This window comes from Hyphomicrobium sp. LHD-15 (assembly GCF_031157355.1).
GTDB lineage: Bacteria > Pseudomonadota > Alphaproteobacteria > Rhizobiales > Hyphomicrobiaceae > Hyphomicrobium_C.
In genome coordinates this window covers 168,527-224,213 of record NZ_JAVIFT010000005.1, presented here as the reverse complement: position 1 = coordinate 224,213, position 55,687 = coordinate 168,527, and the positions used below count along the sequence as shown (strand labels likewise).

Below are 55,687 nucleotides of genomic sequence, written 5' to 3'. Positions count from 1 at the left end.
ATCGGAGCGTCCGAAGCGCCGACTTAGGTTCTACAGCCGCGGGATCTAACCGCGGCTGTGGATGGAAGGGCCCTCCAGCGCGCGGTTTCAGTCATTCGGTGCGCTGGGGGGGCCTGTTGGGACCAATAGGGAGCTGCTGATCCATGAATTTGGAAATCGCCTTTGCACCCGGTGTCGCCGACCAAGCGCAACGACTGTTTGCGTACTGCGAAAGCGACGCAATCGAGAGGTTTGGCAACATCGATCTTGTTCGCGTCTCTCGGACGGTTGAGATCGTCGAAGACGGTCTTGCCCCTATCGTTCTTTGCGTAACGCCACCTCCGCGGCGAACTGCGGAGATCATCCCGTTTCCGCTAGAGGAGGTTTGTCCGAATGAACCTGGACGCGAATAACCCTGCCGTTCTTCGGCTGCTTGCACATTCCCGGCGCCGTGAATGCGATCGCCTGCTCCAATTCGACCTGAGCAGCATCCTGCCGGCCACAGCTGATGTTAGCCGACCGCGACGGGGCGGCGAAAGCGAGACCAGACGCTGAACCATTTGACTGGCCCAAATCTTCAACATTGAAAGAACGCACTATGCAAAACGCTGCCGTAGCAATTTCCACCCCAGCTAATGTGTCTGCCTGCGCTACCGTGCCGCTCTCGCGGCCGCTCAAGACCCACCAAGGCGACGTTCGAGAGATCGTTCTTCGAAAGCCCCAGTTCGGCGAGTTTATCGAGATCGGCCCGGTCGAGAACCTTGTGTTTTCGAACGCCGACGGCGAGGCCCGTCAGATGGAAAGCAAGATCGATCTGCAGCGACTTATGCGCTGGGCGTCTCGGCTTTCCAACATTGACCAGATTGTGCTCTCCACGCTCGATCCAATCGACGGTTACAACCTGAGCAAGGCCGTCGTCGAAGCGGTGAACGTCTTCGTCGTGGGAAATTTGAACAAGCCGCAGTCGAGCTCTGGCTAATCTGCGGCGTAGACCCCTGGTACATCGAGCAGTGGACTCCCGAGAAAATTAGATTCTGGCATGGGCACGCCTTGGAATTCTTCCGGGTGCGCCATCAGCTCGAGCAGGACCGCCGCCAGTATCTCGAACAAAACGTTACTGACGCCGTGCGGCTACTTCCGAGGCAATAGCGATGGATCTTCGAGCGAACGCGATCATCACCGCAATTGATCGCTTTTCCGGTCCAGTGAGGGCGATGGGCGGCGCCCTCAATACTTTGACGTCTCGCGTTGTGACGGCTGGCGACCGGCTTGCCGGCCGAGCTGCTGCGGCGCGCAACACATTCTCCCGCATGGGGCGCACGCTTTCCGGACCAACGACACTCGGGCTCGGCGCAACGATCTACGCAACGCAGGAGTTCGAGCGACGTCTGCTCGGCGTGCAGTTGGCTGCGATGTCGGCGATGGACGACCTAGGCAATCTCCGTCAAGTCAATGACGTGAAGCTTCTGCAGCGGGACGCAGAGCAGCTGAAGCGCTCGGTCATGAGCTTGTCTGAACAGCTTGGTTTTTCGCCGACTGGTCTTATGCAAGCGGCTGAAGCAGCTGCGAAGCTCGGCGTCTCGCTCAAGCAAGCCGAGAGCGTCGCAAGAAATGCCGCGATCTGGAATATGGCCGAGCAGGAATACGCTCCGGCCGAGGCCGCCGAGTTTCTGGGCAAGCTGGCTGCAATGTTCAATGCTCCGGAAGACCCGCAAGCCTACAATGAGTGGGTCAAAGCAACCGCGGACAAAATCGCGACCGTGGCGGCCGCTGCGCCAACGGATATATCGAGTTTTTCGGAAGGCTTACGCCAGTTTGCCGGTGCGTTTGCGTTGTCCGGCGGAACGATTGACCAAGCCAATGCTCTGTTGGGCACGGCGACCAAGTTTGGGCAAGACGATATCGAGACCGGAACCGCGCTCAAAATGGGTTTGGTTCGGCTCATCAGCCCGACGCTTCCGCACAGCTCGGCACTTTCGGCCGCGGGAATTGATCGATCAAAATATCTCGACATCACCGCGGCGGATCCCAGGCGCTCGGTAAACCAGCTCGTTCAACTTTTTCCTGGATACATCGACAAGGCGCTCAAACAGAGCCTGTTTCAGAAGCTCACTGAAGCTTTCAAATCTGGTCGCGGTGCTGATCCTGGGTTCATCGGCGAAATCGCCGGTATTCTGAACAAGGCGACGGGTGCGAAAGAGAGCATCGACGATACGCACATGAAGGTGCTCAATGCGATCGTGACGTCCGGAGGCAAGGTCGATTACTACGGGTATCTTCGCGACATTGCTGAGCTCCAGAAGGAGGGCAAGTTCTCTGACGCGGCATTCATCGAGGCGTTCACCAAGCACCACTACAGCAAAATGAGTGCTCTTCTTGGACATTCGGAGTGGATGGACCGGTACCTCGGGCTAAGCCAGAGTGCGACCGGACGAGGGCAGGACACGCGAGTTCAGGCCTACAAGGAATCAGCAGCAGGTCGCTGGGAAGAGTCAGTGTCCTCATTGAGCCGCGCTCTGATCAAACTGCGCGAGACCGATGGTGTAAACAACCTCATCAGCGTCTTCGGACGGCTCGCCGACGGGATTGCTTCGTTGCCGCCATCGGTCGTGGAAGTACTTGGCGGTCTTGCCGCGGGTCTGCTCGCGCTGGGTGCAGCAGGCTGGGCCGTAGGCGGCATTGCCGCGCTGGCGGGTGTTTTGCCGACCCTCGCAACTGGATTGACGCTATTGGCCGGCACCCCTTTGGGGTTAGCGGCGCTGGGTGTCGGGGCCGCCGGCTATCTCGGATACCAAGCGTACGAGAATTGGGATGAGATCGAAGCCAAGATGCGGGAGTGGAAGGATCACATTGCGTCATTCTTCTCGGACCCATTCAGCAATCTAACGCCGGCTCCGGTTGGACCTAACGTTCCTCCGGCACCGGTTGATCGTTTTGACTTCGGCCAGCGCGGGTTGATCCGCGACATTGAACCGTTGGCCGGGCCCCAGACAATCGATGTGACGGGACGCGTGCAGGCCGACGTGCAGGGGACCGTGGCTGGTAAGATGGAGCTCGAGGTCACCGTCAAGGGCAATGGCGAGGTGACGAAGCAGACCGGAGGAGATCTCAAAGGCAACCTGAACACCGGCAAGTCGATGCCGGATGCCGGCCGTTAGGTTTTGCGACGCTTCAGACGGACGCCGGCACCGCCGCCATTCTCCGGGATGAATTCCACGCCGGCGCGCTCGAGCGCCTTCTGAATGCTTACGTTGATCTCGTCTGACACCGTGCGCTTCTCGCGCTCAAGGTACAGGATCGACGAGAGACCAATTCCTGCGGCGCCGGCAAGCTGCTCCTGAGTCCATCCAAGCAGGCCTCGTGCAGCTCGACATTGTCCGGCGGTGATCATATGGCCGACAAGCCAGCGTAAAAGATTCGAGTCAAACCAATGGCGGCATTGACGCGTTGCCTCTCTGCATGCGAATCTCGCCTTCACGGAAAATCCGTGAAAAAGGAGTTGCGTCATGAATTTCACAGAGATTGCGAACGAGCTCGTTGAGCTGCAGAGGATAGATTCTCCGGTGTTTGCGCAGTTGAGCACTGCGGAGCCTGGCGCGCCGGGTGTCGATGGGTTGGAGGAAGAGCACGCCGGGCATTGCCAGCGTGGTGAGGAGCTTTCGGATATCGCTTCTGTGGCAGAACTCGCTCCTGGACAAGAACAACAGTACGTTGTGTTTTTGGAAGCCACCGCAGCGACCCTACGCGACGTCGCAGACGCCGAAGGCTTCGATCATCCTGAGGTAAAAAGGTTGCACGAGGGCTTGCGGAATCTCGGCGCATTCCTCTGCCGCCAAAACGGCGTGAGGCGTGAGAGCTTCGGTCTTTGCCTGGATGGGTTGGAGCTGTCTGACGAACTTGCCAAGAACGAGCGCGTGCAAACTCCGACGGCGAAGCCAAAGACCAATTCGATCGACCAATATCTGGAGCTAAGGGCTGCACATCCCGGCGCAATCTTGATGTATCGCATGGGCGGCTTTTACGAGTGCTTTTTTGATGACGCCGTGACCGTCTCTGCGGCGCTGGGGATCGTCCTCAACACGCGCGGGAAGCACAATGGTCAAGCGATTCCGATATCGGGAGTGCCCTGCCACAGCATTGAATACTATGCGACCAAGTTGGAAAATCTCGGGCACAAGGTCTTGCTTTGCTTTCATCGTGATGAAGATGGCGGGATGGATGTGGAGCGGGCCCTGCTTGAGCCGGCGGTAAAGGTGGAAGCCGCCGAGTAGCGCTTCAACGAATAGCATCGGCGCCGTTCTGCTCCAAAATTAAACTCCGGGAGCGAGACGGCGCCGGATGGTCCGGCCGGCAACTTTCCGGCCGGGTTTCTGCAATTCGTATGCTTCTGGTCCGGACGTAACTACGCAGCGGGTCGACGCTCAGTGTGATGCATTCTCACCCGGCTATCCTTTGCATCTTGGACTTGGAAATTAACGTCGCCGTTATTTCCCTCGGAGAATCCGGCTGAGATCTGGCGCACTTCAGGGTGCGCAGATCTGAAGCGCTCGACAAGTAAGTCGAGCACAGTTTCTCTCCAACCGTGGTGTTCTGCCATCAATCGCAACTCCTTTTTTTGGGGGGTAACAGGAGATGAGAATCTTACCGCATTCTGCTTGGCAAACTAGTAGCTACGTTGGTTTATTGTCGCCGTTGCGGTCTTGATATGGAAAGGCGCGAGGGTGAAGAGCCAACCAGTCGGGCCTCATACGCAACGCGTGACGCCGTGCCACCCAGGCGCCGGTGCGACCATCAAGGTACCTTCCAGCTCCGATACACCTGCGGGCAGCGCTGCGCGCGAAACCCCGCTAGGTGAAAGCGCAAAAATTGGGTTGCATTTTAGATTGTGTGACGCGGTCGAGCGCGAAAAGCCTGAGTCAATGGAATCGCTTAGCGCTTGTTTGATGAATGCAACGGGGGGGATGCAACGGGGCATGCAACAGCCGTTGCCTGTTGCATGACGAGTTGCGGAGTTTCGCGAGCACTCAATTCTGCGGTACTTCGATGCCGGCGAAGCGAACAGCGCTCCTAGCTCAATTGGATAGAGCATCGGACTTCGAATCCGAGGGTTGCAGGTTCGAGTCCTGCGGAGCGCGCCACGCTTCATGCGGATGCAGGGAAGGTCGGCATCGCTCAGTGCTCGCGGCCGAACAGGAAGCGTGAGCATAAGGCGATCTATGACGAGCCGAAGTTGCGCTGGGACGCGACGCTGAAGGAAATCGAGTCCCAAAAAAAAGCGAGAGGGGCCCGGTGGGAATCGAACCCACGACCCCTCGCTTAGCAAGCGAGCGCTCTATCCGCTGAGCTACGAGCATATACCGGATACGCAGAGCGCATCCGACACTGATGAGTATACGGACTGGTGGATCACCATGCAACAATGTTCCCGTTTCGTTCTAAACGTGCTAATCGGGAGGTATGGGATCCAGGAATGACGATCGGCTGGAATGCACGCCCGAGGAACTGGTGGCCCGCCGCGCCGAGTTTGAGCGCCGCTTGCGCATCACGCGCCGCACGTCGCCTAGCCCGGAACGCACTCTGGCAGAGATCCGCTCGGCTGGTGGCGCGTGGTTCTGGCTCTATTGCGAAGTTTCGGGATGCGGCCGTTGCGCAGCGCTCCCGCTTACGCCGCTGATCATTCGGTGGGGGCGCGAGGCGTTGAGATCTCAGCTGCTCACAGGATTTCGCTGCACGCGCTGCGGCGGCCGGCGCACGACGGTTCGCTGGCCCAATTCGGACGGAAAGCCGCCATTCGCATACCCGCCGATCGACGAACACTACCGCTGGACCGGAACTGCCGTCTGGCCCGAGCCGCTGAGCATGCATTACCTCGCCGACAAAGCGATGGGAGCCGGCGAGATCGACTATTCCCCTGTGCTGGGATCAATTAGGTTCGGCGACATGTGCAACCTCTACAGCAACACCAAGACCCGCGACGCGCTGCGTGGGGCGTTCAAGATCTCGGACAACCGCGCCTATGCGTTCGAGCCGATGCCGGCGATCTTTCCGAAGGCGGTGGCGCCGGTCGTGCGCGTGGCGTCGGACGGCGAGCGCGAGCTGGTGCCGATGACGTGGGGTTTCCCGCTGCTACGGAAAGGCTACGCGCCGAAGCCGGTGACCAACGTGCGCGACGACACCGTGCTGACGTCGCCGTTCTGGCGGCCATCCTTCGAGGCGCGGCGTTGCCTGGTGCCGGCGTCCTCCTATTGCGAGCCAGATTCGAATTCGCCCGCCGGGTGGCATTGGTTCGCTCTAAACGACGGAATTGACGAGACTTTGCCCTACGATTCGGATGCGCGCTCCCTGTTCGCGTTCCCCGGCATCTGGAAGCGCTACCGCGGCCCGATGAAAAAGGACGGCGAGCCGGTCGAGGTCGACGTCTATGCGTTCATGACCACAAGCCCGAACGCGCTGACCGCCACCATCATGCACGACCGCATGCCGGTACTGCTGTCCGAGCCCGAGGACTTCGAGACCTGGCTAACCGGCAGCCCCGAAGCAGCGTACAGTCTGGTGCGGACCTATCCGGCCGAGCGCATGCGCATCGTGCAGAGCGGAATGGACAAGCAGGACCTACTAGGAGTTTCCGCCGAACAAATGCTTTAGTGCTGGGTCGTTTGCGGAGGGGTGGTCAGGATTGTAAAATACATAACTTGGCCCAGTTTCTACCACTTCTGTCACTCGTTTAGACCCGATACGCGTCTGATAGAAGTTGACGTCCCCGTCCGTCAGCAACGCTACCGTATGCAAGTGACTACGCCTATTCAGTAAGGCGCTGATCGCTCTACGGATGCCGGTGACTTCACCTAACTTTTCTGCTCTCGCTAGATCACGCAACTGTTCCGGACTGAGGTCTGCTAGATGCACGCATAGGCACCCAGGCCGAGTTCCTGATAGCTGATGTTTTGTGTCATCGATCATGTGTTTGAACAGTCTGTCGATGACGCTGTCAGGCGTCGCACTTGCAATGTGAACAACTACGGCGGCCTTCCCGGGGCGCCAGTGGGTAAGAATATGAGCGTTGTCGAGATTGAATCTACGAGCAGTAAAGTTCTGAACGTCCTCAAGGGTCGAAAGATGCCCCGATACTCCAGAAAACGGTGAGTTCTCGAGTGAGAACCGCTCAATCTGCGCTTCGCAGGTGTCGTCGCTAACAGGTTGGCCGCCCGCCGCAGACATAACATTGCGAACAATAGCGCTCTGTTGCTGAGGATTGCCTGTTAGCCGTCCTGGGATATTGATCCGGACCAGCATCCCTCCGTCGAATTTGTCTAGCAAGTTTGACAGAAATCCCTGGAGTCTATCACCAAGTTCATACACTTTGCGGCGATGGATCTGCCGGCCGATGTCCGCCGAAATGTGTTTGCACTCGATCTCGATTTGCGAAGATCCCTTCTGCGCGAGAAGATCAAATCCGCCGCCATTTTCGAGATCGTGGAACGTAACGTCAAAGCCGGATCTCATCGCCAAGCCAGTGGCTTTCATTTCCAACGCCAATGGTCCAAGACCTGAATCTTTTTCCAGAGCGCTGCGTATTGATCCAGCCAGTCGACGCTTCGCTGGATCGCTGACGTTTCCGAACGTTCGGACGAGCACCGTGATGAATGCGGCAAGCCGGTACTCGTCAGCAGTGCGCGGCGGCCAAGGCCACCGCCCAGTGTTCCTGAGATACTCTCGAGAATCGGCAAGGGCGAATTCTAAGCCATGCCTCTCCCGCAAATATTGCTCCCATGCCGGCAGCCGGTTCATCAAAGGCCGAAGCTCTCCAATCCGCTTCTCCCAGACACTCCATGGAACAATCTGCATCAACGCGCGGAACGCGGTTGGGAGTTGATCTGGGCTGATGTGATTGGCGAAATGGACCATCGCAAGGCAATGATGTCTCGAGTGAACATTAGAACTCGACCTATCGGCATTGTTCCGACCAGCAAGTCAAGTGATCCGCCTGGTGCCATGCGTGCCATAGCAACGGACGTTCGCGAAGCGGAGGAGCTTGCCTTGAGGCAAGGTCAGTGTACGTCAACAAGGCACTCGATAAGTACTGGGCTAGGTGACTCCAGCAGGAGAAAAAAGGCGATGACGATCACGCTCAACAGGCAGCGGTAATCTTGGACGATCTGTTCGAAAGGCAGCTGTCGTTCGATGACCCCCTGAGGTGGCATCCGACGTAGCGGATGCCGTAACGTAAGCTTAAATGCGCTACGTGGCCTAAACCACGATGAGGACTTGGCACGCTCGGCTTGAAACGATGCGATAGAGGCAGCGGCGAAAACCGCATCTATATGGTCGCGGAGCAGGGCGTTGTGGAGAGCATTCGCAATTTGAAGCGGTGACAGGAGGCACGATGGCGAACGGAATAGAACGAAGCAGGTTTTTTGAGGCCTTGGGCGTCTATGTTGACGCGCGCATTCGGCTTGCGGCGCGGCCAGATAGCAATGAGGCGCGTGAGATTGCTGATGTGGCCCAGAAGGTGTTGGATCTCCGGCTGAGTGAACTGCTTGGCGAAAACGCCCCGGAGGGGTGAGCCTCCGGGGCGCTGGGCGGTTTTGGGGAAGTCATCTAACGGTATGTCTGGTTCGAGTCTGGACTTTCCCAACCCACTACGCTGGTACGATCGCCTTGCAACGTCCGACCGTCCGGCGCGCTGGGATGACGCCGGAGCGTTCCCATTCTCCGAGCCAGTCCGACACCGTCGACCGCGGGGCTCCGAACATCACCTGCAACGAAATGTTGCTCGGCACGCTCCGTCCGTCCGCGATCTGGCCGAGCACGTAACTGCGCACCTCGCCCTTCAATCCGTCCGTCCGTCCGTCCGGCTTCGGGCCTTTCGGCGCCGGACGGTCCGGCTTGGTGCCGCCGGCCGGACGATCCGGAGTGTCCGGAGCGTTCCTGAGTAGCGCCGGATAATCCGACTGTCCGGCTGCATCGACCGGCAAGGCATTACGGAGCGTAATGGTTTGCTCGGCCTTCCGTTCGCGCCGCACCTGCAGCGCCAACGCGATCAGATACTCGCCGAGCGCCACCAGCGACCAGATTGCGAAATCGAGGCCGACGGCGAAGGCGATCACGGTGCCCTTGCGGATGGCGCCGGCCGTCAAGCCCGCCCACGAAAGCGCCCAGGCCCACAGCGTGGAGCCGAGGTCGCCCGTTACGCCGGCAGTCCCAGCTGCCTTGATGTCGGCTTCGAGCTTCGTCTGGCGTTCCTGCAGCGCCGTGACCGTGCCGGTTTTACGCCGGCAGTTCGGCCAGCCGCTCGGCGGGAGCGGATTGGGTGCCCCCGCGCATTCGGCGTTCTTGTCGGGCACCGCCCATCGGAGCTGCTTGGCGTTTTCGTCGTGCTCCGATTTCCACGAGGCCACGTCGTCGGCGATGTTGGCTTTCGCCTCCTTGATCTCGCCCGTGCGCCCCGATGTGGCGGGCAGCGAGTAGAACAGGAACGCGGCGAACGAGATGCCGATCGCGCCCGCGATGAGGCGGGCACCGGTACGCCAGGCGATGGCGCAGAACACCGGCAGCAGCGCGAGCGTGACCATGGCGCCGATCATCGACCAGCGGGTGCCGGCGGTGCCGCCGTCGGTGTATTCGAGGCCGAGCACGATTTGGAGCGCCAGGAGCCCGAGGGCGCCAGCGATCGCCGCGATGCCTGCGATGACAAGCGCGGCGGGTTCCGCTGGAAGCGGACGAGAAAAGTGTGGTAAGTGTTTCATGTCGAGAGTCCTTATCTTTGCGGATGGGGTTTGAGACATCGGGGCCGGAGCTGTTAGCGCAGCTGCCGGCCTTTTCCTTTTCTGGGACATAGCATTCCCAGTCTCAAGCTGCATTGTGTATTAAGTGTATGCGAAAATCAAGATGAATTTGAGCTTGTGACGTATATTTATGTATGCGAAAATTTGTTCATGAGAGAGACTCGCAAAAGGGGGCGTCCTCCCCTCCATCAGAAAGCGATGGCCCTAACGGTGCCGTTGCGCCTGCCGGCTGAGCTTCTTGCCGAGATCGACACTTTAGTCGACGCTCGCAAAGATGGCGCAACCCGCAATCAAGTGATCCGCGAACTCATTGTCCGAGGACTTGAGGCAGATCGAAAAGCAAAAAAGGGATAAGTGCAGTAAGCTATCGGGAAGCGAGGGGCGGCAATGAGTGAATGGCTTTTGGGCGAGGGAATTTGGTTCTCTGTCGCCGCTTTCGTGGTGGTTTGCTGGATAGCGAACCGGTGGGCGTTCAAGAAGGATGTGGAGCGCGCAATCCGCTGGTCTGAAAGAAACAACCAACGGCACCCGAATGTTGAAAAAAATGACTGATCGGATCGGATGGGCGTGTCTTGGGCTCTTCATCGCGTTCAAGATCGCAGTACTCGGCAGCTTCGCGTTTGAGAAGATTACCGGTCGGCCGCCCGTCGTTCTCGGAAGCGCGGAATCCAGTGCCGCAGGCAGTTGAAGTCACGCTGGCGTTTTCGCTAGAGCTCAGACGGCGAAGGGTTCCTACACGCCGCGCCATTCACCCGGGGGGCCTAAAGGGCGACCTTCTGTTCACGCGCATGGATTACGCGCGACTATCGATCAAGCCGCTTTGGGGACCGAAACAAGTGCGCGAGATGCAGCGTCGCCCTGCCCTTTGCCGTGCGCTGGTGACGAAGGAAGCGCGTTGGTTTCTGCGCGAGAGTGCGGGGCGCGCCGAAGTGGAGTTGAAGAAGGCCAAGTCGAAGTACGGTCTCTGAGGCAATTGCGCGGCGCTTTGACGGGGCAGGGCAGAGAGGCGAGGGGGCAAGCGCGTCTATCTTCGGCCTCGGAGGCAAGCGCACGCTGCCGCGCCGCCCAGGCCCGCCCACGGAGGCCAAGGTACCTTCCAGCCCCGAAACGCCTGCGGGCAGCGCTGCGCGCGAAACCCCGCTAGGTGGGGCAGAATTTTCTGACTTCCCATGATGCTTGATTCCCACTGCTCCTATTTTATGTCGCTGTTTCGAAGAGTGTTTTGCTATGCGCGAAGGGGGATTGATTCCCAAATTTGATGGGAAGTCAGCGGGAAGTCAGGAAGGTGGTCCGGCCGTTCGTCGCCCTATTGCAATCTCTTGTTAATGTCGGCGCGCGTATCCTCGCTATCCGCCTCATGTTCATAGGTTTTGACCATCGCCATCAGAAGTGTGGACGCGACGAACGGGTGAGAGAAGCGCAAGGCATCTGCCCAGGCGCGATACTTGCTTGCCAATGCACGCTCCTGCGCCCCGCCCTCATCGCGCCATGTTGCGCCGCGCGCGTTGTAAAGACCGGTGTATGCTCCCTTTGAAATGTGATTTGACTGGATGTTTTCCATCAACTGGCGCACCGGCTCGCACGGCCACACGCCGTCGCTCCCGATGGGCGCATGAGACAAGAGCTTGCCCAAGCAGATGTCCGCAACGTCGGCTCGGTCAAGTTCCGCGCAGGCCTGCCGCACTTCATGAATCCAGGCCGTCAGCCGATCCAGCTGAAGCACACCGAGGTGATCATGGCCCGGGATGCGCGTCATGGTGTCAAGAAGTCGGTGGCCTCGTGTGGCAAGGCCTTCAATTTTGTCCGCTGGCACTTGCCATTCCGGAGGATCTTCACCCTTCTCATGCCGGCGATAAGTCCACACAAGGGCTTGGACGAAAAGCTCGGGGTGTGTCTCGACGTACTTCTCCAGGCTCGGTATTGAGGCTCCGTGCTTTCCGCGCCCGTAATGCGCAAGGACATCTAGGTAGGCAAACTCCAATCTTGCCTTCTCTTCAAGCGTGAGCTCCGGGCTGTTGGCGACCAGCTTAAACGCCGTCTCGACCCGATGGGTGTCCAGCCGATATTGGCCTTCCTTGTCCTTCCCTCCTGGGACTGCCATCTCCGAAAGCAGCCGAAACAGGCGTTTCGGGTCGATAATATCGAGTTTATACCGTACACAGGCGAATGCCGCGCGTGGACGCTGGACCGCGAGCAGGCGCTCGATGGCTTCATTGAGTTCGTCGTCGTTTTGAAAGCGCCATTCGCATTCGACATCGTCCCAGTAGGTCCGCCGATGGAACTCATCCAGCTGATCGACAAGGGTCCAAGTGCTTCGGTTGAAAGGCGCGAGCTGGAGGATCCGCGCAAACTCGCCCTGTGGAAGCTTCTGGCGCAGCTCTCCGAGCACCTGCGTCCGGGCGTCATCATTTGGTAGGGCCTGCAACCCGCCGTAGATCAAATTGCACTTCGCCCACGAGGCGCTGTTCGCTCCGGGCGGCAAGGCGGCGAACAAGAACTCGGCCACTTCGGTTACCTTCAAGATGCGGCTAACCAGCAAGCGCCCGATCTCGGACGCCGCTTTCCCCATCTCGGCTAGATCGAACACGCCCTGGATCCCGCGGGCCGATAAAATTTCCCGCAGGGCAATTACGCGCTCTTTGGTGACGCGTTCTTCGCGCTTGTGGTAGTCGAGGTCTTCGGCGCCGCGTTCGTCGGCGGACTCCTCGACCCACATGGTTCGGAACAGCCATTCGTGCTTGATCACAATGTCAGATGGCTCCAGCGCGCGATAAGCTGCGCTAGCGCGCTTCGGCTGGATCGAGGTTCCTCGCCGTTGCAAGCGCATTGCGCCGCGCCGCGACATGATCGAGAGGCGGATCTTCTCGCGCACAATGGCCTTGTCCATGTCGGGTACACCTGACTGGGCCCAGGTATCCACCAGCCCCCACACGATTGACCGTTGTCCGTCGTCAAAGTCCGGAAAATGCTCGATAAGATTGCATAGCGTATCGCGATCCTGTCCCTTCCAGCGGAGGGCCATATCGATCATCTGCGTTCTGAACGAGACGATCGGCGCCCAGGTTGCAAGAGGCTGGCCGAATCCATGGGCATCCGTGCGCCAGCGCGGCTTGTAACTGTACTCGCCGATTTGCGACGACGTGCTGAATTGATCGACACAGATCCTCCACGCGACATCCGGGAACTTCTCGGCCAAAAGCTTTACGACGGCGACCCGTTGTTCGAGGCTAGCGGCCGTTTGCGGCATCCAGCATCGGAAAATCGCAAGCAGCGAATTGATCGGCTTGTTGGCCCAGTTGTCGTCGATCTCGATCGCGGCCAGACGCGCCAGAATGAGCGCCGCCCTGGGTAAAGTGTCCTGGTTCCAGGCCAGACTTTCGAGTGCCCACAGCAATCCGGTGCGCGCGCATCGACTACCGAACACACCGCTGTCGACCGGCCGCAGGAGGCCGAGGCTTGCCGGGGTCGCCCCTGCGAGGTCGCGTTCTAGAATACTCAGGAAATCTTCTGGTGCGGCCTCGGCGTATGTTGGCAGGTCTGGGTCATTCGCTTCGAGAGTCCGCGTTGTGAGTGGCGTCAACACCCCACGCACAAGCTTTATGGCCTCTAACTCAGGATCAATGCCAAGCCGCGCGCGCAAGAGCTGCCTGCCATGAACCGAAAGCAGCGTTAGCGTCTCGGAGATGCCCTCGCGGAGTGCCCCGGAGTACTCTCTCACTTTGCCTTGAAATGCGGCCTTCCACCAACGCTGGTCTTCGGGAATATCCAGCGCCGGGTCGTCCTCTCCCAACACGACCTTTGCTACTCGAAAATATCGCTCAAGATCCTCACGTGTGAGAGAACCGCAAATCGCAAACAAGAGGTCGATCTTGGAGACCACACCTCGGAATGTGCCCGCCGACCAAACAGGTGCATCATTCAAACGCGCAAGGTGTTGGAATTCCTTCTCGAGGCTCTCGTAGGTACGCCCGTTCGAAAGTTCCACAAGGATCTGCTGATCGGCGGTGTTGGCGGAATTCCACGCCCCCACAAGAAGGAACGGGATGAGGCTCGCGGCAGTTTGCTCGTTCGCGACCCACGCCGGCGTCCGGATAGCCGGGACGTCCGACATGCGGCGGCGGAGAACCGTCAGAGAGCGACCAGATTCTTTGCTGTAGGTTTCGATATTGTCGCGGTCGAAGCCCATTTCCTCGAGCGATGTGCGGAACGCAATTGGATTGAGTGGTTCGAGCACAATGTTGGGCTCTACGTTTGCGGCATTGCGAGGATAGACGAGGATGGCGTGCAGATTCGAGCCAAGCCGCGCCAGTTCCCGCTCTACCTCACGGTTTGAAGTCACTGCGACAAAGTTTGTCGCCCCCTGCGCAAGCTTCGGGAGAATGTTCGGTTCGTCGAAAACGAGGACGCGGTCTCGATAGTCCGCAAGCTCGCCGCCGGCGTGCCCAAACAGTTGAGCCAAGAAGGCCAGCGCTTCCTCCGAGGAGTCCGCGGTCACAACAGTTGGTCTGCCCGGAGCGTCGGCCAACCGCGCGCGCATGCCGCGCTGGGCGCTTTCGATTGCCGGCGCAAAGAGCGAGCTGACAAGGGGGGGCTCCGAAACGTTCGCCCAGTCTGACCAGCACTGATCGAGGGAGCGAATCCCGCGTGAATGACGCTGCGTCTCGTTCGCAAACCACACCTGTCCGGCGATTGATTGCTCGAGCCATTGCTCAAGATCGCTGGCGTCGTACGCCCGAACATCCTTCCATTGCCCCGTCTTCCGATGCTCCTCCACCCATTTGAGTTTTCCGGCCCAACGGCGCGGCGTGACAAAGACGAATGTGGTCTCAATACGATCGGCTACAGACGTCGCCTCGACGCTCTTGCCATAATCTTGGTCTGCTTTGCTCTTGATGTCCTTGTTGGTGCCCAGTTCCCAGCCCGACACTCCGCGCGGGATCCAGGGGGTGACGTCGTTCGCCTCCACGAATCCGTCCCACCCCGGACGTTGGGAATCGTCGTTTCCAGGAAAGTCGACCTTCTGCAGATCGACCCCGGTGGAGTTCACCAGCGTTCTAAGCAGCACTGGCAGCCTTCCGCGGGCCGAAATGGTGGATGTGGCCCAGCTTTCAACATCGTTGGCCTTGATATCGAGGAATGCCGGGACATAAGCCCTCGTATTTGCTGGCGTTCCTTTGGTTCGGGCTTGGGCGGCGTCGTACGCTGCCTGCATATCGAGAAGGCTTTGCGCTGACAGACCAAAGGCCCGCTCAAGTCGCGCCGCCATGTCGGACGTGGTTGCGACATGTCCATTGAGGAAGTTGGAAAGGGCTGGACGGCCGACGCCGACGATCTTGGCTGCCGCCGTCACAGACATCTTTTTCGGGGCCAGAACAGTTCTGCGGATATAGGCCCCAGGGTGAACGGCCTGTTCTGGGCCGATTGATTGCCTCGAAGGACGCTTTTTGCTCATGGTCGACCTCGCTTACTCCCGATTGCAGACCACTTAGCAAATCGTAGCGTGTAGCGCAACAGGCTACATTTGAAATTTACTATCGGATCGCGCCGACGGTGGGAAACCGGGGGCGAAAAACCCCGTAAAATCGCGGCAACGATTGGTTTCCCACCATCCCGTAAGCGGCTGATATCGTTGCGTTATGGCCGTCCCGTAGGGACCGCCACTCGATTTATCAATAAAATTCAATGTGTTAATTCTCGCTTGTGTTGCCGGCGGGTGTCGTTCGATCGCGCTGTTTTCGGCCGCGAATGCTGCGCCGACTCTGCTTCGTCGGAAGGCAATACGGTGTGGGTGCCCGGCGTGACCTTGCCCCCCTCGCGCATCCTGTTTCCAAGCCCGCCCGTTTGCACAGGCTGCTGCATTCCGTTGCGAGACCGGAGGGGTCAAATCGCATGCCGTTCTGCTCATGGGTTTGAGCGCGGCGTCAGGTTGATCGGGTGCGCGCCCACGAGACCGGCATGTAGGCCGACAACGGGAAGCGTCGTGGCCAGACACAGGTTTTCGCCGAGCTTGCCGAAGCAGGCGGTGGACGGAAAATCGGGAAATATCTGGCCGTAAATCGAGAAAACTTCCCTGCTTTGTTTCTATTTATTCCCATTCAATTCAGGACATTTCGGAAATTGCAATCTTACAGTTGCAACACATGACGCAATGTGGACGCGCGTGAAATTCGCATCCATCTTTTGTTTGCGCGGAAATGAATTTTTCAAATGTGGAATTATGCCATTTTTTCAAAAGATCAGCGCCGCACATATGTTGCTGCGTGATCAATATGTTAATTTAAAATTTATATGCGCTGACTGGCTCGATGATCCCGGAAATCGGTTGGGATAACTTTGCGTACCAAGCCGGCTAATCGGCTTGGCATAGCGCTTGCCTTCTCTTCTTTCCCGCATGGATCACGCGACGAGTGGAATTCGCGGAGATTTTGCAAACGCGAAGGGGGCTTCGTTCGAGTGCCTTTCGACGCGTTCCAAAGAAGAACGAAACAGCGAAGGGCGAGGAAAATGCTTTCCAAGGGCAAACGCGGGCTGGCGAGGTGGTCGCTCATTGCGTGCATGGCGGTCTGCGCCAGCATGGCTAAGGCCGGTGACCAAAACTGGACCGAGTACACTGGAGACAAGACGAGCGCGAGGTATCTCGCCGGCGGCAAGGCGACAGCCGCATCCGTCAAAAACATGAAGATCGCGTGGCGCCTTCCGCTGCCGGGCAACGACCTTGCGGCCGAGAACCCGGATCTGCGCACCTGGGTCAACGAGTCGACGCCGCTGGCCATCGACGGCATCGTTTACGCGACCTCGCCGCTTGGCATCGTCACGGCAGTCGATGGCGCGACGGGCAAGGAGAAATGGCTCTACGACCCGCAAGGCTATCTGGCTGGGCAGGCGCCCAACCTTGGCTTCATCAGCCGCGGCCTGACGTATGTGGTGGTCGACGGCCAGAAGCGCATTATTGCGGGAACGCCGGACGGCTTCCTGATCATGCTCGAGGCCGAGACGGGCAAGGTCGTCGAGAGCTGGGGTGAAAAAGGTCGCGTCGACCTGACTATCCACAAGCGCCGCCCCGTGCAGCGCGACCTCGTCACCGTAAGCTCTCCGCCGATCGTGTGCGGCGGCAACGTCATTCCGAGCTTGGCGGTCCTCGACTCGTTTGCCAGCGGCCGGCCGCCGTTCAAGTATCATCCGAACGGTGACCTCCCGGCCTTCGATCTGAAGACCGGAAAGCGGGTCTGGATGTTCCACAACCCGCCGCTTGCGGGTGAGGCCGGCGCCGAGACGTGGAAGAGCGGGCTTGAGGAGACGGGCGGCACGAACCTGTGGTCGCGTCCCTCGTGCGACGACGAAACGGGCACGGTCTATCTACCGCTTTCGACGCCCTCGAACGATTTCTACGGCGGCCATCGTCTCGGCAACAACCTGTTCGCGGAAACGCTTGTGGCGTTGGACGGCAAGACCGGCAAGCGCGTCTGGCATTACCAGATCGTCCATCACGGCCTTTGGGACTACGACATCCCGACTGGCCCGAACCTGATGGACATCACGGTTGACGGGAAGAAGATCAAGGCCGCCGTGCAGGTGACGAAGCAAGGCTATGTCTATGCCTTCGACCGCACCACCGGTAAGCCAATTTGGCCCATCGACGAGAAGGCCGTCCCGGCCGGCGACGTGCCTGGCGAGGAATACTCGCCGACGCAGCCGATCCCGTCCAAGCCCGCGCCCTACATCCAGCAAGGTGCGAGCGAAGCCGACCTGATCGATCTTACGCCTGAACTCAAGGAACAGGCGAAGAAGATCCTCAATCGCTACAAGTATGGTCCGCTGTTCACGCCTCCGAGCATGGAAAAGGCAGGCACGCTGCTGGTTCCCGGCGTTCTCGGCGGCGCGAGCTGGGCAGGTGCAGCACACAATCCGAAGACCGGCGTGCTCTATGTGCCGTCCTTCACCATTCCGTTCGCGATCAAGATCAAGAAGGAAGTCGAAGGCGCATCGGCACACAAGTACACCGGCACCTGGGCGGGTGTTGGTGGCCCGGATGGATTGCCGCTGTTCAAGCCGCCGTTCTCGACGATCACGGCGATCGACATGAACACAGGTGACCACAAGTGGCGGGTTCCGGCCGGCCGTGGACCGGTCAATCACCCTGCCATCAAGGCGGCAGGGCTCGACCGAGTGGGCGCGACGCACCAGAGCTTCATCGTGATCACCGACGACATCGTGTTCACGGCTCCCAACGGCGCCTACGACGTGCTGGGCCTCAACACGCGCGGCAATGCGCTGATCGCCCAGAACAAGGAGAAGCAGGACGAGTCGGCGCTCTACGCTTACGACGCCAAGACCGGCGATCTCCTCGGTGAGATCGAACTGCCGCTCGGCGTGTATGGGGCGCTGATGTCCTACACCGTTGGTGACAAGCAGTTCGTCGTGGCGCCTGTCGGCGGGGCGGGCACGCCCTCCGAGCTTGTCGCCGTGCAAGTGAACTGACGTTCTCTCAAAGCGAACAGCCCGCCCCGTCCGGGGCGGGCTGAAGCCATTGCAGGCCGCTCCTTTGAAGCGGTGTCGACGTGAACGGATCAACGGTGACAATGAAGAAGCACGATCACAAACGAGGCGCGAAAGCGTTTGGAATGATGTTGGCGGCCGCTATCGCGTTCGGCTGCCTTCCCAGTTCTGTGCAGGCCGGTGGTGTGCCGCCGAGCGACAGTGGCCAGACTCCGGAGAGTTCGGAAAACCATGCCGGAACGGCGCCTTTCGATCTCTCAGATCCGAAACGGATCAAGACGGGCGAGGGCACCTTCAACGCCACGTGCGCTGCCTACTGCCATGGCCAGAACCCGACCCTCTTCGTCGATCGCACGGGGCTTAGCGAGGAGTACGTCTACAACACCATCCGGGATGGGGGAAAAGGCGCGACGCCGATGCCGCCCTGGGGAGACGTGTTCAGTCCTGAAGAGATCTGGGAGATTGTCGCGTATCTGAAGTCTCTGGGGAAATGGTAGGGCGGGTTCCTGCCCGATATCGAAACGGATTTTACGATCGCTGCGGGTCTCGGTTATCCGTCGCGATTTGCGTCGTGTCCGAGGCGCGTGCCGCGCGAGTTGCCAAATCGCAACGATTCTTTTCAAACCGGTCGCTCAGCCCGCGAAGGGACGTATACGGTTCAGCGTGTGCGAGGTTTAGCCAAAGCACAACGATTTCAAGGTTTAAGTGTACTCCTCAAGTACGGTTTTATGGTCGGCCGTCGCGCTCGTTTTGAATGGGTTTAAACTATTGGGTTTGCACATCAATTTTCGGACTGCTAGGACACGATCAGCCCCTGCGACCGGGTGAGACGGAGTGTGAGTTCCTCGGCGCATATGGGGACGGGGACCAGGGAATGACGACGCGTGCGTTCGAGTTGGCGGGTTTGTATGTGTCCGAACGAAGCCGGCTCGGGCGGCTGATCCACCGGATCGTCGGCAATCAAGCTACCGCCGAGGATCTCGTCCAAGACACCTTCATCAACGTTCTCGGTGCTGCGCAATCGCAGGCCATCCGCGATGAGAAAGCTTACCTGTCGCAGATCGCTCGCAATCTCGCGATCGATCATGTCCGCAAGCATCGTGCGTTCGTTCAGGCTTCCGAGGCCGATCTGTTCGCACTCGTCGATCCGGCGCCGTCTCCTGAAGCCGTCGCAGCCGACAGGCAGGCGCTTGCGATTACCCTCGCTGCGATCGCATCGTTGCCGCCCAGAACGCGCAAAGCGCTGGAAATGCATAGGCTTGGCGATCACACCTTGGTGCAGATCGGCAAAGCGCTCGGGATCTCGACCTCGCTGGCGGGGCGTCTGGTGCTCGAAGGGTACCGGATCGTTCGCGATCGCCTGCGGGAAGCCGGCGCGGGCTGAGCTCACCCCGGTCTGCCTCGCACCAGTGTGGAAATCAGCCCGATCCGTTCGTCATGACATATATGGCGCGTGCGCATCGCTCGTTCTATGGAGCGTCACCGCGAAACGGATTTGCTCGGGATAGAGATGGCGGCTGACAGAGAAGACCTCTGGAACGAAGCGATGGCGCTGCTCTTGCGGTGGCAGTCCGCGCCTGACGATGCCGAATTGCGCGAGGCCATCACGGCGTTCTCGGCGCAGAGCGACGAACACCGTGCGGCGTGGGACGACGCGAAACGTCTCTACCGCCTGACGGGCGAAGCGACGGGTGTGTCGGAGCACGAAAGCAAGCGCAAGAAAGCGCGCGACGTGACGCGGCGTAACATCCTGACTGGTGTCGGGGCCGTCACGGTCGGGGCCGGCCTGATCAAGGGGCCGGAGTTGTGGCGGCGCTGGCAGGCCGATGTGACGACGGAGATCGGTGCGATCGATGTCAGCCGGCTTCCGGATGGCAGCCGAATGACGCTCGGTCCCGACAGTGCCGTGCAGATCGCGTTTTCCTCGTCGCAAAGACTGGTGAGGCTCATCGAGGGAATGGTGCTGTTCGACGTCGCCGGGGGCGAGGGCCGTCCGTTCGTGGCGCAGACGGGCGGGCTTCAAGCCTTCGCGAACGCGGGGATGTCGTTCGAGGTTCGCCAGAACGGCGGGCGCAGCTTTGTGGGGTCGAGCTCCGGCAACGTCGCGGTCGAGAGCGACGAAGAGGCCAGCGCGCGGAAGCTCCTCGAGGGCGGTGACTGGATGGCGGTCGGACCGGATCGCGACGCGCGCCAGCAGGGCCACCGCCAGGCCGATCAGGTCGCCGCATGGCGCCAGCGTCTTCTCGTTGCCGATCAGGAGCGTATCGATACAGTCGTCGCGGAGATCGCGCGCTGGCAATCGGCGCGGGTCATCGTTGCCCAGCCGGGACTGGCGGCTTCGCGCGTCAGCGGGCTCTACGATCTCAGCGATCCGACGGCCGCGCTCGAAGCGGTGGTCAGTCCCTATGGCGGGCGCGTCCGCCAGATCACGCCGTGGCTCAGCGTGCTCAGCACGATCTAAAAGAAAGGGCGGCGCAGAAGAGGTCGTCTGTCTCAGGCGACTTCCTGGTTCGCCGCGCGTCGCGTGATGCGATAGACCGCTGCGGGCGGGACGTTCAGGATGATCCGATCCACCAACTTCGCCTCGAGACCAAGCCGGTCGAGAATCGCCGGGGGAACCGGGCAGCGCATGGAGTAGGTGAACTGATAGAAGGCGCCGTCCGGGCGCATATGGGTGAACGCGCCGCCGAGGATGGACATGATCTTCCGCATCGACATGCCGACGAGGGGAAGGCCGCTGACGACGGCGCCCGCCGGCTTAACGTCCTTGAAATGCCGGCTGCCGCTCAAGCGGGCGGCGTCCTGGCGGAGCACGCGAACGCCGGGATAGCGAAGCTGCAGCAAGGTTGCGAACTCGGAGCCGTACTCGACCAGCGTCAGATCCTCCGCCCGCACGCCGCGCTTCAGCAGCCGCTTCGTGAATGCGCCGGTGCCGGGGCCGAGCTCGATGACGGGGCCGGTCGCGGGGGTGATCTCCCGTGTGATCAGATCCGCGAGCGCTCCGCCCGAAGGCGCGATCGCGCCGACCCGAAGCGGTTCGGAAACCCACGAGCGTAGAAAGATCAGCACATCGTTCGACATATCGGCTCCAAATTGCACCGCACGGGGCACGCGCTGGATCGCACGCTCCGGTGCACCGCCGCAAAGCAGGGCTGACCGAAGTTAACTCCAGTCAGCCCCTGAGAGATATCCCACAAATGCGTTGCGGTCTGTATATCCAACGCCCGTTGCGGCGGTTTGGCAACGCCCCGGGGAGGCTGGGGGCCTCGATAAGGCGGCTTTGCAGCGCCGGCAAGCCGCGAGGCGGGTTGGTGACGTTGCCAAATCGCAACGAGCGCGCTGCGATTCGTGAGGTGCGAAGGGGGTTTCGTCCCGTTGCTAATGTTCGATCTGCTCGCGACACACAAGTCAGCAATTCCAAGGGGTAAGTGCCGCATATTGTCGAAGCGACGCGGCGTGATGTTCGCGGTTGTTGGAACGTCATGGGAACAATGTCGGGGGAACAATGCGTCCGTTGAGCGGTTTTCCATGGGGGTCGGCTTTCAAAGGAGATCCCAATGACAAGAAGAATCCTGCTTTGCACAACGGCTCTGTTCGTCGGTATTGCCGGGCCTAGCGCGTTCGCGCAAAGCGAGTGGGCCGGTCCGCATGAAGGCGCCGGCAAAATGCCGAGTGTCGAACGCGGCGGCGGCGAAGCCGGGCAAATGCCGCGAGGCGAGCGCGGTATGAGCGAAGAAGGAAGCGACGGTTCCAAGGGTGAGGCGAACCCGGAAAGCCGCAGCGATCGCGGTCAGCCCGAGAAGTCGCGCGAGGCGCAAGACAAGACCTCTCCAAAATCGAAGGCTGCCGGTGACACGGCGAAGTCCGAAGAAGGTCGGAGCGGCAAGGGACGCGATGCACAGGACAAGCAAGCCCAGGATAAAGCCACTCAGGACAAGACTGGTCAGGACAAGACTGGGGCGAAATCGAAAGGTTCGGACGACACCGCGAAGTCCGAGAGCAAATCTGATGCAGATCGTTCGGCGGCGTCAGGGCGCTCCGAGGGCACGGAGGGGCGCGGCGATCAGCCGGGCGGTAGCGTCACGCAGCTTTCCAGCGAGCAGCGGACGCAGGTGCAATCGTCGTTCCGCTCGCACAAGTCGGATGCGACCGTCAAAGACATCGACGTGCGGATCAATGTCGGTGTCGTGGTCCCACGAACCGTCGTTCTCTACGCCGTGCCTGCAGACGTCGTGGTGATCGTGCCGTCTTACCGCAGCTACAAGTATTTCATCGTCGACGATCAGGTGGTGATCGTTGATCCGGTGACGTATGCGATCATCGATGTGATCGTCCTCACCTAATAGAATGAGAAACAAGAAAACGGCCTCGCAAGCAAAACGCTTGCGAGGCCGTTCTTTGCGCGCTGTACGTCGTTTATGGCGCGGTTGCCGGAGGCGCCGGTGGCGGCGTGGCCGGTTCGCTCGTCCTTGTCGATGAGGTCGAGGTGTCTTGGGTCGTCGGTGTCATCGATCCGAAAATGGCGAACGCCAAGAGTGCCGCCGCCACAATGCCGATCACATAGGACCACACCGAGTGAGAGCGGGGATCGGTGCCGGTCGCATCACGCGGCGGGTTGCCATAATTGTCGCGCGTTTCGTCATGCTTGGTTAAGGCCATCTGCTTCCTCCTTCTCTTTTGAAGAGAACGGCTAAATGCAGTGCGAAGTTCCGCTTCATCTCAAAGGAGATTTTCCTGTCGATCCTCAAGGTCGTCCCGGCGTTGGCGCTCATCGACCGGCTCGTCAACCGGGTGCCGGTTCTCCGGCAGAGGGCCAACGGGATTGTTGGGCGTTTCCTCGGGCTTATCTCCGGGAAGCGTCGGGACGCGAGGCTTTCTCGGATCGCTTTTCATTGTTTGTCTCCCGCCATTGATTAACGCCGGCATCCGCAAAGGCGGCCGACATCTTTGAAACGTGGGGGAGCGTGCCGGGTTCCTGTTTGACGTTTCTGCCGTGCGATCAGAACCGCGAGAGGCTGAACGCCGAGAGATCGAAAGCAGGCGTGCGATCCATCGCCATGTCGGCCAGGATTTCACCGATCGCAGAGGAAAACTTGAAGCCGTGCCCCGAGCAGGGCGAGGCGACGATGATCGCGGGTGCGGACGGAAGCCGATCGAGGATGAAGTGCTCGTCGGGCGTGTTGGTGAACAGGCACGTTCGCAAGGCCAGCACGTCGCCGTCGGCATCTGGAAAGAAAGCGGCGAGGCCGCGGCGCAGGGCTGCTTCGTCGGCGGCGTTGGGCTCGCGCGAGAGCTGATCGGCCAGGCCTTTTTCGCCGAGATGATGATAGAGGCCGATCTTGAAGCCGGGCACGCCCCAGACCGGGAACTGATAGAAGTGCCCGAGATCGCTCTTGAGGTTCGAGACTGGGAACGTGCCCAAGCGAAAACGTTCGGGCTGCTTGGGGCGGAACCAGCCGAGCGTCTGGCGTTCGGGAACGGAGATGGACTTGAGGCCGGCGACGTGTTCGCCGATCCAAGCTCCGGTTGCGAGGACGAGCCGGCCGGCTTCGTAGGTGCCGCGGTCGGTTTTCACGCGCACGCCGCCGCCGCTAGGAAGCGGCTCGAAGCCGAGGATGGCTTCACGTCCGCGGAGCGTCGCGCCTGCGTCCATGGCGAGGCCTGCCGCCGCGACGATGGCGCGTTCCGAGGCAACGAAGCCGCCGTCCGGCTGGTGTACGCCGACAAAGCCATCGGGCAGGCGGTAGCCCGGATATCGTGCGTTGATGTCTGACGCTGTGAGCAGATCGTGAGACAGGTTGTGTTGGCGGCAGCTCGCGAGCGAGCCTTCAACCACAGGCGATCCTTCGAGGCCGATGTCGAGCGAGCCGGTGATGAAAAGCAGTTGCTCGCCCGCGAGCTGCTCGGTCTCGCGCCATAGCTCGTAAGCGCGGCGCAGGATCGGCACGTAAAGGGGATGCTCGAAATAGGCGAGGCGGATGATGCGATGGACGCCGTGCGAGGAGCCCATGCTGTTCGGAATGTCGTAGCGGTCGAGACCGAGTACGCGTAGGCCGCGGCGTGCGAGATGCCAGCAGGTCTGGGCGCCCATGGCGCCGACGCCGGCGACGATGACATCGAACGTGCTCAAGATCTGTGTTCCCGGCTGCTGTTGCCGTTCGTTCTTACGGCTCGCGCTCGCCGTCGACAATCATACTTGCGGGTGGGTCTCTGCCCTCGGCTTATGCCGAGGACGGCCAGGCCAGCAACGCCATGTCGGCGACGGCGAGGAGATCGGTCCGCGAGGCACCGCCTGCCGCCTGGACCGACATGCCCTGGGTGATCGTGACGACGAAACGCGCGAGGGCGGCGGGATCGACGGCCTTGCCGAGGTCGCCTTCCTGCTTTGCGCGTTCGAAGCGCTCGGCAAGGGCGGCCTCGCTCTTCGAGCGGCGGCTGCACAACTCTGCTTTGACCTGCTCGGCGGCCTCTCCGCACGAGAGCGCGCCCTGCACGGCGAGGCAGCCTCGCGGATTGCACGGGTCGGTCAGCGTCTCCGCAACGCCGCGCAGCAGCCGTTCGACGACGCGGCGCGCCGTCGGCTCGCTGAGCGCCTGGCGCTGAATGGCGCCGGGTCCGTGCTCGGCGTAGCGATCGAGCGCAAGTCGAAACAGCTCTTCCTTGTTGCCGAATGCTGCGTAGAGGCTCGGGCGACTGATGCCCATCGCGTCGGTGAGATCCGACAGGGAGGTGCCTTCGTAGCCCTTGCGCCAAAAGACGTGCAGCGCCTTGTCGAGCGCTTCCTCGGTGTCGAATTCGCGCGGACGGCCTTTGTGGGCAGCCGGTTTTTCTTGCTTCAAGTTGTCATTCTGCATTTTCATACCTATTGGTACAGAAATTCGTTGACAGCGTCCCGGCGCGTCCTATATCCGTACCACTCAGTACAAATATATGGCCCCCGGAGGCTCAAATGGCAAGCTCTTCCTTCCACGAAATCGACAATGCCGATGAGGATATCTCGATGGTGGCCGAGGCCGCAGAAGAGACTTCCGACTGCTGGCGCGCACCCTCGTCGGAGGAACGGCCGAGCGCCTCGCGCACGCGCTGGCGCCGGCCGGCGCTGGGGCTCGAAAACTTCTCCTAACCGTCCGCTCTGACATTTCCGCTTCAGGGCCTCCGTCACACCGCCGTTGGGCGCGGGGCGGTGGTCTGCGGCTTCGTGTGCCCTCAAAGGAACGATGATCATGACCCCAATTTCCAAGCGCTCGCTTCGCACTGTCCTGATGGCGACGGTTGCCGCCGGCGGCGTTCTTGTTGCTACACCCCGCGGCGGCTTGCATGCCGACAATAGCAGCGCTCCGCCCACTTCCAATGCGGTAGCTGTGTCGGTTGCTGTCGTTGAGCCGCGTCAAGCCGAGACCTGGGATGAGTTCTCGGGGCGGCTCGAGGCCATCGAGCGCGTCGACGTGCGCTCGCGCGTGGCCGGCGCCATCCAGAAAATCCACTTCCGCGAAGGGGCGCTGGTCAAGGCCGGTGACCTCCTGGTGACGATCGATCCGGCGCCGTACGCGGCAGAGGTGGATCGGCTCGACGCACAAGTGGCGGCGGCCGAGGCGCGCGTCGGTTTTACGAGCGGTGAGGTCGAGCGTGCAAAGCGGCTGGCGGGTACGCCCGCATTGTCGGAACGCGAACTCGATACGCGGACCAACACCTTCAAGGAGGCTGAAGCCAATCTGAGGGCCGCGAAGGCTGCGTTGCAGGCCGCCCGCCTCAACCTCGGCTATACCGAGGTTCGTGCGCCGGTTTCGGGCCGCGTCGGCCGTCGCGAATATACCGTCGGCAATCTCGTCGAAGCCGGCCCCGGCGCGCCGGTGCTGACAACGCTTGTTTCTGTCGATCCGATTTATGCGAGCTTCAACGCCGACGAGGGTGTCGTCTCTCGCGCGCTCGCGGTGCTTTCGCCGGAAGCCAACGCGGCGGCCGACGTGGGGCAACTGCCGGTCGAGATGGCGACGGCTGAACCCGCCGGTGAATGGACCGAGGGCCGTCTGCAGCTCATCGACAACCAGGTCGATGCGGCGAGCGGGACGGTTCGCGTGCGGGCGGTGTTCGATAACAAGAGCGGGCGGTTGATCGCCGGGCAGTTCGTGCGCGTGCGCATGGCGCAACCCCGGCAGGCGCCGGTTCTCGCCGTCAGCGAGCGCGCGATCGGCACGGACCAGGACAAGAAATTCGTGATGGTGGTCGGCGCCGACAACAAGGTTGCCTACCGCAAGGTCACGCTCGGACGAATGACGGGGCAGCTTCGCATCGTCACGAGCGGACTTACGGCAAACGAGCGCATCGTCGTCAGCGGCCTGCAGCGCGTGAAGCCCGGCGACGAGGTCGCCCCCGAGCCCGTCGCGATGGACGGGACCAGCCACTTCGACCATGCGCAGGCCTCTTCCGAGCCCGCGAAGATCGCGCAGCAATAGCGCTGCGCGACAACGAATTTGAATTGAGTCCGCCATGAACTTTTCGAAATTCTTCATCGATCGCCCGATCTTTGCGGGTGTGCTGTCGGTCCTGATCTTCCTGGCGGGCCTGTTGGCGCTGCGGGTAATGCCGATCTCCGAATATCCGGAGGTGGCGCCGCCGTCAGTCGTCGTTCGTGCGCAGTATCCGGGGGCCAATCCGAAGGTCATCGCGGAGACCGTCGCGACGCCGATCGAGGAGCAGATCAACGGCGTCGAGAACATGCTCTACATGTCGAGCCAGGCGACCACCGACGGCCTGATGACGCTGACGGTCACGTTCCGGCTCGGGACCGACGTCGACAAGGCGCAGCAGCTGGTACAGAACCGTGTTTCGCAGGCGGAGCCGCGGCTGCCGGAGGAAGTGCGCCGTCTCGGCATCACGACGATCAAGAGCGCGCCCGACCTGACGATGGTTGTGCATCTGCTGTCGCCGAACGACCGCTACGACATGACGTATCTGCGCAACTATGCGGTGCTGAACGTCAAGGACCGGCTCGCGCGCATCGACGGCGTCGGGCAGGTGCAGCTGTTCGGTTCGGGCGACTATGCGATGCGCGTGTGGCTCGATCCGAAGAAGGCGGCCGAGGTTGGGCTTTCCGCGTCTGACATCGTCAACGAGATCCGCGCGCAGAACGTGCAGGCGGCGGTTGGCGTCGTTGGAGCTTCGCCCGGCCTGTCAGGGGTCGACCTGCAACTTTCCGTCAATGCGCAGGGGCGCCTTCAGAGCGAAGAGGAATTCGGCGATATCGTCGTGAAGTCCGGCGCCAACGGGCAGATCACGCGGCTGCGCGATGTGGCCCGTATCGAGCTTGGTGCGGCGGAGTATGCGCTGCGCTCGCTGCTCGACAATAAATCCGCGGTCGCGATTCCGATCTTCCAGGCGCCGGGCTCGAACGCGATCCAGATCTCCGACAACGTCCGCGCGACGATGGCTGAGCTCAAGGCCAACATGCCGGAGGGTGTGGACTACAAGATCGTTTACGATCCGACGCAGTTCGTGCGGGCGTCCATCGAGGCCGTCGTGCACACGCTGCTCGAGGCGGTGGCGCTGGTCGTGCTGGTCGTCATCCTGTTCCTGCAGACGTGGCGTGCCTCGATCATTCCGCTGGTCGCGGTTCCGGTGTCGATCATCGGCACGTTCGCGGTGATGCACGTGTTCGGGTTCTCGATCAACGCGCTGACGCTGTTCGGCCTGGTGCTCGCAATCGGCATCGTGGTCGACGATGCGATCGTGGTGGTTGAGAACGTCGAGCGCAACATTGAGGCGGGTCTCAGCCCGCGTGATGCGACGTATCGCGCCATGCGGGAGGTGACGGGACCGATCATCGCCATTGCACTGGTGCTGATTGCCGTGTTCGTGCCGCTCGCGTTCATCAGCGGTTTGACCGGGCAGTTCTACAAGCAGTTCGCGCTGACGATTGCCATCTCGACGGTGATCTCGGCCATCAATTCGCTCACGCTTTCTCCGGCGCTGGCGGCGCTTCTGCTCACGGGACACGACGCGCCTAAGGATTGGCTGACGCGGGGGATGGATCGTGTGCTCGGTGGGTTTTTCCGTGGTTTCAACCTCGTCTTTCGCCGGGGCTCGGAGGCCTACGGCGGGGGTGTGCGCAGCATGCTCTCGCGCAAGGCGCTGGCGTTCGGCGTCTATCTCGTGCTGATCGGCGTGACGGTCGGGCTGTTCAAGTCGGTTCCCGGCGGCTTCGTGCCTGGCCAGGACAAGCAGTATCTCGTCGGCTTCGCGCAGCTTCCGGATGGCGCGACGCTCGATCGCACCGAAGAGGTCATCCGCCGCATGGGCGAGATCGCCTTGGCGGAGCCGGGTGTCGAGAGTGCCGTCGCGTTTCCGGGTCTCTCGATCAACGGGTTCACCAACAGCTCCAACGCGGGCATCGTGTTCGCGACGCTCAAGCCGTTTGCCGAGCGCAGGTCGCCGGAGCTTTCGGGCGGGGCCATCGCGCAGTCGCTCAACAAGAAATACGGCGGCATTCGAGAAGCCTTCATTGCCATGTTCCCGCCGCCGCCGGTGCAGGGGCTCGGCACGATCGGCGGTTTCAAGCTGCAGATCGAGGATCGGGGCGGGCTCGGCTATGACGCGCTCGACGAAGCGACGCGCGGCTTCCTGGCGGGTGCTGCGAAGGCGCCGGAGATAGCAGGCCTTTTCTCCTCTTACCAAGTGAACACGCCGCAACTCTATGCCGAGATCGACCGTACGAAGGCGCGCCAGCTCGGGGTCGCGGTCACGGACGTATTCGAGACCATGCAGATCTATCTCGGCTCGCTCTACGTCAACGACTTCAACAAGTTCGGGCGCACCTACTCGGTGCGCGTGCAGGCCGATGCGCCGTTCCGGTCGCGGGCGGACGACATCGGCCAGCTCAAGGTGCGCTCGAAGTCCGGCGAGATGATCCAGCTTTCGGCGCTGCTCAACGTCAAGCAAGTCGCGGGGCCGGAGCGGGCGATGCGCTACAACGGCTTCCTGACCGCCGACGTCAATGGTGGCGCGGCGCCGGGCTTTTCGTCCGGCCAGGCGCAGGATGCCATCGCGCGGGTTGCGGCGGAGACCTTGCCGAAGGGCATCGGCTACGAGTGGACGGAACTGACCTACCAGGAGATCCTGGCGGGCAATTCGGCGATGCTGGTGTTTCCGCTTTCGATCTTCCTGGTGTTCCTGGTGCTCGCCGCGCAGTACGAAAGCCTGGTGCTGCCGCTCTCGATCATCATGATCGTACCGATGGGGATTCTGGCCGCGATCTTCGGCGTGTATCTGACGGGTGGCGACAACAACGTGTTCACGCAGATCGGCCTGATCGTGCTGGTCGGGCTTTCGGCCAAGAACGCGATCCTGATCGTGGAGTTCGCGCGCGAGCTGGAATTCGCCGGGCGGACGCCGCTCGAGGCTGCGGTCGAGGCGAGCCGGCTGCGCTTGCGCCCGATCCTGATGACGTCGCTCGCCTTCATCATGGGCGTGGTGCCGCTGGTCACGTCGACTGGCGCGGGCGCGGAGATGCGCCAGGCGATGGGCGTCGCGGTGTTCTCCGGCATGATCGGCGTGACGTTCTTCGGCATCTTTTTGACGCCGGTGTTCTACGTGATGCTGCGCACACTTTCAGGAAAGCCGCTTCGGCACACGGGCGGTCCCACGGCGCTCGGAGAGGATTTGCCGCATCCGGCGCATGCGCACGCGGACGTGCACTGAGGCGTGAGGTCAAGCCGGACCGATGAAGGGTTGTCTGCCGGATATAAATTCAATGCGGCAGACGTCCCTCGGTTTTGGCAAGCCAGGCGAGCAGGCAATCGGCGGAGATCTGCCAATCGGGATCGAGCATCAAAGTGTGCGAGAGGCCGGGAAGCAATTGGGCGGATGTGCCGTACCACGTGGCCGTCGTCCAGAGGTCTTCCCTGCGGATGAAGCGATCCTCGGTGCCGCCCATGACGAGCATCGGCGGGGCGAGCCATGGCATCGGTGCAAACGGCCGCATACCCTGCAGCTCGAAGCCGACGAGCGGGCTCTCCTGGCCGCCGCGCGCGGCGAAGGCGGCGAACGTGGCCTTGTCGATGCGGTTCGAGAACAGACCGTCGCGCAGGATCTCGAAATCCACCTGGCTGAGGCCGGACGTGAACATCGTCGAGAGCTCGCGCCAGAGAGTTGGGCGCTGCCACATCATGGCAAGGTTCGCGGCCATCAGGCCGTTGGGCGGAACGGATGCCATCAAGACGGCGCCCGCAAAACCTGCGCCGGAGCTGATCGCGCTCTGTACCACGGCGCCGCCCATGGAGTGGCCGACCGCGATCACAGGCCGCCCGATGGCTGATGCGGCTTCCAACAGATCGCTGGTGTAGTCACTCAGCGTCAGCGCGCCGAGGCGGTCGGCGCCGCAGCTCTTGCCATGCCCGCTGAGGCTCACGGCGTGGACGTTGTAACCGGCCTCGGCCAGATAGGGCATGAAAGTCTTTTCCCAGACCCACGCGCCGACGAAGATGCCGTGTACGAGAAGGATATCGACGTCCCTCGGCCTGCCGCGACCGGGTGCGTGGAGAACTTCGAGGGACATGCCGCTCCTGGGAAAAATTCCTATCGGCTAGCTTCCCGTGATCGGGCGCTGGGTTGCAACCGGCATCAGGTCGCAGGCTTTTGACGGCGCGCGAGGCCAAGCGTCGCTCGCAGCATCGCGTCGGTTTCCTTGCGGCTTGCGATTTTCTTCGGCAGCGTATGGCGAGCTGGCGTGAATTCGGGTTCTTCGCAGAGATCGGCGAGGGCTGCCACGCGTTCCCAGTTGATCCGGGAGCGTTCGGCATCCATCGCGAGAAGCATCGTCGCGGTGATCAGGATTGCGTTGTCCGTAAGCTGCCATGTCGCCCGATCCTCAACCGTTTGCGAGGGATCGCGGGGATCGTAGCAGAGAAAAGCGCCGATGTTGTCCGAGTGCATGTGTACGCAAACATCCTAGCACTACCAAATCGTAGCGAGGATATAGCGCTCTGTGGCTGACAGCTGGCTGACAGGGCGGCCGGCATCGCCGCCCTGGATGGGGGATCGATTGGTCGGTTTGGGCGGCGTTCGTTCTTCGGCGCTCAGCGCTCGACGAAGGCTTTCTCGATGACGAAGTCGCCCGGCGTGCCGCTGTTGCCTTCCTTGAAGCCGCGCGCAATCAGCATCTGGGTGAGATCCACCAGCATACCGGGATTGCCGCAGATCATGACGCGGTCGGTTTCGAGGTCGAGAGGCGGCAGGGCGAGATCGCGGAACAGCGTTTCCGAGGTGATCAGATCCGTCAGACGGCCTTGATGGCGATAGGCTTCCTGGGTGACGGTATCGTAGTAGCGCAGTTTTTCTGCGGCGAGTTCGCCCAGGAGCTCGTGCTGCTTCACATCAGCGACGACGTCGGCGGCGTATTTCAACTCAGCCACCGTACGGCAGCCTTCGGCGGCGATCACGGTTTCATAATTCTCGTAGGCCTCGGGGTCGCGCAGAACGCTGGCGAATGGGGCAAAGCCGGTGCCGGTGCCGAGCAGGAGCAGGCGCTTGCCGGGGCGCAGGTTGCCGAGCAGAAGTGTGCCGGTCGGTTTCGGGCCGACAAGCAATTCGTCGCCGGGCTTGATGTGCTGAAGACGGGACGTCAACGGGCCGTCCGGTACCTTGATCGAGAAGAACTCGAGGTGGTCGTCGTAGACGGCGCTGGCGATGCTGTAGGCGCGCAGCAGCGGGCGCGTTTCGGTCATCAACCCGATCATCGTGAACTGGCCGCTCTGGAAGCGGAACGACGGGGTGCGGGTGGTTTTGAAGCTGAACAGGTGGTCGGTGTAGTGGGCCACGTCCAGCACCCGTTCGACGAACAGGTTTCCGGTGCTCCGGGCCGCGGGGGCGGGCGTTTCGCGCACGGCTTCGTTCTGGGTGTCATCCAGCATCGGGCGGTGGTTCCCTCTTGTCTCGTCGTTCGCCTGTCGCGCGCTCGGGTCTTGCTTTTGCGAAGGCCTAGACTTCTGGCCCTTCCGGGTATCTTGATTTTTTAAATCATGAAATTAACCGGGACCATAGAGTGATGTACCCTTATCGGGCAACCCGCTTGATAGGGGTCAAAAAGATCCGCCCGTGCGGTCATCAGCCGCGCGGGCGGGGATATGTTTCAAGGGTGGCAATTATCTTAGGCGGCGTTCGCCAATTTCTGCAGCGCCGCGGCGTCGATAATGCGGAGACCCGTCGGGGTTTCTTTGACGGCGCCATGCTTTTTGAGGTTCAAAAGCGCGGCTCCGAGTTTGTCGATGCTCAAATCCAACTTCTCCGCAACGAAACCGGCGGTGATGTCGTCGGAAATCAGGTTGCTATCGCGTCCCTCGGGGCCGTTCAGGCTCGAAAGCGCAAGCAGAAAGTTTGCGACGCGAGCCGAAGCCGGCGGCTCCTTGGCCGCGAGGGCCTGATCGCGCAGGTGATCGAATTCGCGTTCGACAGCGGCCGACAAGCGGAACGACAGACGATCGTCATTGTCCATGGCCTCTTCGAACTCTTCATTCGAAACAAGGCTCACGACGGTGTCGACCATTGCCTGGGCGGTGCTCACGTGACGGCGCAGATGGCCGAGACCGATGATGTCGCCCGGAAATGCGAATTCGATTACGTCGTGACGGCCGTCGGCCCAGAGCATGTAATGGCAGATGGCGCCACGCTCGACGCGATAAAGGGCGCGGTCGTCACCGGCCTGAAACAGAATTTCGCTGGTTTTTACGGTCTGCAGCACGACGCCGGAGCCAAGAACGGCGGGATTCAAATTCCCCATTCCGTTGCTCGACGGCTCAAAAGTTCCAGACCGACAGACGCTCTCCATAACGCTTTACTCCCGTACGCACGGTGCATGTAGTTCGGCGACTTGTCATAATCAAGTCATAATTCGCTTTCGTACCAATTAGTAAGGGTACCGGGCTCAGGTTAAATCTTTGATCAAGTCCGTCTGTTCCCTAGGAAACTCCGATTTTGAACCGTGCGACGTTTTTGATCAGCATACGCGGTGTCAACAGGAGGTTTCGCGTGTGTTTCTTGAGCAATATTAACCAGATTATGTCCGTGGGCGCACATTGTTTTTAGATCGTGCGGCCACAAAAATTACTTGGCACTACCTACAATACGACTTTCGGTGACGATTAGTTTCATCGCGAGATCGTGTTTTTGAGGCGCGAAGTCCGTCAATTCGCTCTCGTCAAACCCAATTCCGATGGCGAGCGGCCTCGGATTGCGGGCGGCGAGGGTGCGGTCGAAGTAGCCGCCGCCGTAGCCGAGTCGCCAGCATCCGCAGAACCCCACGAGGGGGGCGATGACGATTTCAGGGGCAATGAACTGCTTTTCCGCCGGCTCGGGGATGTTCCAGACGCCCGGGCGCAGGGGGGCGCCGGGTTGCCAGACGCAATAGTCGAGCGGTTGCTTAGGGGCCGTGATGACAGGAAGGGCAAGCGCAATCCCACGTTCCGCGCTCAAATGACGGGCCCACTCAAGAAGGTCGATCTCGCGCTTGATCGGCCAGTAGAGGCCGAGTGTCGCGACGGGGAGGTCACCAAGCGCCGTGTCGAGGTTGGCGATGACGCGCGCCGACAGAGCGCGCCGCGTCGCCGAGGGCAGCGCATTGCGCGCTTCCAGCAATCTCCGGCGCTGCTCGCGGCGCCATCCCTTCCAGTCGTCTGGTTGCGGGGCGCTCATGCCATGAAACGCTACGTCAGGCGTCTGCGGGGGTGGAGGCAAACTTGGCGGGCGTGAAGCCGGGGCCTTCGCCGCGATGCAGGCTGATGCCGAGGTGGAGGGATTCGGCGATCCGCTCGGCCCGGTCGATGAAGAGTGCGGCGGCGGGCTCGGGGCAGACGTTCTTTGCGGTCGCGCGGAAGAGAGCCAGCCAACGCTCGAAATGTTCGATGGAGATGTCGGGGATGGCGATGTGCACCGGCATCGGGCGGCCTTTGAAACGTCCGGTCATCAGCGCGACCGACGACCAGAACGCGCAAAGCTTTTCGAGGTGGGCGTCCCAATCCTCAATACGGGCTCCGAAGATCGGCCCCAGCAGAGGATCGCGCCGCACCTCGGCATAGAAGCTGTGCACGAGGTCGTGGATCATGGCCTCGGTGATGCCGACCGCGAGACCGGGAGCCTTCGGATGGGGCGTGTGCTGCATGGCTGAGAACACTCTCGACCTATCTTTTAAGATATATTTAGAATACATCTTATGTCGGCTGGAGCCAAGCGTGGCTCAATGTGGCATTTCGGCGGGCGGTTTCGATGCGGCTGACCACACATTCGGACTATTCGCTGCGCGTGCTGATGTATCTCGGCGCAAAGCCAGATCGGCTCGCCACGATCGAGGAGATCGCTCGCGCCTACGGCATCTCGGAAAACCATTTGATGAAGGTCGTGCACCGGCTGGCGCAGCACGGCTTCGTCGAGACGGTTCGCGGGCGTGGCGGCGGGCTGAGGCTCAAGGGCGATGCGGAGAGCATCCGGCTCGGAGCTGTGGTGCGCGCGATGGAGGAGGATTTTCGGCTCGTCGAATGTTTCGGCAGCGACGATCTCTGCCGTATCACCGACGTGTGCCGGCTGAAGCGCGTGCTCAACCAGGCGCTCGGCGCATTCCTATCCTCGCTCGACGGTTGGACGCTCGCCGATCTCGTCGCGAAGCCGAAGGCGCTCGCGGACGCGCTGGCGATCGACGCGGGTTGAATGTTCTAGCGGAGGCGTTTGCGACATGGCTCTTTCGACACGGCTTACCGAGCGACTTTCGCTTTCCCATCCGATCATTTCCGCGCCGATGGCATTCGCTGCGGGTGGGCGCCTGGCGTCCGCGGTTTCGGCAGCCGGCGGGCTCGGGCTCATCGGTGGCGGCTACGGCGATGCGGCCTGGCTCGAAGAGCAACTTGGTCTCGTCGAAGCCGGGCAGTTCGGATGCGGGTTCATCACCTGGTCGCTTCTGCGGCAGCCTGCTCTCTTGGATCTCGTGCTGGCGCACAGACCGAAAGCCATTTTCCTGTCGTTCGGGGATCCGGCGCCATTGGTTTCGCGCGTGAAAGATGCGGGGGCGGCGCTGATCACGCAGGTCCAGACGTTACGCGATGCGGAGCACGCCCTCGATTGCGGCGCCGACGTCGTGGTGGCGCAGGGGTCGGAAGCGGGTGGGCACGGCGAGAAGCGGGCGACGCTGACATTGGTGCCTGAGGTTGCCGACCTGATCGCGCGGCGCTCTCCGCAGACGCTCTTGTGCGCGGCGGGCGGTATCGCCGATGGGCGGGGTCTTGCGGCGGCGCTGATGCTCGGCGCCGACGGCGTCTTGGTCGGATCGCGGTTGTGGGCTTCCGCCGAGGCCAACGTCGGCCCCAGGATGCACGCGGCCGCGCTTGCCGCTAACGGCGACGATACGATCCGCACGCAGGTGATGGATTTGGCACGCCGCCTCGACTGGCCCAGCCGGTACACGGCCCGCGTGCTCAACAACGCCTATACGGCGCGCTGGCATGGGCGCGAGCAGGAGCTGATCGCGGTGGCCGAAGAGGAGGCCCAGAAATATCGCAAGGCCTGGGCCGACGGCGATCCGGAGGGGAGCAACACGTTCGTCGGAGAGGCCGTCGGGCTGATCGACGGCATTGTCCCGGCGGGTGATCTCGTGCGCGGTATGGTCAGCGAGGCCGAGGCGTGTCTTAAACGTTTCGCTTCCGTCTAATCGCCCGTTCTGCGGCCCGTGGGCAGCGAAAGGCCTTTTTCCCAACTGTCAAAGCGAGTAACGAGCGGCGGTCAGCGCCTGCTGTCGTAACGTCGTTGCGTGATTCGCGGTTTGGGAGATGCGCAATGGAGCCTCTCAAGCAATTCGCCGTGCTGCCCTTCGTCGAGGGCCCGGAGGGTTGGCTCGTGTTGCTCGTCTCCAGTCGGGGCACGGGGCGCTGGGTGATTCCGAAGGGCTGGCCGAAAACGAAGCTCACGGGCCGTGAGCTCGCCGCGCTCGAGGCCTTCGAGGAGGCGGGTGTCGGCGGCGACGTCGGGGCGGAGCCGATCGGCTCGTTCGACTATACGAAACGCCTGCATTTCCTGGCATGGGCGCGATGCCGGGTTGTGGTCTATCCGATGAAAGTCACTCACCAGTTCGTGCATTGGCCGGAGCAGCGTAGCCGGCGGCAGACCTGGGTTGGGCCCGAGCAGGCGGCCGATCTCGTGCGGGAGCGGGGCCTGGCGCAAATCCTACTGCGGCTCGGGCAACTCGTCGGTCCGCCCGGCGGGGGGTAGGCCGGTCACGCGCGGATCTGCCGGCCTCCATGCAGAATGGAGGCATAAGTCGTGCGTTGGGTTTGTTTTTTTGCGTTGTCTCGCTTAAGACCCCGAGAGGGGGATAGGCGATGACGTTGCAGAACGTGCCGAGGGCCGCCGACAAGCCCGAGCGGCTGCGTAAATCGACCCTCGACAAAGATCTCGGAAAAATCGACCGCATGGAGGAGGCGACGCGCTCCGCCACGCGCGGCCTTGTTGCGCCCGGGATCGCCCTGCTTTTTCTAACCTTGGCAGGATGCCTCGCCGCCTATCACATCGGCTTCGGGGGCAAGGCAACGCTGATCGTCGCCGCGGCGGTGATCGGCGGGTACATGGCGCTGACGATCGGCGCCAACGACGTCGCAAACAATGTGAGCCCTGCGGTCGGTGCGCGCGCGCTGACGATGACGGGCGCGCTCATCATCGCTGCCATCTGCGAAAGCGCGGGTGCGCTGCTCGCGGGTGGCGACGTGGTCGAGACGATCTCGAAGGGGCTGGTCAATCCGGCCGAGGTTTCCGATCCGCAAACCTTCGTCTGGCTGATGCTGTCGGCGTTGCTGTCGTCGGCGCTCTGCGTCCATCTGGCAACGTTTCTCGGCGCGCCGATCTCGACGACGCATGCCATCGTCGGCGCCGTGCTCGGAGCGGCGCTCGCCGCCATCGGCCCGCAGCCGATCGATTGGGGGGTGCTCGGCACCATCGCGGCGAGCTGGGTGATCTCGCCACTGCTCGGCGGCGTCGTTGCGGCGCTGTTTCTGGCCTTCATCAAGGTGATGATCATCTACCGCGACGACAAGATCGCGGCGGCGCGACGCTGGGTGCCGGTGCTGATTGCGGTGATGGCGGCGGCATTCGCCGGCTATCTGCTGGTCAAAGGGCTCGGACATATCTGGGCGCCCGGCCCGCAATGGGTTCTTGGCATATCGGTTGCGGCAGGCATTCTCGTCTACGCTGGCGTCGATCCGATGATCCGGCGGCAATCGGAAGGTCTCGAGAACCGGAGGCAATCGCTCAAGCCGCTGTTCCGCCTGCCGCTGATTTTCTCGGCCGCCCTGCTGTCGTTTGCGCACGGGGCCAACGACGTCGCCAATGCCGTCGGGCCGGTCGCGGCGATCCTGCACAGCCTCGATGGGGTTCCGGTCGGCGGCAGCGTTTCGCTTCCGTCGTGGGTGATGATGATCGGCGCTTTTGGGATCAGTCTCGGCCTTCTGCTGTTCGGGCCGCGCCTCGTCCGCCTCGTCGGCGACCAGATTACGAAAATGAACCCGATGCGGGCCTATTGCGTGGCGCTTTCGGCGGCGCTGACGGTTATCGTCGCGTCCGCGCTCGGCTTGCCGGTGAGTTCGACGCATATCGCCGTCGGGGCTATTTTCGGCGTCGGCTTTTTCCGCGAGTACTGGACGGTTCGCTATCGCAGGCGGCGCCACTTCGAGCGCGGGTACAGGGTCCACCAGGTGCCGCGCTATCTCACGGCCATCGATCAGGACGTGTTGCGCAGGCGCAAGCTCGTGCGCAGGTCGCATTTCGCGACCATCGTGGCCGCCTGGATCATCACGGTGCCGGCTGCGGCCTCCCTCGCCGCGTTGATGTATACAGTGATCAATTTCATCGTTTGAAGACGCATTTTAGCCTGGCTGGGGCACTTTTTGCGGTGCAGTGCGCATTTTTTATACAGCGTATAAAATCGCATACTTTCAACGCGAAACCTCGAAAATCGCAATGCAGCATAAGGGCTTCGCAATTGCGCTGTCGGCAATTTTAATCTGCCGCAAACGGTATTTTGAGAGGCTGCTGATGTTCTGTTCTCGGATTTGTTTTCTCGCCGGTTCTTTGAAATGTGGATTGCCAGTGCCTCTCACGTTCGTCAGAGCCTGACCGCGTTTGCGGATCAGTTGCGTTTTGGCATTCCCATTTTGGTCATCGGTCTGGCTGCCCTCCTTGCCGTAACGCTCGCGCTCGCGCTGACCGAAGGCCTCACCTGGGTGACGGCGGTGATTGCCGCGAACGCCGTCGCTTCAATCGCAATCGCCGTGATCGCGATCGTCATCGCGGAAGGCGAGAAGATTTCGGCAGACCGATCCGAGGACGCGGTTCGCTCCTACTCGGAGATGCTCTGTACGCACTTCCTGGTGTCGAAGTCCGACACGCAGGGCCGCTTCTACGAGGCAAACGACAATCTGCTTCGCCGTATGGGATATACGCTCGACGAGCTTCGCGAGCAGCCGATGGGCGCGCTTTGCTCCGGCGTGTACAGCCCGGACTATCTCGCCGAGATGTGGGGCACCGTAAACTCCGGGAAGACGTGGTCCGGTGAATTCTGTGATCGGGCGAAAAATGGATCGCTGGTCTGGATCAAGGCCATCGTCATTCCGTGGAAGGGGAAAAGCGGGGAGCTGGAAAGCATCACGACGATCGGCGTCGACGTGACCGAGCAACGAAGCGCCGAGCTCGAGCTCAAGCGCGCGCACGCCCGCCTCGAAGCCTTCGTCAAACACGCGCCGGCTTCCGTTGCGATGTTCGATACCGAAATGCGCTACGTGGCCCATACCGAGCGCTGGCTGCAGGACTACGGGCTCGAGCAGTCGTCGCTCGTCGGCCTCAATCACTATGACGTGTTTCCGGAAGTGCCCGCGCGGTGGCGCGCCAAACATGCCCGCATTCTCGCGGGCGCGCCCGCGGAGCGGAGCGAAGAGGAACGTTTCGTCCGGGCGGACGGCTCAGAGAACATCATCCGGTGGGAGGTGCGCCACTGGTCCACGCCGGACGGCGTGGTCGGCGGCATGATGATGCTGACCGAGGAAATTTCCGAGCGTAAGAAACTGCAGGACAAGCTCTGGCGGCTGGCGAAGCTCGACTCTCTGACAGAGCTTCCGAACCGGCGATTGTTCAACGAAACGCTGCGCGAGGCCATCGCTTCGAAAAGCATGAACGAGAATGCGATGGGCGTTGCGCTGATCGATCTCGACCACTTCAAGGAGATCAACGATACGCTCGGGCACGATGCCGGCGATGAGCTCCTGAAGATCATTGCCACCCGACTGAAGGGTGCGCTCGGCGGCAGCGACGTGATCGCTCGGCTCGGCGGCGACGAGTTTGCGGTGCTTGTTCTCGGGCGCCAGCACGAGGCGGAGATCTATGCGGCGCTTGCCGCGATCGAAAGAGAATTCGAAGATCCGATCCATTTGTCGGGGACGCTCAGATCCTGCTCGGCCAGCATCGGGGTGACGATATTCCCCCGCGACGCGACGGAGCCGGGCGACTTGCTCAAGAACGCCGATCTTGCGCTCTATCGCGCGAAGAGCCTCGGGCGTGGCCGTACGGAGCGCTTCTCGGCCCACCTCAGGGCCGAACTCGACCGGCGCGTGGAGCTTCAGAAGGATGTTCTCGATGCGCTGACGCGCAACGAGTTCGTGACCTACTATCAGCCGATCGTACCCAAGGATCTGGCCGCGCCGCCGTCGTTCGAGGCGCTGCTGCGCTGGCGCCATCCAACGCAAGGGCTGCTGACGCCAAACAGCTTCGAGGAAATCTTCGAGGACCCGAAGGTCGCGCTTGCGATCGGAAACCGCGTCGCGGATCTCGTGCTCCGGCAGATCGCGAGCTGGGAGAGACAGGGACTCGAATTCGGACGGGTCGCCTTCAATGTGACGTCAGCGGATTTTGCATTCGGATGCTTCGCTCGCCGGCTCAAGGCAAAGCTCGAAATGTTCAATGTGCAGCCTAACCGGCTCTGCATCGAGGTCACGGAACGCGTGTTCCTGGGCAGCGGTGCGGTGCATGTCAGCGAAGCGCTGGAGCAGCTTCACAAGCTCGATGTCGAGATCGCCCTCGACGATTTCGGCACGGGCTATGCGTCGCTCTCGCATATCAAGGCCTATCCGATCGATCGCTTGAAGATCGATAGGTCGTTCGTCAAAGACATGCAGACGAACAAGGACAGCCTGTCGATCGTGCAGGCTATCGCGCAGCTCGGCCGGAGCCTCGATCTGCACATCACGGCCGAAGGTGTCGAGAACAAGGAGCAGGCGCTGCTGCTCTCAAGCATGGGCTGTGGCAGCCTTCAAGGGCACTATTTCGCGAAGCCACTGACTGAAAAGGACGTTCCAAGCTTTCTCGCGGCGAAACGGCCGTTCGGATCGCTGGTGGCGTGATCGGCATGCAGCCGGCGCGGGGCGATTGAGGCTATCCCAGGCTTTCAGCGTTGGAAAACATAGGTGCCGGGAGCCGGGGGCAGATCCTCCCTGGCGCCGGCGCCGCCCAGATGCGGCGGGGCCGTCATGCGTCCCGAGGATTTCTTGCGCAGCCAGTCGGTCCAGGCCGGCCACCACGATCCGGACTGGCGCGGCGTTTCGGCGAGCCAGCGATCGGGGTCGATATAGGTGTCGGTTGCGGCGCGGGTTGCAATCCGGAACTGGCGTTTCGAATTGGCCGGCGGGGAAACGACGCCCGCATTGTGGCCGCCGGTGGTCAGCGCGAAAGTGATCTCGGTGTCGGTGAAGAGGTTGATCTTGTACACGCTGCGCCATGGCGCGACGTGGTCGGTCTCGGTGCCGACCACGAACAGCGGCGCGCGGATGTCTGTCAGCGCGATGGGCTTGCCGTCGACATGGTAGTGCCCGCCGGTCAGTTCGTTGTCGAGATAGAGGCGGCGCAGGTATTCGCCGTGCATGCGGGCGGGCATGCGGGTCGCGTCGGCGTTCCACGCCATGAGGTCGGAGGAGGGCATGCGCTTGCCCATCATATAGTCGCGCACGACGCGCGACCAGATGAGATCGTTCGAGCGCAACAGCTGGAAGGTGCCGGCCATCTGGAAAGCCGAGAGAACGCCCTGCTCGTACATCACGTCTTCCAGGAACGAGACCTGGCTTTCGTTGATGAAGAGCGTGAGCTCGCCGGCATCGATGAAATCCATCTGAGCGGCAAACAGGCTCAGGCTCTTGAAGCGCTCCTTGCGGCCGTCCGCGATTTCGCCGGCGAGAGCGGCGGCGGTGATGGACAATAGCGTGCCGCCGAGGCAGTAGCCGACCGCGTGCACCTGGGTGCCGGGCACGATGTGCTCGACGACATCGAGTGCCGAGAGAATTCCTAGCTTGCGGTACGCATCCATGCCGAGATCGCGCTCTTCGGCGGTTGGATTCTTCCACGAGACCATGAAGACCGTGAAGCCCTCGTCGCGCAGGTATTTGACGAGGGAATTTTCCTGCGACAGATCGAGAATGTAATATTTCATGATCCAGGCCGGCACGATCAGCACCGGCTCGGCATGGACCTTCTCGGTGGTTGGCTCGTACTGGATCAGCTCGATCAGGTCGTTGCGATAGACGACCTTGCCGGGTGTGGCGGCGACGTTCTCGCCAACCTTGAAGCGTTCGGTGCCAACCGGCGGCTGGCCGGTCCAGCTGCGGTCGAGGTCTTCGGCGAGGTTGGACAATCCTTCGACGAGGTTGGTGCCCATTTTCGTGACCGTTTCGCCCAAGACGACGGGATTGGTCGCGATGAAGTTGCTGGGTGCGGTCATGTCGAGAAGCTGGCGGGCGACGAAATTCGCAACGCGCGTGTGCTGGCGTGTCATGCCGTGAATGTTCTTGGTCGCGCTGTCCCACCAGCTCTCCTGAAGCAGGAAGGCGTCGCGGAAGAAGCTGAATGGCCACGTGTTCCATTCGGGCGCGCCGAAGCGCTTGTCGGCGGCTTTCGGCTTGTTTTCGGCGGAAGCTTCGTGCGGGAGCGCGGAGAGGAAAGTCTGGCGCATCAGGTGTGCGGACTTGAGGAGCGCTTCCTGGGCCAGCTCGGCCTGCTTTCCGGGCGAGGCGGCAAGATGGATCAGCCAGTCGAAGTAGACTTCCGCAAGCGCGGAGGGGGCGAGGCCGAACGTCAGCCGCGAGACAAGGAAGTTCAGGCTGCGGTCGAGGGATCGGCCGCATTGGGGCGAGAACAGAGCAGGCTCGCCAAGCATCGGGTGTGCGGGCCAAAGAGGCGACTGAGAGAAAAGCGATTGGAAGGGCGAGGATGCTGCTTTCACTTCGGCCGACATGTCAGGCCGGCTCTCGCGTCCGGACGGTGCAGCCCAGGAAGCTTGTGCTTCACCCGCGGAAGCCGATGCGGGAGCCGTCTTGCGGAGCGCCGAGCCGGAATTCGTCATGGGTCTCGCCTCGTTGCCGATCTCATTCCTCGCCGCCATTCATGCTCGAAATCATGAATATTGACTGTGCGGCATCGGTTGGATTGCTCGCATCCCGCGGGGATGCTTCCACCAGCAGCAGGCCGGTTCACCGGCAAACCAGCACGGGAATCGCGCTGTGGGTCAGAACCTTGATGGCCTGGCTGCCGAGCAGGAAGCGCATCAGTCCGCGCCGTCCGTGAGAGGACATCACGATCAAGTCGCAACCCCGCTGGGTCGCCGTCTCGACGATGCCTTCGGCCGGGAACTGGTCTTTGACGTGGAGCGTCGTGCAGGCGACATCAAGGGCCTTGGCCTGGGTCTCGACCGCGGACAGGATCTGGGCTGCGTTGGCGGCAACACTCTCGTCGTATTCCTTGATCGGGAAAGCCATCGCGATCTCGCCGGGTGCGACTGCCACCCACGGCTCGGTGACGTTGATCACCGTAACTTTTGCGCCGCTGCACTTCGCCAGCTCGAGTCCTTCGGTGACGGCCTTCTGCGCGAGTTCCGAGCCGTCGGTTCCGATCAAGATGTGTTTAAACATATTTGCAAGGCCTCCTCATTTCCGGGGCTTTCGCCGTTGGCGGCATGGCGGCATGATAGCCGCTCCGGCGGAGGCCGATGGTTGACTTCAATCAACGGGCCCGCCCGCCGGTTCCCGCATGGCGCATCGAGAAGGGCTTGTCGGGCTTGCGTAAAATCGAGTGAGCCCGATGCAGGTCGGGGCATGGTAGCGGCTCGATTTCGAAGTCTCAATGTCGGCCAATGCGGCGCGCGGTGCGCTGTCAAAGGACCGCTTGGCGCTCGGCATCACGCTCGCGAAATCGATGCCTCAATTCGGGGTGGCGACAATTTCATTCTTCGTCGTCATGAACCTGTTGTCGGGCGGGGTGATGCCGCTCGAAGGGATGCCCAAGGCGCTTCAGGTCACCATGCAGGCGGCGCCGTCCACTCAGTTCACGGCGTGCTTCCAGTCGGTGCTGTTCCGGGGAAGCGAGATCGTGACTGCGGCAGACTGACAAGGCTTGCGGAAGAAGCGCATTTTTTACCGCCGCAACGGTTGCTCTCGCTTCGCGGCTCGGGTAGATGATCACGGCGCGGCTGTGCCGATCAGTGTGGCCGCGCCCATTCCGCACCCATCAATGGGAGGATACGGCGCTTCGGCGGGCTCAACATCCCGTCAACCCGTTGATCTTAAGCGGATATTTTCATTGGCTGTCGTAGCTCAGTGGTAGAGCACTCCCTTGGTAAGGGAGAGGTCGCAAGTTCAATCCTCGCCGGCAGCACCATTTCCCCCGTATCGCCCCTGTTTCGAATCTCGCCTTAACCGTCCCAGGCTTGCGCAAAAGAAAAAGCCGGAGCGTGGAGAGGCGCCCCGGCTTGGATGCTCCCGGCGCACGTGCCGGGCCTGGATCTATCGATCCGGATTAGTTGGCGGCGAGCTTCTTCTCGACAACCGACTTGGAGACTTCGCCGGCCGAGACGAGGGCGCCGATGCAACCCTTGGAAAGCTGCGGGCCGTGAGCGCGCATGCACTTGCGAACGCCGGGGCTGTCGGGGGTGTGCTGGCTGCAGTAGGCGTAATAATCCTTTGCGCAGGCAAGCTTTACGCCGAGGCTGACGGCACCGGCCTGGCTCGAAACAACGAGCGCGCCGAGGGCAACTGCACTTGCGAGGATGGTCGTGATCGGGGTCATGGCTCTCTCCATCGTGCTTGAAGCGTCTGTGACGCCGGGGTTGATGAGAGCAATTTCACCCAAAACCGCCGCCGCCGCTGTTCCCGGCGGAACGTGCGGATGACAAACGATTTTTTATTTCGAGCCGGCTTTTGGCGGTTAGCCGGTCTCCCCTGCCTTGTCGTCCTTTGAGGGTTTTTGGCGGGGGTGGTCGGGATCGACTAGTCTCGTTCGTTCCTTGGGCAGTACGGATATCGGGACGGAGCCACAATGAAATATGCAGTGCTTTGTTATCACTCGGAAAATGTCGTCTGTGCCTGGAGTGCCGAGCATGATGCGGAGATCATGGCGAAGATCGCCGTGGTCGAGGAGCGGTGGTCGAAGGCCAAGAAGCTCGGGCCCGTTGCTCGCCTGATGCCGACGACGGCGGCGACGACGCTGCGCAAGGATAACGAACCTCCGGTGGTGCTGGATGGGCCGTTTGCCGAGACCAAGGAGCAACTGCTCGGCTTCTTTGTTGTCGATTGCTCAGGGCTCGAGGAGGCGCTGGCCTTCGCCAAGGAGCTGGCCGACGTCAATCCCGGTGGCGCTTATGAAGTCCGGCCGATCGGATACTTCTTTGATTGGAGCGCGGGCACGTGACGGATCTGGGCTGGCTCGATGCGGCGGTGACCGGGGCGCGGCCTCAGGTGATGGCCGCGTTGCTGCGCTATTTCCGCGATCTCGACCGCGCGGAGGAGGCCTTTCAGGAGGCTTCTCTCAAGGCGCTGAAGTCGTGGCCGCAGAACGGCCCGCCGCGGGATCCGGCTGCCTGGTTGATCATGGTGGGCCGCAACGTGGCGATCGATGCCCTTCGGCGCGAGCGGAAATCGGAAGCGCTGCCGGACGAGCATGCGATCTCCGATCTCGACGATGCGGAAAGCGCGCTCGCAGACCGGCTCGACGACGCGCACTATCGTGACGACATCCTGCGGCTGCTGTTCATTTGCTGCCACCCGGACCTGCCCGCGACGCAGCAGATCGCGCTTGCCCTGCGCGTCGTCTCTGGGCTTACGGTGCCCGAGATTGCGCGCGCGTTTCTCGTCAGCGAAGCAGCGATGGAGCAGCGCATCACGCGGGCCAAGCGGCGCGTCGGCGAGGCCGAGGTGCCGTTCGAGACGCCGGGCGCGGTCGAGCGGAGCCAACGGCTCGGCGCGGTTGCCGCCATGGTCTACCTGATTTTCAACGAAGGCTATTCGGCGAGCGGAGGCGACGCGCACGTGCGCCTGCCGCTGTGCGAGGAAGCCATCCGGCTCGCGCGCTTGTTGCTGAAGCTCTTCCAATCAGAGCCTGAAATCCTGGGTCTCACCGCGCTTCTTCTGCTTCAGCATGCGCGTTCGGCCGCGCGCCTCGATGCGGACGGTGCCATCGTGCTGCTCGAAGATCAGGATCGCAACCTCTGGAACAAGGGGATGATTGCCGAGGGCACCGCGCTGATCGACAAGGCGATGCGCCACCGCCGTCCCGGGCCTTATCAGGTGCAGGCTGCAATCGCGGCGCTGCACGCCACCGCCGAGGTATGGGACGCAACCGACTGGGGGCAGATCGACCTTCTCTATTCGACGCTCGAGCAACTACAGCCGTCTCCGGTCGTGACGCTCAACCGGGCGGTTGCGGTCAGCAAGGTGCGGGGTGCGGAAGCGGCGTTGGCGATGATCGAGCCGCTGGCGCCCAAACTTTCCGGCTATTTCCATTTCTTCGGGCTCAAAGGAGCGCTGCTGTCGCAGCTTGGCCGTGCGCCGGAAGCGCGAGAGGCGTTCGGCCGGGCAATTGCACTCGCGCGGACCGCGCAGGAAGCGGCCCATATCCGCCTGCATCTCGACAAGCTCGGAGACGAGGGCCGCGCCGGCGCCAAGACTATCGGGTCAAAGAGTAAGGTGACGTAGCCCCGGTCTCCCTTCGGTACTTATTTTTTGCGCACGATTGTCGGCTTACACGATGCGTCTTCGTCCTAAGTCCAGCTCATGGAGGACATCATGCTCGAGATCGCGCTCTATTCACTTCTGACGCTTGCGGCAATTATTGCCGTTATTGTGGTTTTTGCCTCGCGGCGGCCGGATACTTTTCAAGTTTCGCGCTCGGTTTCGATCAACGCGCCGGCAGAGACGATCTTTCCGTTGATCAACGATCTCCGCAAGTTTTCGACCTGGTCTCCGTTCGACAAGAAAGATCCGAACATGGCGCGGGTCTACAGCGGCCCCGATCGCGGCGTCGGGCAGCGGCTGGACTGGGACGGGAATCGTGAGATCGGTAAGGGATGGTTCGGCATCATCGGCTCCGTACCTTCCTCGAAGGTCGATATGGAGCTCAACATGATCAAGCCGATGTCGGCCCGGAACCTGGTCTCGTTCACGCTCGTCCCCGAAGGCGCCACAACTAACGTGACCTGGTCGATGCAGGGACAGGTGCCGCTGTTCGCGAAGGTGCTCCATCTCTTTATCGACATGGAGAAGATGTGCGGAGACGACTTCTCGGCTGGGCTCGCCAGTCTCAAGGCCATGGCGGAAGGCCCCGCCGTTTTGTCCCCGCAATCGTAAAACTGATCTACGGGAGGATACCATGGAGAAAGTGCTCATCCTGCTCGGGACCAAGAAGGGCGCCTTCATTCTCGAAGGCGACAAGCAGCGCCGCTCGTGGGCGCTCAAGGGACCGTTCTGCAATACGTGGCCGATCCAGCACGTGGCGGCCGATCCCGCTACGGGCACGATCTACGCCGCCGGCGGCAATGCGTGGTTCGGGCCTGCGATCTGGAAATCGACCGATCTCGGTGAGACCTGGACGCATTCGAGCGCTGGGCTTTCCTATCCCGAAGGCGAAACGCCGATCGCGGCGGCGTGGAGCCTCGCGCAGGGGCGCGACGCTCTCTATGCGGGCGTCGAGCCCGCGGGTCTGTTCAAGAGCACCGACGAAGGCGAAACCTGGAAGCATGTTTCGGGCTTGCGCGATCATCCCTCACGCGAGCATTGGCAGCCGGGCGGCGGCGGGCTCATTCTGCACGTGATCGTGCAGCATCCCGATGATCCGAAGAAGCTTTGGGTCGGGATCTCCTCGGCCGGCGTGTTCCATTCGGCCGACGGCGGCGAGACCTGGGAGCCGCGCAACAGCGGTACGCGCGCGGACTTCAATCCCGAGGATCAGCGCTATCCCGAGTTCGGCCAGTGCGTGCACAGCCTGGCGCTGGCGCCTGGGGGCGGCGAGCGGCTCTACCAGCAGAACCATTGCGGCATGTATCGCAGCGACGACGGCGGACGGGCGTGGACGAGCATCGAAGCCGGCTTGCCGTCGACGTTCGGGTTTCCGGCCGCGGCTCATCCGCGCGATCCCGACACCTTGTTCCTGCTGCCGCTCAACGGTGACATAAAAGGGCGCTATATGCCGGATGCGAAGGCCGCCGTGTGGCGGACGCGGGATGGTGGGTCCACATGGACGGCGCTCCGCAACGGCTTGCCGCAACAGGACGCCTATTTTGGAGTGTTACGCCAAGCCATGGCGACTGACCGGCTGGAGCCGGCGGGTGTCTATTTTGGTACCGGCGGCGGCGCACTGTTCGCGAGTGCGGACGAAGGCGAAAGCTGGTCGTGCCTCGCGCAGCATCTGCCGGCGATCTCGTCGGTCGAGACGCTTGTGGTCGAGAGCTAGGGAAGAATGACGGCGCAAGATCGCGTAGGTGGTGGGGCTACGGCGGGAGCCACGGTTTCCGTCGTGCTGCCCCGCGCGCTGCTCGATCTGTTTCCCGGTTCTGAGCGCGAGGTGGTGGTGCCGGCGGGCACGCTTGCGGAGGTGATCGCGGCGCTCGATCAGCGCTGGCCAGGCATGCGTGACCGCCTGGTCGATTCCACTCCGCGGATCCGGCGGCACATCAACGTGTTCGTCGATGGAAGGCGGGTGGCGCTCGATACGGAACTGAGCGCGGGTGCGAAGATCTATGTGCTGACGGCGATCTCGGGCGGATGAGCGCTCTATTGGCTATGGCGACCAACCGAGAACCAGGAACATCGCGCCGAAGCCTGCGACGTAGGCGAGTGGGATGAACCAGCCGGCCTTCAGCCAGGCAGCGACCGAGCGGGCTTCGGGGAAGAGGTTGGTCAGGGCGACGCCGGCCGACGAGCCGAACCAGATCATCGAACCGCCGAAGCCGACCGCGTAGGCGAGGTAGCCCCAGTCATAACCTCCCTGTTTGATGGCGAGCGCGGTCAGCGGGATGTTGTCGAACACAGCCGACACGAAGCCGAGCGTCAACGCGGTGGCGGCGGAGGCAGGCGGCAGCGCATCGATCGGCATCATCGAGGCGGCGCCGACGAGCGCGAGCAGGAAGATGCTGCCCTTCGTTGCCTCGGGCAGAAGGCTCCACTCCGGACGATGAAAGAGGGCGGCGATCAGGATCGCGGCCCAGACCGCGAGGCCGACGAGAGGGATGTGATCCAGGATCTCGGGCGCGTAAAGGGTGGCGAGCACGTTGGCGGCGATGGCGCTTGCGAGAATGAAGAGCACGATGACGATGCGGCCAGGCACGATGGCGATGCCGGATGCGGTGCCTTTCAAGATCGGCTGGTAGCGATGCTGGCTGCGGGCGGCGGGGATCGCGAATACGACGAAGGCCACGGCGGCGGCGATGTAGGCTTCCAGGACGGCCAAAGGGCTCACGCCGGAAATCCAGATCATCGTGGTCGTGGTGTCGCCGACGACGCTGCCCGAACCACCAGCGTTTGACGCTGCGACGATGGCGGCCAGATAGCCGATGTGGACTCGCCCCCGGAATACGCTGCGTGCCACGGTGCCGCCGATAATCGCGGCGGCGATGTTGTCGAGAAAGGCCGACATCACGAAAATCAGCGCCAGAAGCGCGACGCCGCCGGTCCAGTTGTCCGGCAGCAGGTTGGGCATGATGGCGGGGATCTGCGACTCTTCGAAATGGCGCGCCAGCAGTGCAAAGCCCGTCAGCAGAAGGAGAAGGTTCATGAGCAGAACCGCTTCGTGCCCGAAATGCGCTGTGAGACCGGAGAGCCCAGGGCCAGCCTTGAAGCCGGTAAACGCCACTTTGTAGAGCGCAATCGCTGCGACGCCGATCAGCGAGACCAGCAGCGTATGGCGATGGAATATCGCGATGGCAGCGAGGATTGCGGCGAACATCCAGAGTTCGAGCGGGACGGCAGCGAGGGAGGCTGTCATGGGGTGGGAGCTGCCATGCCTTCAGGCCGGGGCGACTTGTGCCGCCCTCAGCCTTTGCTTCGTTTCGAGAAGCCCCTGTTTGTCAGATTTTCGCGAACTAGGCCACCTTGCTGGCCGCCGGATCCGGCTGTGCCAGGAAGGCTTCCAGGGAATCGTCGAGGGCCTGCATCCACGGCGTATGATGGGTCGGTGCCATATTCCCGGTCAGCGTCGACGGATAGGACTTGTCCCGATAGGTCAGGATGCCTTCCATCTTGTGGTGCTCCCATTCCTTGAACAGCTTGGCGACGGTGTCGACGTCGAGCTTGGGATAGTCGGTCGCGGACAGAAGATCGCGAGTGTACTCGGTCTGGAAGTCGATGGCTTCGAAGGGGTCCTTGAGCTTCTCTTCGAGGCTGATCCATTTGTTGATGTCGGCCGCCATCTCCGTGTAGTGCGGCAGCTTGATGCGGCCGAGGATCACGTCACGGGCGTACCAAGCCTGCGCGTCGAACATGTTGAAGGTGTAGTACTGATCCTGCATGCCGATGTAGATCAGCTTCGGATTGCCCCACCAGAAAATGCCCTTGTAGAGCTGCGGCGGGTAGAGGCGGTTGCGCGTCTTCAGACGCAGGAGATCGTCGAGAAACGGGAAGTGATGCAGGTAACCCGTGCAGAGCACGATGGCATCGACATCCTTCTTGGTGCCGTCTTTGAAATAGGCGGTCTTGCCTTCGACCTTCTGCAGAAGCGGCACCTCGGTGATACGCTCCGGCCAGTCGAAGCCCATCGGTCGCGTGCGCCAGGAGAAGGTGATCGACTTGGCGCCGTACTTGTAGCACTGGATGCCGATGTCTTCTGCGGAGTAGGACGCGCCGATCAAGAGCACATCCTTGCCGGCGAACTCGTCGGCCGAGCGGAAATCGTGGGCGTGCATCACGCGGCCTTCGAATTGTCGCAGGCCCGGGAAGTCAGGGATGTTCGGTGTCGAGAAGTGGCCTGACGCGACAATGACGTAATCGAACTCCGACGTTTTCACCTCGTCGGCAACGAGGTCTTTCACGGTGACGGTGAACTTCTTGCTCTTGTCGCAGTAAGTCACCCCGCGAACTGCGTGGTTGAACTTGATGTAGTCGCGCACGCCGCTCTTTTCGACGCGGCCCTTGATGTAATCGTGCAGGACGGCGCGGGGTGGATAGGACGGGATCGGCCGGCCGAAATGCTCCTCGAAGGAATAGTCGGCGAACTCGAGGCATTCCTTGGGGCCGTTGGACCAGAGATAGCGGTACATGCTGCCGTGGACGGGCTCGCCGAACTCGTCGGTTCCGGTGCGCCAGGTGTAGTTCCAGAGGCCGCCCCAGTCGCTTTGCTTCTCGAAGCAGACAAGCTCGGGGATTGCGGCGCCCTTGCTGCGGGCGCTTTGAAAAGCCCGGAGTGCTGCGAGCCCGCTCGGTCCGGCGCCGATGATCGCAATTCTTTCTGCCATGGAAACGCTTCCTGTTCAGATGCTTGTTGCAGGTGAAGGCGGCGGGTTGGCGCGCTTTCAATCGGGGAAGAAGCCAAGCGACGTTGGCTGCCCGTCGTCGTATTTCGACAGCCAGTCGATTGTCGTCTGCTGGTAGCGCGACAGACCCTTGTAGGCCGCGATCTCGGGCGGAAGCGTTTTCAGCACGCGGTGCATGCGCCGGCTCCATTTCGGAATGGTCACCAACTCGCGCATCTTGAGAAGATAGCCGCGGATCGAAAACACGATCGCGTTCGAGCGCGGCAGACGCCAGAGTGCCTGCAACTCGACGCGCAAATGAACTTTATCGCCCACATTCTCCGGCGTGACCGTCGTGCGGTCGATGCCCCACTTGGGGTAGGTTTCGGGCGCCGTATCGAGCCGCGGGTTGATGGTCATGGTCCAGTTGAGGCGGCGGACCGGATGCCCGATCTGCATCGCGAGCAGGAACTTCAACGCGCGGTCGAAGATGCCGATCTCGTGTGCCATTGGCACCGGCGCGTGCCATTCCTTGAAGCTCATGCCGATGTCGAAATCCAAGGACCAGTCGGCCTGCGATGTCACGATGCCGGCGTCCATCCAAAGGTCGCCGTCTCGCTGATCGAGGAGACAGAAATCGCCCTGGCATTGACGCGTGATGTACTCCATCGGCCGCAACGGGAGCGTTGCGACGTTGCCGAAGGTGAACTTGTCCTCGATCTTCATGGGGCGATTGATCCAGTGCCACTGGTCGCCATCGCGAGTGAGCGAGAAGTGTTCCGGGTAGTCGCGGGCCATCGAGGTCATTAGAAGCTCGACGAGATCCCATTCGGCGGCCAGCATGTGGGGGAGCGACTGGCAGCGCAGCGGATCCTCGGCCAGCGTAATGGCGCGATCGCGCATGTCGGCGAGATAGTGCTCGTCGATATCGATGGGGAACTCGTAGGCGGTGCCTTTGCGGCCGGGAACATGCGGCTCGATGTTGACCGCATACATGTACTTGTCTTCATGGAACGGGAACGGAAAATGGCGGATCGCAGCCGGGCTGTTCGCGAACGTGAAATCGCCGCGATAGGTCTCGTCCTTGAACATCAAGCCCATGGTGTGGGTGCTCCGTTGCCGGGGTCAGCGTAAGGCATGCGTCAGAGATCGAGCGTGACGGTGGATCCGTCGACGCGCGAGACGCAGATCATGATCTTGTCGCCGGCAGCCTTCTCGGCGTCGGACAGGTAGTGGTCGTTGTGCTGGATCGCGCCCGCGCACGAGACGATGCGGGTCTCGCATTGGCCGCAAGCGCCGCCTCGGCACAGATAGGGCGCATCGATGCCGGCGGCTTCCAGCGCTTCGAGCATGCTCTGGTGGGGCCCTACGGGAACGGTCTTTCCGGAACGGGCGAGTTCGACCGTGAAGGATGTCCCAGGGGGCGGTGCGCTGAAGCGCTCGTAGTGGACGTTCTCGGCAGGCCATCCTGCGTCGCGGGCCCCGTTCAGCACCCAGTCGATCATCGTGGACGGGCCACAGACGTAAACGTGGGTTCCGAGTGGCTGGCCATCGAGCAGCGTCTTTAGCGGGATCGTCTGTCCCTGGTCTTCGAAGTAGATGTGCACGCGGTGGCCGTAGGTCTCTCTGAGCTGGCGCCAGTAGGCGCCGCGCTCCTGGCTGCGCATGCCGTAGTGCAGCTCGAACGGCACGTCATCGTGTTCGAGCTGGCGCATGATCGACATGAACGGCGTAATGCCGATGCCGCCGGCGATCAGGATGTGACGGCGCGCCCGGCGATCGACCGGGAACAGGTTCACCGGTGCGCTGATGGTGATCGGCAAGCCTTCGCGGATCTTGTCATGGATGAAGGCCGATCCGCCGCGGGACTCCGCCGCCTTCAGAACGCTCACCTCGTACGAAGACGTATCGTAGGGCGAGCTCATCAGCGAGTACGGGTTGCGCAACGTCCGCTCGCCGTCCGGAATTGAGAGAATGGTATGGGCGCCACCGGAGAAATCCGGAAGGCCGCTCATGCCGATGGGCACGAGCTTCAGGCGGCGGATCTGAGCTGCAACCGTTTCAACTTCGGCCACGCGAACGCGGATTTGGTTTGTCGTCATCGGTAGATCTCTTCGGGGGGAGGAGCGGAGCCAGGTTCCTCGGCGTCGATGATGACGCCCTGGAACGCGCCGAGGCGCCGCGAATAGTGATCGCGAACGAACAGATTGATGCCGCAATGGCTGCAGGCCACGGGATTTGTCGTAACGTTCTCGGTCATGCCCTTGCAGTGAACGCACTGGACACGGCGCTTGGCGGAGCCGCGGTGCTCGGTCACGACGGATTTGAAATCGATGCCGGCGGCGAGGGCTTCCTGGATGACGCTGCCGATGAACGGCTCGGTTCCGGCCGCATAGAGGCGGGTGCCCATGTCGGCGGTTGCGAGCACGCCTTTCAGGCGGAACATCACCGTCGGCAGGCTCGGCAGAACCCAGAGATGTTTCGGATTGAGCTTCGCGAGGGCGGTCTCGTGATCCTTTGCGGCGGAACCCGCGGTACAGTAGAGGATCGTCGTTCTGGCGAAGAATTCAGCGGAGGTTTTTGTCGCGAGGTCGAGGACGGCTTCGGCGCCTTCACCCTCGGTCACGATCAGATTGTGCTTTGCGTGCATGTCCGGCACGAGGCCGGGATAGACGGGTCGGCTCAGCATCGCCGCTGCCATGAGCGTCCTCGAATGCGTGTCGTTGCGGAAGTAAATCTCGAGGCCTCAAGCCAAGGGTCCTGGGGCCTCGAGGTACGCACCGCCGGCCGGGGTGCTCAGCCAGCCGGCGGATACGGTTCAGCGATCGCTTATTCGGCGGGGCTTGCCGTGAAGTTGCCGATGATCGCCTTGTGGTGCTTGGTCTCCATGACGAACTGCCATGCGAGGAACACGCCGAAGAAAGCGAGCGTCGCGATCGCGAAAGGAACTTCCAGTCCCGCGAACGGATAGACGGTCGTGACTTCGGTGAGTTTGCTGAGAGATGTGATGCCAGTCTGCATAGGTGCTCTCCTTTCAGCTTCTACGTGTTAGCTAGGGCGCTTCTGAACTACGTGCCTTCCACGCCCTAGAGTTCGGTGTGAAACCATCGCTGGAACGGCGGGCGCCATTCCAGAGCTTTTCAAGTCTTGGCTTCCTTACGCTGCAGCTTCTCGAAGGCAGCCTCTGCGCCCGAAAGGTTCGGGTAGGTGGCTCCCTGTGCATCGCCGTCGAGACCGGTCAGCTCGACCTTCGGATCGACGCGCAGCATGCCGAATGCCTTCAGCACCCTTGCGATGATGTAGGTCGGGATGAAGCCGAAGCCGATTGCGAAGACGAGCGTGCCGATGATGTTGCCCATCGGGGTGATGATCGGCAGGCCTTCGGCGTTGGTGCCAAACCAGCCAGCACCTTCCGAGAGCGCAACGAGAGTGCCGGCGCTCGGATTGATGGCGGGATAACCCCACAGCAGGAAGCCGGCGGCGATACCGCCGAACACGCCGCAGTAGCCGTGAACGGCAACCGCGCCGACCGCGTCGTCGAGCTTGAACCGCTTCTCGACCCAGTTGTGCATCATGTAGCCGAAGATCGTGCCGGCGACAGCGAGCATCGCGGCGACCACCGGATGGTAGAGATCGTTGCCGGAGCTGGCGCTGATCAGGCCGGTGAGACCGCCGGAGAAGGTCCAGAATGCGTTTCCGCCCGAGACCATGTAGGCCGTCATCATGCCGGCGAGCAGTGCCAGCAGGAAGTTCATCGTGACGCCCGACAGCGTGATCGGGAAGCCGTAGATGTTGGTGGCCGTCCAGTAAGCCGGCTGGCCTTCCGCAGCGATGTTCACGATCGGGATGTGGCACGCGGCGTAGAAGCCGAAGAAGCCGACATAGATCATGAACAGGCCGAGGGTGACCATCCACGGATTGTGAGCCGGAATTTCGCGCGGCTCGCCATTGGGTGCGAACTTGCCGATGCGCGGCCCGAGGTTGATCAGAATGGCGAGAGCAGCAAAGCCCGCCACGCTGTGCAGGATCGCAGAGCAATACTGATCGTGGTAGCCGAGGTATTGCACCATCCAGCCGTTGCCGGCCCAAGCCCAAGCCGCGGGAACAACCCAGGCTACGGCGCCGACGTAGACGGCAAGGATGAGGAAGCCGATCGTCTTGGAGCGCTCGATGATGGCGCCGGAAACGATGGAGCCTGCGGTCATGCCGAACAGCATGAAGGCGCCGAGGAAGACGCCGGAAATGCGGTCCGCCAGGTTTGGTGCGAGAGTCTTGGACCAGGGCTCGAAGCCCGTCGCGAAGCTGACTTCAGTGGTGGCCACCGGCCAGCCCTGCAGCGCGATATAGATCCACATTCCGAAGAGATAGAACGCGATGCCGATGGTTGGGATGGCCATCGCGTTCTTAAGCAGCGTGTGCTGAACGTTCTTCGTGCGTGCCACGCCGACTTCGTACATACAGAAGCCCATGTGGATGAAGAACATCAGCACGATACACAAGAAGAAGTAGAACTCCGTGAACAGCGTCGTCATCGCTGTTGCTTGATCCGTCATGCAAAATCTCCCCTGCTAACTCGCAGTGCAGCCCCAGCTCAACAAGCCAGCGCCGCGTCCGATCGCGCGGTGCTCACTCGCTTAGCAACTTTCCCTAGAGGCAACTC

50 protein-coding genes and 3 tRNA genes (1 of these 53 only partly in view) are annotated in these 55,687 nt (G+C 61.8%); 28 read left to right on the top strand and 25 right to left on the bottom strand.

The window, feature by feature from the left end:
- The 3 genes from RCO24_RS15905 to RCO24_RS15895 all read left to right on the top strand — a co-directional run.
- Positions 1-27, top strand: the end of a protein-coding gene (locus RCO24_RS15905) for a hypothetical protein (protein WP_308963489.1). Its footprint begins 285 nt before the window's first position; only the last 27 of its 312 coding nucleotides appear in the window; its start codon lies beyond the left edge, outside the window; its stop codon occupies positions 25-27.
- A gap of 460 nt (positions 28-487) precedes the next feature.
- Complete coding sequence (locus tag RCO24_RS15900) at positions 488-958, top strand: hypothetical protein (protein WP_308963488.1); 471 nt, start codon at positions 488-490, stop codon at positions 956-958.
- A gap of 331 nt (positions 959-1,289) precedes the next feature.
- A complete protein-coding gene (locus tag RCO24_RS15895; RefSeq protein ID WP_308963486.1) occupies positions 1,290-3,137 on the top strand; it encodes a phage tail tape measure protein in 1,848 nt (615 codons plus the stop codon).
- On the opposite strand, the gene RCO24_RS15890 is transcribed toward RCO24_RS15895, so the two are convergent.
- Positions 3,134-3,370: a multiprotein-bridging factor 1 family protein gene (locus tag RCO24_RS15890; RefSeq protein WP_374990972.1), complete on the bottom strand. Its 237-nt coding sequence runs from the start codon at positions 3,368-3,370 to the stop codon at positions 3,134-3,136. The genes RCO24_RS15895 and RCO24_RS15890 overlap by 4 nt on opposite strands.
- Positions 3,371-3,485: 115 nt before the next feature.
- On the opposite strand from RCO24_RS15890, the gene RCO24_RS15885 reads away from it, so the two are divergent.
- Positions 3,486-4,250: a hypothetical protein gene (locus RCO24_RS15885; protein ID WP_308963483.1), complete on the top strand. Its 765-nt coding sequence runs from the start codon at positions 3,486-3,488 to the stop codon at positions 4,248-4,250.
- A 790-nt stretch (positions 4,251-5,040) separates the two neighbouring features.
- Positions 5,041-5,117: transfer RNA gene (locus tag RCO24_RS15880), tRNA-Arg, on the top strand.
- A 146-nt stretch (positions 5,118-5,263) separates the two neighbouring features.
- On the opposite strand, the gene RCO24_RS15875 is transcribed toward RCO24_RS15880, so the two are convergent.
- Positions 5,264-5,333: transfer RNA gene (locus RCO24_RS15875), tRNA-Ser, on the bottom strand.
- 103 nt (positions 5,334-5,436) lie between these two features.
- Here RCO24_RS15875 and RCO24_RS15870 point away from each other — a divergent pair.
- Positions 5,437-6,624 carry an SOS response-associated peptidase gene (locus RCO24_RS15870; protein WP_308963482.1) on the top strand — a complete coding sequence of 396 codons (1,188 nt, stop codon included), beginning with the start codon at positions 5,437-5,439 and terminating at the stop codon, positions 6,622-6,624.
- Here the strand turns inward: RCO24_RS15870 and RCO24_RS15865 are convergent.
- The gene (locus RCO24_RS15865) at positions 6,595-7,884 is read right to left on the bottom strand and encodes a hypothetical protein (protein ID WP_308963481.1); all 1,290 of its coding nucleotides are present in this window, start codon (positions 7,882-7,884) and stop codon (positions 6,595-6,597) included. The genes RCO24_RS15870 and RCO24_RS15865 overlap by 30 nt on opposite strands.
- Before the next feature lie 478 nt (positions 7,885-8,362).
- Here RCO24_RS15865 and RCO24_RS15860 point away from each other — a divergent pair, with 478 nt between their 5' ends.
- On the top strand, positions 8,363-8,542 hold the full coding sequence (locus RCO24_RS15860; RefSeq protein ID WP_308963480.1) for a hypothetical protein: 180 nt from the start codon (positions 8,363-8,365) through the stop codon (positions 8,540-8,542).
- 76 nt (positions 8,543-8,618) lie between these two features.
- Here the strand turns inward: RCO24_RS15860 and RCO24_RS15855 are convergent, their stop codons facing one another.
- Positions 8,619-9,725, bottom strand: a complete 1,107-nt coding sequence (locus tag RCO24_RS15855) for a hypothetical protein (protein ID WP_308963478.1) — start codon at positions 9,723-9,725, stop codon at positions 8,619-8,621.
- An 884-nt stretch (positions 9,726-10,609) separates the two neighbouring features.
- Between RCO24_RS15855 and RCO24_RS15850 the strand changes: the two genes are divergently transcribed.
- Positions 10,610-10,732, top strand: a complete 123-nt coding sequence (locus RCO24_RS15850) for a hypothetical protein (protein ID WP_308963477.1) — start codon at positions 10,610-10,612, stop codon at positions 10,730-10,732.
- A gap of 338 nt (positions 10,733-11,070) precedes the next feature.
- On the opposite strand, the gene RCO24_RS15845 is transcribed toward RCO24_RS15850, so the two are convergent.
- Positions 11,071-15,216, bottom strand: coding sequence for a HigA family addiction module antitoxin (locus RCO24_RS15845; protein ID WP_308963476.1), 4,146 nt, complete (start codon positions 15,214-15,216; stop codon positions 11,071-11,073).
- 1,121 nt (positions 15,217-16,337) lie between these two features.
- On the opposite strand from RCO24_RS15845, the gene RCO24_RS15840 reads away from it, so the two are divergent.
- From RCO24_RS15840 to RCO24_RS15825, 4 genes are all read left to right on the top strand, one after another.
- Complete coding sequence (locus RCO24_RS15840) at positions 16,338-18,242, top strand: PQQ-binding-like beta-propeller repeat protein (protein ID WP_308963475.1); 1,905 nt, start codon at positions 16,338-16,340, stop codon at positions 18,240-18,242.
- A gap of 101 nt (positions 18,243-18,343) precedes the next feature.
- A complete protein-coding gene (locus tag RCO24_RS15835) occupies positions 18,344-18,757 on the top strand; it encodes a cytochrome c (protein ID WP_308963474.1) in 414 nt (137 codons plus the stop codon).
- Between the two features lie 377 nt (positions 18,758-19,134).
- Positions 19,135-19,644, top strand: a complete 510-nt coding sequence (locus RCO24_RS15830; RefSeq protein ID WP_308963473.1) for a sigma-70 family RNA polymerase sigma factor — start codon at positions 19,135-19,137, stop codon at positions 19,642-19,644.
- A 126-nt stretch (positions 19,645-19,770) separates the two neighbouring features.
- The gene (locus RCO24_RS15825) at positions 19,771-20,721 is read left to right on the top strand and encodes a FecR domain-containing protein (protein WP_308963471.1); all 951 of its coding nucleotides are present in this window, start codon (positions 19,771-19,773) and stop codon (positions 20,719-20,721) included.
- Between the two features lie 32 nt (positions 20,722-20,753).
- Here the strand turns inward: RCO24_RS15825 and RCO24_RS15820 are convergent, their stop codons facing one another.
- A complete protein-coding gene (locus RCO24_RS15820) occupies positions 20,754-21,341 on the bottom strand; it encodes an rRNA adenine N-6-methyltransferase family protein (protein WP_308963470.1) in 588 nt (195 codons plus the stop codon).
- Between the two features lie 476 nt (positions 21,342-21,817).
- On the opposite strand from RCO24_RS15820, the gene RCO24_RS15815 reads away from it, so the two are divergent.
- Positions 21,818-22,603: a DUF1236 domain-containing protein gene (locus RCO24_RS15815; protein WP_308963469.1), complete on the top strand. Its 786-nt coding sequence runs from the start codon at positions 21,818-21,820 to the stop codon at positions 22,601-22,603.
- Positions 22,604-22,676: 73 nt separating this feature from the next.
- On the opposite strand, the gene RCO24_RS15810 is transcribed toward RCO24_RS15815, so the two are convergent.
- From RCO24_RS15810 to RCO24_RS15800, 3 genes are all read right to left on the bottom strand, one after another.
- On the bottom strand, positions 22,677-22,919 hold the full coding sequence (locus RCO24_RS15810) for a hypothetical protein (RefSeq protein ID WP_308963468.1): 243 nt from the start codon (positions 22,917-22,919) through the stop codon (positions 22,677-22,679).
- 340 nt (positions 22,920-23,259) lie between these two features.
- On the bottom strand, positions 23,260-24,390 hold the full coding sequence (gene solA, locus RCO24_RS15805) for an N-methyl-L-tryptophan oxidase (protein WP_308963466.1): 1,131 nt from the start codon (positions 24,388-24,390) through the stop codon (positions 23,260-23,262).
- A gap of 91 nt (positions 24,391-24,481) precedes the next feature.
- Positions 24,482-25,099 carry a TetR/AcrR family transcriptional regulator gene (locus RCO24_RS15800; protein WP_308963465.1) on the bottom strand — a complete coding sequence of 206 codons (618 nt, stop codon included), beginning with the start codon at positions 25,097-25,099 and terminating at the stop codon, positions 24,482-24,484.
- Positions 25,100-25,209: 110 nt separating this feature from the next.
- Between RCO24_RS15800 and RCO24_RS15795 the strand changes: the two genes are divergently transcribed.
- From RCO24_RS15795 to RCO24_RS15785, 3 genes are all read left to right on the top strand, one after another.
- Positions 25,210-25,383, top strand: a complete 174-nt coding sequence (locus RCO24_RS15795; RefSeq protein WP_308963464.1) for a hypothetical protein — start codon at positions 25,210-25,212, stop codon at positions 25,381-25,383.
- Positions 25,384-25,483: 100 nt separating this feature from the next.
- Positions 25,484-26,713: an efflux RND transporter periplasmic adaptor subunit gene (locus tag RCO24_RS15790; protein ID WP_308963463.1), complete on the top strand. Its 1,230-nt coding sequence runs from the start codon at positions 25,484-25,486 to the stop codon at positions 26,711-26,713.
- 34 nt (positions 26,714-26,747) lie between these two features.
- A complete protein-coding gene (locus RCO24_RS15785; protein WP_308963462.1) occupies positions 26,748-29,954 on the top strand; it encodes an efflux RND transporter permease subunit in 3,207 nt (1,068 codons plus the stop codon).
- Positions 29,955-30,003: 49 nt separating this feature from the next.
- Here the strand turns inward: RCO24_RS15785 and RCO24_RS15780 are convergent, their stop codons facing one another.
- The 6 genes from RCO24_RS15780 to RCO24_RS15755 form a co-directional block, all read right to left on the bottom strand.
- On the bottom strand, positions 30,004-30,810 hold the full coding sequence (locus RCO24_RS15780; RefSeq protein ID WP_308963461.1) for an alpha/beta hydrolase: 807 nt from the start codon (positions 30,808-30,810) through the stop codon (positions 30,004-30,006).
- 65 nt (positions 30,811-30,875) lie between these two features.
- Positions 30,876-31,187 carry a hypothetical protein gene (locus tag RCO24_RS15775; RefSeq protein WP_308963460.1) on the bottom strand — a complete coding sequence of 104 codons (312 nt, stop codon included), beginning with the start codon at positions 31,185-31,187 and terminating at the stop codon, positions 30,876-30,878.
- Positions 31,188-31,330: 143 nt separating this feature from the next.
- Positions 31,331-32,164 carry a ferredoxin--NADP reductase gene (locus RCO24_RS15770; protein ID WP_308963459.1) on the bottom strand — a complete coding sequence of 278 codons (834 nt, stop codon included), beginning with the start codon at positions 32,162-32,164 and terminating at the stop codon, positions 31,331-31,333.
- A 236-nt stretch (positions 32,165-32,400) separates the two neighbouring features.
- Positions 32,401-33,030, bottom strand: a complete 630-nt coding sequence (locus RCO24_RS15765; protein WP_308963457.1) for a Crp/Fnr family transcriptional regulator — start codon at positions 33,028-33,030, stop codon at positions 32,401-32,403.
- Positions 33,031-33,353: 323 nt separating this feature from the next.
- Complete coding sequence (locus RCO24_RS15760) at positions 33,354-33,941, bottom strand: 5-formyltetrahydrofolate cyclo-ligase (RefSeq protein ID WP_308963456.1); 588 nt, start codon at positions 33,939-33,941, stop codon at positions 33,354-33,356.
- 16 nt (positions 33,942-33,957) lie between these two features.
- Complete coding sequence (locus tag RCO24_RS15755; protein WP_308963455.1) at positions 33,958-34,407, bottom strand: group III truncated hemoglobin; 450 nt, start codon at positions 34,405-34,407, stop codon at positions 33,958-33,960.
- A gap of 104 nt (positions 34,408-34,511) precedes the next feature.
- Here RCO24_RS15755 and RCO24_RS15750 point away from each other — a divergent pair, with 104 nt between their 5' ends.
- The 5 genes from RCO24_RS15750 (at position 34,512) to RCO24_RS15730 (ending at position 40,672) form a co-directional block, all read left to right on the top strand.
- On the top strand, positions 34,512-34,949 hold the full coding sequence (locus RCO24_RS15750) for an Rrf2 family transcriptional regulator (protein ID WP_308963454.1): 438 nt from the start codon (positions 34,512-34,514) through the stop codon (positions 34,947-34,949).
- A 25-nt stretch (positions 34,950-34,974) separates the two neighbouring features.
- Complete coding sequence (locus tag RCO24_RS15745) at positions 34,975-35,943, top strand: nitronate monooxygenase (RefSeq protein WP_308963453.1); 969 nt, start codon at positions 34,975-34,977, stop codon at positions 35,941-35,943.
- A gap of 125 nt (positions 35,944-36,068) precedes the next feature.
- The gene (locus tag RCO24_RS15740; protein WP_308963452.1) at positions 36,069-36,500 is read left to right on the top strand and encodes an NUDIX hydrolase; all 432 of its coding nucleotides are present in this window, start codon (positions 36,069-36,071) and stop codon (positions 36,498-36,500) included.
- Positions 36,501-36,610: 110 nt separating this feature from the next.
- Positions 36,611-38,137 carry an anion permease gene (locus RCO24_RS15735; RefSeq protein ID WP_308963450.1) on the top strand — a complete coding sequence of 509 codons (1,527 nt, stop codon included), beginning with the start codon at positions 36,611-36,613 and terminating at the stop codon, positions 38,135-38,137.
- Positions 38,138-38,356: 219 nt separating this feature from the next.
- Entirely contained in the window at positions 38,357-40,672 is a 2,316-nt protein-coding gene (locus tag RCO24_RS15730; RefSeq protein ID WP_308963449.1) for an EAL domain-containing protein, read from the top strand.
- Positions 40,673-40,716: 44 nt separating this feature from the next.
- On the opposite strand, the gene RCO24_RS15725 is transcribed toward RCO24_RS15730, so the two are convergent.
- Positions 40,717-42,660: an alpha/beta fold hydrolase gene (locus RCO24_RS15725; RefSeq protein ID WP_308963448.1), complete on the bottom strand. Its 1,944-nt coding sequence runs from the start codon at positions 42,658-42,660 to the stop codon at positions 40,717-40,719.
- A gap of 127 nt (positions 42,661-42,787) precedes the next feature.
- Positions 42,788-43,225 carry a universal stress protein gene (locus RCO24_RS15720; protein WP_308963446.1) on the bottom strand — a complete coding sequence of 146 codons (438 nt, stop codon included), beginning with the start codon at positions 43,223-43,225 and terminating at the stop codon, positions 42,788-42,790.
- Positions 43,226-43,436: 211 nt separating this feature from the next.
- On the opposite strand from RCO24_RS15720, the gene RCO24_RS15715 reads away from it, so the two are divergent.
- On the top strand, positions 43,437-43,700 hold the full coding sequence (locus RCO24_RS15715; RefSeq protein ID WP_308963444.1) for an ABC transporter permease: 264 nt from the start codon (positions 43,437-43,439) through the stop codon (positions 43,698-43,700).
- Positions 43,701-43,895: 195 nt separating this feature from the next.
- A tRNA-Thr gene (locus tag RCO24_RS15710) sits at positions 43,896-43,970 on the top strand.
- 138 nt (positions 43,971-44,108) lie between these two features.
- Here RCO24_RS15710 and RCO24_RS15705 read toward each other — a convergent pair.
- Positions 44,109-44,378, bottom strand: coding sequence for a hypothetical protein (locus tag RCO24_RS15705; RefSeq protein ID WP_308963442.1), 270 nt, complete (start codon positions 44,376-44,378; stop codon positions 44,109-44,111).
- 249 nt (positions 44,379-44,627) lie between these two features.
- On the opposite strand from RCO24_RS15705, the gene RCO24_RS15700 reads away from it, so the two are divergent.
- From RCO24_RS15700 to RCO24_RS15680, 5 genes are all read left to right on the top strand, one after another.
- On the top strand, positions 44,628-44,999 hold the full coding sequence (locus tag RCO24_RS15700; protein ID WP_308963440.1) for a YciI family protein: 372 nt from the start codon (positions 44,628-44,630) through the stop codon (positions 44,997-44,999).
- A complete protein-coding gene (locus tag RCO24_RS15695) occupies positions 44,996-46,282 on the top strand; it encodes an RNA polymerase sigma factor (protein ID WP_308963439.1) in 1,287 nt (428 codons plus the stop codon). Before RCO24_RS15700 ends, RCO24_RS15695 begins: the two co-directional genes overlap by 4 nt.
- Positions 46,283-46,372: 90 nt before the next feature.
- A complete protein-coding gene (locus tag RCO24_RS15690; RefSeq protein WP_308963438.1) occupies positions 46,373-46,933 on the top strand; it encodes an SRPBCC family protein in 561 nt (186 codons plus the stop codon).
- 22 nt (positions 46,934-46,955) lie between these two features.
- A complete protein-coding gene (locus RCO24_RS15685; protein WP_308963437.1) occupies positions 46,956-48,035 on the top strand; it encodes an exo-alpha-sialidase in 1,080 nt (359 codons plus the stop codon).
- Between the two features lie 6 nt (positions 48,036-48,041).
- Positions 48,042-48,350 (top strand): MoaD/ThiS family protein, encoded by a 309-nt coding sequence (locus RCO24_RS15680; RefSeq protein WP_308963436.1) that lies wholly within the window; start codon positions 48,042-48,044, stop codon positions 48,348-48,350.
- A gap of 12 nt (positions 48,351-48,362) precedes the next feature.
- Here RCO24_RS15680 and RCO24_RS15675 read toward each other — a convergent pair whose 3' ends face one another.
- The 7 genes from RCO24_RS15675 to RCO24_RS15645 form a co-directional block, all read right to left on the bottom strand.
- On the bottom strand, positions 48,363-49,565 hold the full coding sequence (locus tag RCO24_RS15675) for a citrate transporter (RefSeq protein ID WP_308963434.1): 1,203 nt from the start codon (positions 49,563-49,565) through the stop codon (positions 48,363-48,365).
- Positions 49,566-49,662: 97 nt separating this feature from the next.
- The gene (locus tag RCO24_RS15670; RefSeq protein ID WP_308963432.1) at positions 49,663-51,030 is read right to left on the bottom strand and encodes an NAD(P)/FAD-dependent oxidoreductase; all 1,368 of its coding nucleotides are present in this window, start codon (positions 51,028-51,030) and stop codon (positions 49,663-49,665) included.
- Positions 51,031-51,087: 57 nt separating this feature from the next.
- On the bottom strand, positions 51,088-52,128 hold the full coding sequence (locus RCO24_RS15665) for a DUF3445 domain-containing protein (protein WP_308963430.1): 1,041 nt from the start codon (positions 52,126-52,128) through the stop codon (positions 51,088-51,090).
- A gap of 41 nt (positions 52,129-52,169) precedes the next feature.
- The gene (locus tag RCO24_RS15660) at positions 52,170-53,129 is read right to left on the bottom strand and encodes a PDR/VanB family oxidoreductase (RefSeq protein ID WP_308963429.1); all 960 of its coding nucleotides are present in this window, start codon (positions 53,127-53,129) and stop codon (positions 52,170-52,172) included.
- A complete protein-coding gene (locus tag RCO24_RS15655) occupies positions 53,126-53,728 on the bottom strand; it encodes a dimethylamine monooxygenase subunit DmmA family protein (protein ID WP_308963428.1) in 603 nt (200 codons plus the stop codon). Before RCO24_RS15655 ends, RCO24_RS15660 begins: the two co-directional genes overlap by 4 nt.
- A 128-nt stretch (positions 53,729-53,856) precedes the next feature.
- Positions 53,857-54,048 carry a hypothetical protein gene (locus RCO24_RS15650; protein WP_308963427.1) on the bottom strand — a complete coding sequence of 64 codons (192 nt, stop codon included), beginning with the start codon at positions 54,046-54,048 and terminating at the stop codon, positions 53,857-53,859.
- 119 nt (positions 54,049-54,167) lie between these two features.
- On the bottom strand, positions 54,168-55,580 hold the full coding sequence (locus RCO24_RS15645) for an ammonium transporter (protein ID WP_308963425.1): 1,413 nt from the start codon (positions 55,578-55,580) through the stop codon (positions 54,168-54,170).
- Positions 55,581-55,687 lie beyond the last annotated feature (107 nt).

Excerpts from the sequence above, each read along its gene's own strand:
- RCO24_RS15820 (WP_308963470.1), bottom strand. The coding sequence starts at position 21,341 with ATGTCGAACGATGTGCTGATCTTTCTACGCTCGTGGGTTTCCGAACCG.
- RCO24_RS15740 (WP_308963452.1), top strand. The coding sequence starts at position 36,069 with ATGGAGCCTCTCAAGCAATTCGCCGTGCTGCCCTTCGTCGAGGGCCCG.
- RCO24_RS15850 (WP_308963477.1), top strand. The coding sequence starts at position 10,610 with ATGCAGCGTCGCCCTGCCCTTTGCCGTGCGCTGGTGACGAAGGAAGCG.
- RCO24_RS15840 (WP_308963475.1), top strand. The coding sequence starts at position 16,338 with ATGGCTAAGGCCGGTGACCAAAACTGGACCGAGTACACTGGAGACAAG.
- RCO24_RS15665 (WP_308963430.1), bottom strand. The coding sequence starts at position 52,128 with ATGGGCTTGATGTTCAAGGACGAGACCTATCGCGGCGATTTCACGTTC.
- RCO24_RS15865 (WP_308963481.1), bottom strand. The coding sequence starts at position 7,884 with ATGGTCCATTTCGCCAATCACATCAGCCCAGATCAACTCCCAACCGCG.
- RCO24_RS15645 (WP_308963425.1), bottom strand. The coding sequence starts at position 55,580 with ATGACGGATCAAGCAACAGCGATGACGACGCTGTTCACGGAGTTCTAC.
- RCO24_RS15815 (WP_308963469.1), top strand. The coding sequence starts at position 21,818 with ATGACAAGAAGAATCCTGCTTTGCACAACGGCTCTGTTCGTCGGTATT.
- RCO24_RS15890 (WP_374990972.1), bottom strand. The coding sequence starts at position 3,370 with ATGATCACCGCCGGACAATGTCGAGCTGCACGAGGCCTGCTTGGATGG.
- RCO24_RS15845 (WP_308963476.1), bottom strand. The coding sequence starts at position 15,216 with ATGAGCAAAAAGCGTCCTTCGAGGCAATCAATCGGCCCAGAACAGGCC.
- RCO24_RS15885 (WP_308963483.1), top strand. The coding sequence starts at position 3,486 with ATGAATTTCACAGAGATTGCGAACGAGCTCGTTGAGCTGCAGAGGATA.
- RCO24_RS15895 (WP_308963486.1), top strand. The coding sequence starts at position 1,290 with ATGGGGCGCACGCTTTCCGGACCAACGACACTCGGGCTCGGCGCAACG.
- RCO24_RS15810 (WP_308963468.1), bottom strand. The coding sequence starts at position 22,919 with ATGGCCTTAACCAAGCATGACGAAACGCGCGACAATTATGGCAACCCG.
- RCO24_RS15685 (WP_308963437.1), top strand. The coding sequence starts at position 46,956 with ATGGAGAAAGTGCTCATCCTGCTCGGGACCAAGAAGGGCGCCTTCATT.
- RCO24_RS15835 (WP_308963474.1), top strand. The coding sequence starts at position 18,344 with ATGAAGAAGCACGATCACAAACGAGGCGCGAAAGCGTTTGGAATGATG.
- RCO24_RS15745 (WP_308963453.1), top strand. The coding sequence starts at position 34,975 with ATGGCTCTTTCGACACGGCTTACCGAGCGACTTTCGCTTTCCCATCCG.
- RCO24_RS15825 (WP_308963471.1), top strand. The coding sequence starts at position 19,771 with ATGGCGGCTGACAGAGAAGACCTCTGGAACGAAGCGATGGCGCTGCTC.
- RCO24_RS15730 (WP_308963449.1), top strand. The coding sequence starts at position 38,357 with ATGTGGATTGCCAGTGCCTCTCACGTTCGTCAGAGCCTGACCGCGTTT.
- RCO24_RS15780 (WP_308963461.1), bottom strand. The coding sequence starts at position 30,810 with ATGTCCCTCGAAGTTCTCCACGCACCCGGTCGCGGCAGGCCGAGGGAC.
- RCO24_RS15705 (WP_308963442.1), bottom strand. The coding sequence starts at position 44,378 with ATGACCCCGATCACGACCATCCTCGCAAGTGCAGTTGCCCTCGGCGCG.
- RCO24_RS15680 (WP_308963436.1), top strand. The coding sequence starts at position 48,042 with ATGACGGCGCAAGATCGCGTAGGTGGTGGGGCTACGGCGGGAGCCACG.
- RCO24_RS15755 (WP_308963455.1), bottom strand. The coding sequence starts at position 34,407 with ATGCAGCACACGCCCCATCCGAAGGCTCCCGGTCTCGCGGTCGGCATC.
- RCO24_RS15830 (WP_308963473.1), top strand. The coding sequence starts at position 19,135 with ATGACGACGCGTGCGTTCGAGTTGGCGGGTTTGTATGTGTCCGAACGA.
- RCO24_RS15750 (WP_308963454.1), top strand. The coding sequence starts at position 34,512 with ATGCGGCTGACCACACATTCGGACTATTCGCTGCGCGTGCTGATGTAT.
- RCO24_RS15700 (WP_308963440.1), top strand. The coding sequence starts at position 44,628 with ATGAAATATGCAGTGCTTTGTTATCACTCGGAAAATGTCGTCTGTGCC.
- RCO24_RS15860 (WP_308963480.1), top strand. The coding sequence starts at position 8,363 with ATGGCGAACGGAATAGAACGAAGCAGGTTTTTTGAGGCCTTGGGCGTC.
- RCO24_RS15690 (WP_308963438.1), top strand. The coding sequence starts at position 46,373 with ATGCTCGAGATCGCGCTCTATTCACTTCTGACGCTTGCGGCAATTATT.
- RCO24_RS15735 (WP_308963450.1), top strand. The coding sequence starts at position 36,611 with ATGACGTTGCAGAACGTGCCGAGGGCCGCCGACAAGCCCGAGCGGCTG.
- RCO24_RS15670 (WP_308963432.1), bottom strand. The coding sequence starts at position 51,030 with ATGGCAGAAAGAATTGCGATCATCGGCGCCGGACCGAGCGGGCTCGCA.
- RCO24_RS15770 (WP_308963459.1), bottom strand. The coding sequence starts at position 32,164 with ATGCTGGATGACACCCAGAACGAAGCCGTGCGCGAAACGCCCGCCCCC.
- RCO24_RS15795 (WP_308963464.1), top strand. The coding sequence starts at position 25,210 with ATGGCAAGCTCTTCCTTCCACGAAATCGACAATGCCGATGAGGATATC.
- RCO24_RS15870 (WP_308963482.1), top strand. The coding sequence starts at position 5,437 with ATGGGATCCAGGAATGACGATCGGCTGGAATGCACGCCCGAGGAACTG.
- RCO24_RS15765 (WP_308963457.1), bottom strand. The coding sequence starts at position 33,030 with ATGGGGAATTTGAATCCCGCCGTTCTTGGCTCCGGCGTCGTGCTGCAG.
- RCO24_RS15650 (WP_308963427.1), bottom strand. The coding sequence starts at position 54,048 with ATGCAGACTGGCATCACATCTCTCAGCAAACTCACCGAAGTCACGACC.
- RCO24_RS15855 (WP_308963478.1), bottom strand. The coding sequence starts at position 9,725 with ATGAAACACTTACCACACTTTTCTCGTCCGCTTCCAGCGGAACCCGCC.
- RCO24_RS15715 (WP_308963444.1), top strand. The coding sequence starts at position 43,437 with ATGTCGGCCAATGCGGCGCGCGGTGCGCTGTCAAAGGACCGCTTGGCG.
- RCO24_RS15785 (WP_308963462.1), top strand. The coding sequence starts at position 26,748 with ATGAACTTTTCGAAATTCTTCATCGATCGCCCGATCTTTGCGGGTGTG.
- RCO24_RS15760 (WP_308963456.1), bottom strand. The coding sequence starts at position 33,941 with ATGAGCGCCCCGCAACCAGACGACTGGAAGGGATGGCGCCGCGAGCAG.
- RCO24_RS15900 (WP_308963488.1), top strand. The coding sequence starts at position 488 with ATGTTAGCCGACCGCGACGGGGCGGCGAAAGCGAGACCAGACGCTGAA.
- RCO24_RS15790 (WP_308963463.1), top strand. The coding sequence starts at position 25,484 with ATGACCCCAATTTCCAAGCGCTCGCTTCGCACTGTCCTGATGGCGACG.
- RCO24_RS15720 (WP_308963446.1), bottom strand. The coding sequence starts at position 43,225 with ATGTTTAAACACATCTTGATCGGAACCGACGGCTCGGAACTCGCGCAG.
- RCO24_RS15660 (WP_308963429.1), bottom strand. The coding sequence starts at position 53,129 with ATGACGACAAACCAAATCCGCGTTCGCGTGGCCGAAGTTGAAACGGTT.
- RCO24_RS15775 (WP_308963460.1), bottom strand. The coding sequence starts at position 31,187 with ATGCACTCGGACAACATCGGCGCTTTTCTCTGCTACGATCCCCGCGAT.
- RCO24_RS15675 (WP_308963434.1), bottom strand. The coding sequence starts at position 49,565 with ATGACAGCCTCCCTCGCTGCCGTCCCGCTCGAACTCTGGATGTTCGCC.
- RCO24_RS15655 (WP_308963428.1), bottom strand. The coding sequence starts at position 53,728 with ATGGCAGCGGCGATGCTGAGCCGACCCGTCTATCCCGGCCTCGTGCCG.
- RCO24_RS15725 (WP_308963448.1), bottom strand. The coding sequence starts at position 42,660 with ATGACGAATTCCGGCTCGGCGCTCCGCAAGACGGCTCCCGCATCGGCT.